53 protein-coding genes and 2 tRNA genes (1 of these 55 only partly in view) are annotated in these 57,671 nt (G+C 37.0%); 31 read left to right on the forward strand and 24 right to left on the reverse strand.

The window, feature by feature from the left end:
* The 4 genes from porK to porN form a co-directional block, all read left to right on the forward strand.
* Positions 1–311: the 3' end of a T9SS ring complex lipoprotein PorK/GldK gene (porK, locus tag ACRD7B_RS05305; protein WP_430823438.1), read on the forward strand. It extends 1,018 nt beyond the left edge of the window; only the last 311 of its 1,329 coding nucleotides appear in the window; the start codon falls outside the window, past its left edge; its stop codon occupies positions 309–311.
* Positions 312–351: 40 nt separating this feature from the next.
* Positions 352–1,296 (forward strand): type IX secretion system motor protein PorL/GldL, encoded by a 945-nt coding sequence (gene porL / locus ACRD7B_RS05310; protein ID WP_430823439.1) that lies wholly within the window; start codon positions 352–354, stop codon positions 1,294–1,296.
* 39 nt (positions 1,297–1,335) lie between these two features.
* Positions 1,336–2,901, forward strand: coding sequence for a type IX secretion system motor protein PorM/GldM (porM, locus tag ACRD7B_RS05315; protein WP_430823440.1), 1,566 nt, complete (start codon positions 1,336–1,338; stop codon positions 2,899–2,901).
* 72 nt (positions 2,902–2,973) lie between these two features.
* Positions 2,974–3,828, forward strand: a complete 855-nt coding sequence (gene porN, locus ACRD7B_RS05320; RefSeq protein WP_430823441.1) for a type IX secretion system ring subunit PorN/GldN — start codon at positions 2,974–2,976, stop codon at positions 3,826–3,828.
* Between the two features lie 81 nt (positions 3,829–3,909).
* On the opposite strand, the gene ACRD7B_RS05325 is transcribed toward porN, so the two are convergent.
* Positions 3,910–4,992 carry a mannose-1-phosphate guanylyltransferase gene (locus ACRD7B_RS05325; RefSeq protein WP_430823442.1) on the reverse strand — a complete coding sequence of 361 codons (1,083 nt, stop codon included), beginning with the start codon at positions 4,990–4,992 and terminating at the stop codon, positions 3,910–3,912.
* A gap of 128 nt (positions 4,993–5,120) precedes the next feature.
* Between ACRD7B_RS05325 and ACRD7B_RS05330 the strand changes: the two genes are divergently transcribed.
* Together ACRD7B_RS05330 and ACRD7B_RS05335 are read left to right on the forward strand one after the other, a co-directional pair.
* Positions 5,121–5,861, forward strand: a complete 741-nt coding sequence (locus tag ACRD7B_RS05330; protein ID WP_430823443.1) for an MlaE family ABC transporter permease — start codon at positions 5,121–5,123, stop codon at positions 5,859–5,861.
* A complete protein-coding gene (locus tag ACRD7B_RS05335) occupies positions 5,858–6,613 on the forward strand; it encodes an ABC transporter ATP-binding protein (RefSeq protein ID WP_430823444.1) in 756 nt (251 codons plus the stop codon). The genes ACRD7B_RS05330 and ACRD7B_RS05335 overlap by 4 nt, the downstream gene beginning before the upstream one ends.
* A 60-nt stretch (positions 6,614–6,673) precedes the next feature.
* Here ACRD7B_RS05335 and ACRD7B_RS05340 read toward each other — a convergent pair whose 3' ends face one another.
* Positions 6,674–8,086 (reverse strand): S41 family peptidase, encoded by a 1,413-nt coding sequence (locus tag ACRD7B_RS05340; RefSeq protein ID WP_430823445.1) that lies wholly within the window; start codon positions 8,084–8,086, stop codon positions 6,674–6,676.
* A gap of 90 nt (positions 8,087–8,176) precedes the next feature.
* Between ACRD7B_RS05340 and ACRD7B_RS05345 the strand changes: the two genes are divergently transcribed.
* Together ACRD7B_RS05345 and ACRD7B_RS05350 are read left to right on the forward strand one after the other, a co-directional pair.
* Entirely contained in the window at positions 8,177–8,899 is a 723-nt protein-coding gene (locus ACRD7B_RS05345) for a hypothetical protein (RefSeq protein ID WP_430823446.1), read from the forward strand.
* Positions 8,900–8,903: 4 nt separating this feature from the next.
* On the forward strand, positions 8,904–9,731 hold the full coding sequence (locus ACRD7B_RS05350; RefSeq protein WP_430823447.1) for a purine-nucleoside phosphorylase: 828 nt from the start codon (positions 8,904–8,906) through the stop codon (positions 9,729–9,731).
* A 698-nt stretch (positions 9,732–10,429) separates the two neighbouring features.
* Here the strand turns inward: ACRD7B_RS05350 and ACRD7B_RS05355 are convergent.
* A complete protein-coding gene (locus ACRD7B_RS05355; protein ID WP_430823448.1) occupies positions 10,430–11,035 on the reverse strand; it encodes a riboflavin synthase in 606 nt (201 codons plus the stop codon).
* Positions 11,036–11,831: 796 nt separating this feature from the next.
* Here ACRD7B_RS05355 and ACRD7B_RS05360 point away from each other — a divergent pair.
* From ACRD7B_RS05360 to ACRD7B_RS05370, 3 genes are read left to right on the forward strand one after another with little or no spacing between them, the layout of a single operon-like run.
* Positions 11,832–12,236, forward strand: a complete 405-nt coding sequence (locus ACRD7B_RS05360) for an OsmC family protein (protein ID WP_430823449.1) — start codon at positions 11,832–11,834, stop codon at positions 12,234–12,236.
* Between the two features lie 10 nt (positions 12,237–12,246).
* The gene (locus tag ACRD7B_RS05365) at positions 12,247–13,248 is read left to right on the forward strand and encodes an NAD-dependent epimerase/dehydratase family protein (RefSeq protein ID WP_430823450.1); all 1,002 of its coding nucleotides are present in this window, start codon (positions 12,247–12,249) and stop codon (positions 13,246–13,248) included.
* A 37-nt stretch (positions 13,249–13,285) separates the two neighbouring features.
* Positions 13,286–13,564 carry a hypothetical protein gene (locus ACRD7B_RS05370; protein WP_430823451.1) on the forward strand — a complete coding sequence of 93 codons (279 nt, stop codon included), beginning with the start codon at positions 13,286–13,288 and terminating at the stop codon, positions 13,562–13,564.
* On the opposite strand, the gene ACRD7B_RS05375 is transcribed toward ACRD7B_RS05370, so the two are convergent.
* The 4 genes from ACRD7B_RS05375 to ACRD7B_RS05390 form a co-directional block, all read right to left on the reverse strand.
* Positions 13,533–14,330 (reverse strand): BtpA/SgcQ family protein, encoded by a 798-nt coding sequence (locus ACRD7B_RS05375; protein ID WP_430823452.1) that lies wholly within the window; start codon positions 14,328–14,330, stop codon positions 13,533–13,535. The two genes, ACRD7B_RS05370 and ACRD7B_RS05375, sit on opposite strands and share 32 nt — an antisense overlap.
* A 24-nt stretch (positions 14,331–14,354) precedes the next feature.
* Positions 14,355–16,184 (reverse strand): ATP-binding protein, encoded by a 1,830-nt coding sequence (locus tag ACRD7B_RS05380; RefSeq protein WP_430823453.1) that lies wholly within the window; start codon positions 16,182–16,184, stop codon positions 14,355–14,357.
* Between the two features lie 188 nt (positions 16,185–16,372).
* Complete coding sequence (locus tag ACRD7B_RS05385) at positions 16,373–17,254, reverse strand: radical SAM/SPASM domain-containing protein (RefSeq protein ID WP_430823454.1); 882 nt, start codon at positions 17,252–17,254, stop codon at positions 16,373–16,375.
* A 147-nt stretch (positions 17,255–17,401) separates the two neighbouring features.
* Positions 17,402–18,412, reverse strand: a complete 1,011-nt coding sequence (locus tag ACRD7B_RS05390; protein WP_430823455.1) for an OmpA family protein — start codon at positions 18,410–18,412, stop codon at positions 17,402–17,404.
* 300 nt (positions 18,413–18,712) lie between these two features.
* Between ACRD7B_RS05390 and dxs the strand changes: the two genes are divergently transcribed.
* Together dxs and ACRD7B_RS05400 are read left to right on the forward strand one after the other, a co-directional pair.
* Positions 18,713–20,617 carry a 1-deoxy-D-xylulose-5-phosphate synthase gene (dxs, locus tag ACRD7B_RS05395; RefSeq protein ID WP_430823456.1) on the forward strand — a complete coding sequence of 635 codons (1,905 nt, stop codon included), beginning with the start codon at positions 18,713–18,715 and terminating at the stop codon, positions 20,615–20,617.
* A 653-nt stretch (positions 20,618–21,270) separates the two neighbouring features.
* Positions 21,271–21,903 (forward strand): T9SS type A sorting domain-containing protein, encoded by a 633-nt coding sequence (locus ACRD7B_RS05400; protein ID WP_430823457.1) that lies wholly within the window; start codon positions 21,271–21,273, stop codon positions 21,901–21,903.
* A gap of 215 nt (positions 21,904–22,118) precedes the next feature.
* Here ACRD7B_RS05400 and ACRD7B_RS05405 read toward each other — a convergent pair whose 3' ends face one another.
* The 5 genes from ACRD7B_RS05405 to metK all read right to left on the reverse strand — a co-directional run bounded on the left by ACRD7B_RS05405 (position 22,119) and on the right by metK (position 28,299).
* A complete protein-coding gene (locus ACRD7B_RS05405) occupies positions 22,119–23,408 on the reverse strand; it encodes a nucleotide sugar dehydrogenase (protein WP_430823458.1) in 1,290 nt (429 codons plus the stop codon).
* A gap of 34 nt (positions 23,409–23,442) precedes the next feature.
* The gene (locus tag ACRD7B_RS05410) at positions 23,443–24,036 is read right to left on the reverse strand and encodes an acyltransferase (RefSeq protein ID WP_430823459.1); all 594 of its coding nucleotides are present in this window, start codon (positions 24,034–24,036) and stop codon (positions 23,443–23,445) included.
* Entirely contained in the window at positions 24,033–25,160 is a 1,128-nt protein-coding gene (locus tag ACRD7B_RS05415) for a DegT/DnrJ/EryC1/StrS family aminotransferase (protein ID WP_430823460.1), read from the reverse strand. The genes ACRD7B_RS05410 and ACRD7B_RS05415 overlap by 4 nt, the downstream gene beginning before the upstream one ends.
* Before the next feature lie 16 nt (positions 25,161–25,176).
* The gene (locus tag ACRD7B_RS05420; RefSeq protein ID WP_430823461.1) at positions 25,177–26,823 is read right to left on the reverse strand and encodes a capsule assembly Wzi family protein; all 1,647 of its coding nucleotides are present in this window, start codon (positions 26,821–26,823) and stop codon (positions 25,177–25,179) included.
* Between the two features lie 228 nt (positions 26,824–27,051).
* On the reverse strand, positions 27,052–28,299 hold the full coding sequence (metK, locus tag ACRD7B_RS05425) for a methionine adenosyltransferase (RefSeq protein WP_430823462.1): 1,248 nt from the start codon (positions 28,297–28,299) through the stop codon (positions 27,052–27,054).
* 377 nt (positions 28,300–28,676) lie between these two features.
* On the opposite strand from metK, the gene ACRD7B_RS05430 reads away from it, so the two are divergent.
* The 4 genes from ACRD7B_RS05430 (at position 28,677) to radC (ending at position 29,915) form a co-directional block, all read left to right on the forward strand.
* Positions 28,677–28,748: transfer RNA gene (locus tag ACRD7B_RS05430), tRNA-Glu, on the forward strand.
* Between the two features lie 36 nt (positions 28,749–28,784).
* On the forward strand, positions 28,785–29,036 hold the full coding sequence (gene rpsT / locus ACRD7B_RS05435; RefSeq protein ID WP_430823463.1) for a 30S ribosomal protein S20: 252 nt from the start codon (positions 28,785–28,787) through the stop codon (positions 29,034–29,036).
* Positions 29,037–29,049: 13 nt separating this feature from the next.
* Positions 29,050–29,121, forward strand: a tRNA-Glu gene (locus ACRD7B_RS05440).
* Positions 29,122–29,216: 95 nt separating this feature from the next.
* A complete protein-coding gene (gene radC / locus ACRD7B_RS05445) occupies positions 29,217–29,915 on the forward strand; it encodes a RadC family protein (protein WP_430823464.1) in 699 nt (232 codons plus the stop codon).
* A gap of 6 nt (positions 29,916–29,921) precedes the next feature.
* Here radC and ACRD7B_RS05450 read toward each other — a convergent pair whose 3' ends face one another.
* From ACRD7B_RS05450 to ACRD7B_RS05460, 3 genes are all read right to left on the reverse strand, one after another.
* Positions 29,922–31,001, reverse strand: coding sequence for a glycosyltransferase (locus ACRD7B_RS05450; protein ID WP_430823465.1), 1,080 nt, complete (start codon positions 30,999–31,001; stop codon positions 29,922–29,924).
* 22 nt (positions 31,002–31,023) lie between these two features.
* On the reverse strand, positions 31,024–32,139 hold the full coding sequence (locus ACRD7B_RS05455) for an O-antigen translocase (RefSeq protein ID WP_430823466.1): 1,116 nt from the start codon (positions 32,137–32,139) through the stop codon (positions 31,024–31,026).
* A 164-nt stretch (positions 32,140–32,303) separates the two neighbouring features.
* Positions 32,304–33,404 carry a glycosyltransferase family protein gene (locus tag ACRD7B_RS05460; RefSeq protein WP_430823467.1) on the reverse strand — a complete coding sequence of 367 codons (1,101 nt, stop codon included), beginning with the start codon at positions 33,402–33,404 and terminating at the stop codon, positions 32,304–32,306.
* A gap of 86 nt (positions 33,405–33,490) precedes the next feature.
* Here ACRD7B_RS05460 and ACRD7B_RS05465 point away from each other — a divergent pair, with 86 nt between their 5' ends.
* Positions 33,491–34,708, forward strand: coding sequence for an ATP-grasp domain-containing protein (locus tag ACRD7B_RS05465; RefSeq protein ID WP_430823468.1), 1,218 nt, complete (start codon positions 33,491–33,493; stop codon positions 34,706–34,708).
* Here the strand turns inward: ACRD7B_RS05465 and ACRD7B_RS05470 are convergent, their stop codons facing one another.
* Positions 34,709–35,614 (reverse strand): SGNH/GDSL hydrolase family protein, encoded by a 906-nt coding sequence (locus tag ACRD7B_RS05470; RefSeq protein ID WP_430823469.1) that lies wholly within the window; start codon positions 35,612–35,614, stop codon positions 34,709–34,711.
* A 1-nt stretch (position 35,615) separates the two neighbouring features.
* Positions 35,616–37,064, reverse strand: a complete 1,449-nt coding sequence (locus ACRD7B_RS05475; RefSeq protein WP_430823470.1) for an MBOAT family O-acyltransferase — start codon at positions 37,062–37,064, stop codon at positions 35,616–35,618.
* Positions 37,065–37,265: 201 nt separating this feature from the next.
* Here ACRD7B_RS05475 and upp point away from each other — a divergent pair, with 201 nt between their 5' ends.
* Positions 37,266–37,919: a uracil phosphoribosyltransferase gene (gene upp, locus ACRD7B_RS05480; protein ID WP_430823471.1), complete on the forward strand. Its 654-nt coding sequence runs from the start codon at positions 37,266–37,268 to the stop codon at positions 37,917–37,919.
* Here upp and folK read toward each other — a convergent pair.
* On the reverse strand, positions 37,916–38,401 hold the full coding sequence (folK, locus tag ACRD7B_RS05485) for a 2-amino-4-hydroxy-6-hydroxymethyldihydropteridine diphosphokinase (RefSeq protein WP_430823472.1): 486 nt from the start codon (positions 38,399–38,401) through the stop codon (positions 37,916–37,918). The genes upp and folK overlap by 4 nt on opposite strands.
* Before the next feature lie 161 nt (positions 38,402–38,562).
* On the opposite strand from folK, the gene sppA reads away from it, so the two are divergent.
* The 3 genes from sppA (at position 38,563) to ACRD7B_RS05500 (ending at position 42,219) form a co-directional block, all read left to right on the forward strand.
* Positions 38,563–40,326 (forward strand): signal peptide peptidase SppA, encoded by a 1,764-nt coding sequence (sppA, locus tag ACRD7B_RS05490; protein ID WP_430823473.1) that lies wholly within the window; start codon positions 38,563–38,565, stop codon positions 40,324–40,326.
* A 68-nt stretch (positions 40,327–40,394) separates the two neighbouring features.
* Complete coding sequence (gene lpxK / locus ACRD7B_RS05495; RefSeq protein ID WP_430823474.1) at positions 40,395–41,435, forward strand: tetraacyldisaccharide 4'-kinase; 1,041 nt, start codon at positions 40,395–40,397, stop codon at positions 41,433–41,435.
* Positions 41,407–42,219 (forward strand): purine-nucleoside phosphorylase, encoded by an 813-nt coding sequence (locus ACRD7B_RS05500; protein WP_430823475.1) that lies wholly within the window; start codon positions 41,407–41,409, stop codon positions 42,217–42,219. Before lpxK ends, ACRD7B_RS05500 begins: the two co-directional genes overlap by 29 nt.
* 217 nt (positions 42,220–42,436) lie before the next feature.
* On the opposite strand, the gene ACRD7B_RS05505 is transcribed toward ACRD7B_RS05500, so the two are convergent.
* The 3 genes from ACRD7B_RS05505 to ACRD7B_RS05515 all read right to left on the reverse strand — a co-directional run bounded on the left by ACRD7B_RS05505 (position 42,437) and on the right by ACRD7B_RS05515 (position 45,611).
* On the reverse strand, positions 42,437–43,381 hold the full coding sequence (locus ACRD7B_RS05505) for a hypothetical protein (protein WP_430823476.1): 945 nt from the start codon (positions 43,379–43,381) through the stop codon (positions 42,437–42,439).
* Between the two features lie 232 nt (positions 43,382–43,613).
* Positions 43,614–44,870 carry a nucleoside permease gene (locus tag ACRD7B_RS05510; protein WP_430823477.1) on the reverse strand — a complete coding sequence of 419 codons (1,257 nt, stop codon included), beginning with the start codon at positions 44,868–44,870 and terminating at the stop codon, positions 43,614–43,616.
* A gap of 150 nt (positions 44,871–45,020) precedes the next feature.
* Complete coding sequence (locus ACRD7B_RS05515) at positions 45,021–45,611, reverse strand: bifunctional nuclease family protein (protein WP_430823478.1); 591 nt, start codon at positions 45,609–45,611, stop codon at positions 45,021–45,023.
* A gap of 295 nt (positions 45,612–45,906) precedes the next feature.
* Between ACRD7B_RS05515 and rplU the strand changes: the two genes are divergently transcribed.
* The 5 genes from rplU to ruvC all read left to right on the forward strand — a co-directional run bounded on the left by rplU (position 45,907) and on the right by ruvC (position 48,811).
* Complete coding sequence (gene rplU, locus ACRD7B_RS05520; protein ID WP_430823479.1) at positions 45,907–46,218, forward strand: 50S ribosomal protein L21; 312 nt, start codon at positions 45,907–45,909, stop codon at positions 46,216–46,218.
* Between the two features lie 23 nt (positions 46,219–46,241).
* Positions 46,242–46,502 (forward strand): 50S ribosomal protein L27, encoded by a 261-nt coding sequence (gene rpmA / locus ACRD7B_RS05525; protein ID WP_430823480.1) that lies wholly within the window; start codon positions 46,242–46,244, stop codon positions 46,500–46,502.
* 91 nt (positions 46,503–46,593) lie between these two features.
* A complete protein-coding gene (serS, locus tag ACRD7B_RS05530; protein ID WP_430823481.1) occupies positions 46,594–47,865 on the forward strand; it encodes a serine--tRNA ligase in 1,272 nt (423 codons plus the stop codon).
* Between the two features lie 87 nt (positions 47,866–47,952).
* Positions 47,953–48,255 carry a DUF4286 family protein gene (locus tag ACRD7B_RS05535; RefSeq protein ID WP_430823482.1) on the forward strand — a complete coding sequence of 101 codons (303 nt, stop codon included), beginning with the start codon at positions 47,953–47,955 and terminating at the stop codon, positions 48,253–48,255.
* Position 48,256: 1 nt separating this feature from the next.
* Complete coding sequence (gene ruvC, locus ACRD7B_RS05540) at positions 48,257–48,811, forward strand: crossover junction endodeoxyribonuclease RuvC (RefSeq protein ID WP_430823483.1); 555 nt, start codon at positions 48,257–48,259, stop codon at positions 48,809–48,811.
* Between the two features lie 76 nt (positions 48,812–48,887).
* Here the strand turns inward: ruvC and frr are convergent, their stop codons facing one another.
* Positions 48,888–49,451, reverse strand: coding sequence for a ribosome recycling factor (gene frr, locus ACRD7B_RS05545; RefSeq protein ID WP_430823484.1), 564 nt, complete (start codon positions 49,449–49,451; stop codon positions 48,888–48,890).
* A gap of 82 nt (positions 49,452–49,533) precedes the next feature.
* A complete protein-coding gene (locus ACRD7B_RS05550) occupies positions 49,534–51,090 on the reverse strand; it encodes a PAS domain-containing sensor histidine kinase (protein WP_430823485.1) in 1,557 nt (518 codons plus the stop codon).
* 516 nt (positions 51,091–51,606) lie between these two features.
* On the opposite strand from ACRD7B_RS05550, the gene ACRD7B_RS05555 reads away from it, so the two are divergent.
* The 4 genes from ACRD7B_RS05555 (at position 51,607) to ACRD7B_RS05570 (ending at position 55,970) form a co-directional block, all read left to right on the forward strand.
* The gene (locus ACRD7B_RS05555; RefSeq protein WP_430823486.1) at positions 51,607–52,293 is read left to right on the forward strand and encodes a succinate dehydrogenase cytochrome b subunit; all 687 of its coding nucleotides are present in this window, start codon (positions 51,607–51,609) and stop codon (positions 52,291–52,293) included.
* A gap of 30 nt (positions 52,294–52,323) precedes the next feature.
* Entirely contained in the window at positions 52,324–54,261 is a 1,938-nt protein-coding gene (locus ACRD7B_RS05560; RefSeq protein WP_430823487.1) for a fumarate reductase/succinate dehydrogenase flavoprotein subunit, read from the forward strand.
* A 45-nt stretch (positions 54,262–54,306) separates the two neighbouring features.
* A complete protein-coding gene (locus tag ACRD7B_RS05565; RefSeq protein ID WP_430823488.1) occupies positions 54,307–55,062 on the forward strand; it encodes a succinate dehydrogenase/fumarate reductase iron-sulfur subunit in 756 nt (251 codons plus the stop codon).
* Positions 55,063–55,259: 197 nt separating this feature from the next.
* Positions 55,260–55,970 carry a hypothetical protein gene (locus tag ACRD7B_RS05570; protein WP_430823489.1) on the forward strand — a complete coding sequence of 237 codons (711 nt, stop codon included), beginning with the start codon at positions 55,260–55,262 and terminating at the stop codon, positions 55,968–55,970.
* Between the two features lie 6 nt (positions 55,971–55,976).
* On the opposite strand, the gene ACRD7B_RS05575 is transcribed toward ACRD7B_RS05570, so the two are convergent.
* Positions 55,977–57,635 carry a tetratricopeptide repeat protein gene (locus ACRD7B_RS05575; RefSeq protein WP_430823490.1) on the reverse strand — a complete coding sequence of 553 codons (1,659 nt, stop codon included), beginning with the start codon at positions 57,633–57,635 and terminating at the stop codon, positions 55,977–55,979.
* Positions 57,636–57,671: the final 36 nt, after the last annotated feature.

Below are 57,671 nucleotides of genomic sequence, written 5' to 3' on the forward strand. Positions count from 1 at the left end.
TGACAACAATGTCTGTTATGTCGTATGCCCCAAATGATTTTGGTTTATTTGATATGGCTGGTAATGTTGGTGAGTGGACTTCAAGTGCCTTTGACGAATCAGCTTATACATTTACACACGATTTTAATCCTACCTATAAATACAATGCGCTTCCTGATGATCCACATGTAATGAAGCGTAAAGTAATCCGTGGTGGTTCATGGAAAGACATAGGTTATTTCTTACAGAATGGATCTCGTACTTATGAGTATCAAGACTCTTCGAAGTCATACGTAGGTTTCAGATGTGTTCGTGATTATATTGGTGACTAAGAATTCTTTCTTGGACGGTAAATTGGAAAAATAGGTCATTATGAGTTTTACGGAATTTGTTGAAAGCCCCGCCTATAAAAAGGTAATGGGTAAAGTATATGGGTTAGGTGCTGCAGTGGTAATCTTGGGAGCATTATGGAAAATTTTGCACTTACCTGGAGCAACAGCAATGCTTATTGCCGGATTAGGAACAGAGGCAATCATCTTTGGATTATCTGCTTTTGAACCACCCCATGAAATGCCGGACTGGAGTTTGGTATATCCAGAATTGGTTGGTCTTGAACCTACTGCTACCAAAAGTCTTGGTGGCGGCGGAGGCGGCGGTAGCGATTTAGCTGCTCTGGTTGAAAGTGGTACGCTTGAACCTGCGGTTGTTGAGAAACTGTCCGAAGGTATTAAGAAATTGTCTGCGACCTCATCTCAATTGGGAGACTTAAGTAATGCCAGTTTAGCAACCGAATCATATTTGCAAAATATGAAACAAGCTGGAAATGCTGTTGGAGAATTGGCCAATGTGCAAATGAAATCAGCGGCAACGCTTGACGATTCTGTAGGTCAATTATCACAAACGTATCAGGCAACTGCTAAGGCAATTGGTGATTCTGGTGATAAATTGGTAAATAATATGCAAAAAAGTGGTGAAGAATTAATGTCTTCATACGCTTCAGCAGGAGATAATATGAAATCGCATTTCGAGCAATTAAATGCGAACAATACAGAATACAATCAGAAACTTGGTGATGTCAACAAGAATCTTTCAGCTATTAATTCGGCTTATGAATTACAGCTACAAGGTTTAAATTCACAGGCTGAGGCTTCTCAATCGTTGACAAAAGGTATGACTGATATTAATACGCAGTTGCAGACAAGTGTTAACGATGCAAAAATATACAAAGAGCAAGTGGCGCAATTGAGCCAGACTGTATCGGAACTAAATACCATTTATGGCAATATGCTAAGTGCTATGAATATGGGGAATAAGTAAGAGGACTAGTAACTGCTAAAAACTTAAAGACAAGACATTATGAGTGGTGGAAACTGTCCAGAAACCCCCAGGCAAAAAATGATAGGTATGATGTACCTCTTCCTTACGGCGATGCTTGCATTGAACGTGTCAGGAGAGTTACTTCAAGCATTTCAATTAGTTGATAAAAGTATTCAGCAATCTATTAAAGCAGTTGATACTAAAAACGATCAATTATATGCAACATTTGATGCTGCAGAAATGACCAACCCTAAAAAAGTAAAGGGAAATAACGATAGAGCTAAAGAAATTAGAGTTAAAGCTGATTCATTATACAATCATATTGAAGCTTTGAAAGTGCGTATGATGCGTATGGTTGACGATAGCCCCGAGGCTACTACAACTAGTTTTCTAGGTGCCGACAATCAAGATATTGCTCCTCAGGTAATGATGGTGGAACGAGGTGGTGCTGAACAGAAAGAGTTAAAGCGCTTAATTAATGAATATAAAATCTTGCTTTTAACGCATGTTGATCCAAATGATACCGTTCTTAGAGCTACACTAGAAAGTAGTTTATCTACTGAAGCTGAAGAACCTTCTCAGAAAGGACAAGTCGCCGTTTCTTGGGAAAGTCAAAAGTTTGAACATTTACCGCTTTCTGCATCCTTTGCTTTAATGAGTAGTATGCAAAGTAATGTGCGTACTGGTCAGGCTGATGTTGTTAGTTATTTATTGAGTAAGGTGGATGAAGGATCCTATAAGTTTAATAAGGTTGAGGAGATAGTGATACCACGTTCGAGCTACGTGATTAAAGGAGGTGAATATTATGCGCAGATTTTATTAGCAGCGACTGACACCTTACAGTTTCCAGAGTATAATGTAATAGGTCATAATATAGATATTCTTAATAATGGACGTGGAGAATTAAGGATTCCTGCAAATTCATTAGGTAAGAAGACTTGGAAGGGACAGATTGTTTTTAAGGATCCTAATGGAGCCAGGCAAACAAGAGATATAAGTCATGAGTATGAAGTGATACAGCCTAATGTGGTTATTTCACCAGTAAAGATGAATGTATTTTACGAGGCTTTGGAGAATCCTGTTGAGATTTCGGTGCCGGGAGTTACAGGTAGTCAGTTGAAAATTAGCATGACGAATGCAACTTTCCGTAAAAAAGGAGATGAATACATTGTAAAACCTAAGGCTGGTATGGCTGGTGCTAAATCAATAGTTACTGTATCTGCTGAAATCAATGGTAGAACTCGCCGTTTGGGTAGCCAGGAGTTTCGTATTAAGAAGGTACCTGACCCTATTGCAATGGTGGCTGGTAAAAGAGAAGGAAAAATTAGAAAGGGTACTTTGTTGGCTCAAGGAGGTGTTTTTGCCGAAATGGGTGATGACTTTGACTTTGATTTAAAATTTAAAGTAACCCAATTTAATGTAGCAACCATAAAAAATGGTTTCTATGTAGATAAGCCTTCTAAAAGTAATAAAATTACAGAAGAACAACTTGATTTAATTAGAGGTGTTGGTCGTGGCTCTCGTGTCGTATTTGAAGATATTAGAGCAGTTGGGCCAGATGGAAGAACAAGAAAGCTGGGTTCTATAACCTTTATGATAGACTAACGTATTACAATGGTAGGTGCATTTATCACTTACTGAAATTAATTATTGACGCTAAAAGTAAATTATAAACACATGAAACGATTAATCTTAATCCTCTTAATTTTTATCGGTCTGGGTGCTGCTGATCTAGCGATCGCTCAACAAGTACAAACTGAGTTATATTCAAAAGACCATGTACCAAATCGTCGTCCAATTCCTTATGCTCATATTCGTGAATCGGATGTGTTATGGGCAAAGAAAATTTGGCGTGTAATCGACCTACGCGAAAAGATTAATTTACCAATGTTTTATCCAACTACACAGATGGATGATCGTATGAGTTTGATTGATTTATTGATGTATGGTATTAAGTACGAAGGATTAACTGCTTATTCGACTAGTACAGATGATGAATTTCAAGTGGCTTTAACCCTTGAGCAGGTGATGCGCGAGATGGGGGCTAAAAAGGATTCGCAATATGTTAAGAATCCTGACACTGGGATGGAAGAGTTAAAAGTTGTTGAGTTGGATGTTCGTTCAACGGAGGTGAAACAAGTTATGTTGAAGGAAATTTGGTTCTTCGATCGTAATTATTCTCGCATGGATGTACGTATTATTGGTATGTGTCCGATTCGTGAGTTTGTTAAAGAAGGAACAGATGGTGAAGATGGACAGGTAATTCAACAGCAAGCATTTTGGATATACTTCCCGGAGGCACGCGGTTTATTAGCTCGTCATGAGGTGTTTAATCCAAGAAATGATGCACAACGTCGTACATTCGATGATATCTTTATCAAGCGTTATTTTGGTAGCTATATCTATCGCGAATCAAACGTTTATAACAACCGTCGTATAGAGAATTATGCTGCTGGTATGGAAGCTATGATGGAGTCAGAGAGAATTAAGAGCTCGATGTTCCAGCTTGAACATGATATGTGGGAATTCTAAAAAGAGGATTAGAAAATCATAATATATAAAAAGGGGTCATTCGACCCCTTTTTCTTGCTTTATATTATTTGTTTGCACACCTTATTCGTCGGATCCGAATTCGCTCTTTAAATCGGTGGTAAACTGTCTTATTTGCTGTTCGTTGGACTTAGGGCAGATCAATAGCGATTTTTCTGATTGAATAACGATGTAGTTATCTAATCCCTGCACGACTGCCATTTTTCCATCAGGTACATGGATGATGCTATTGCTTGAATCATATACCAACACGTTTCCTTTAATAACAGCATTGTTATCTTCGTTTCTTTCGGCATGCTCGTGTAAGGAAGACCAGGTACCAAGATCAGACCAACCGAAATCCACCATCTTTACAAATACATTATTGGCCTTCTCCATCACACCGTAATCGATAGAGATATTCTTACAATCGCTATACGTGCCCTGAAGCGCCTTCTCTTCGTTACTTGTACCTATTTCAGGAATAAAGGATTCGAATAAATCAGATACCTCTTTTAGGTTCTCCTGGAATGCTTTTTTAATGCTTTTTAATGACCATAGAAAGATGCCTGAGTTCCAGAAAAATTCACCGCTTTCGTAAAACACTTTGGCCATGTCCAAGTTTGGTTTCTCGGTAAATGTTTTCACCTTTCTGAATTTATCCAGATTGTCTACCTTATCACCAATTTGAATATAACCATAACCTGTTTCAGGTCGGCTAGGTTTAATGCCTAGGGTTAAAAGAGCTTCTCTCTCAGTAACAAAATCCAGTCCTGTGTTTATGTTACGTCTGAACTCTTCTTCGTTTAAGATTAAATGGTCGGCCGGCGTAACCACAATATTAGCTTCCGGGTTTTGCTTTTCGATCACCGCATTTGCGTAGGCAATGCAAGGCGCTGTATTACGTCGAAGAGGTTCGGCTAGTACCTGGGCTGCTGTTAATTCGGGTAACTGTTCCAATACCATCTCCTTATATTCCAAACTCGTTACAATAACGAAGTTTTCAGCCGGGCAAAGCGGTTTAAAGCGATCATAGGTTTGCTGCAATAGCGACTTACCTGTTCCAAGAATGTCTAAAAATTGTTTTGGGGTTTTTGATGTGCTCAGTGGCCAGAAACGGCTGCCTACACCACCAGCCATTATTACACAATACGTGTTATTAGTCATTTGTATATTCTTTAATTCTAAAGTCTCACAATTAAATTTAAAGATACCTAAATTAGTAATCTTTCTAATAAATAGCGGAATATTACTACTTTTATCTGTAAAATTAAGGACTATTTTTTATTTCGCAAATGAAGGTGTTTTTTCATATAGGTCGATATACATTATTTGTTAAGAAGGTGTTTGGCAGACCAGAGAAACATACTGTGTTTCTCAAGCAAATTGTACGTGAAATTGATAAGCTTGGCATCGACTCGGTTGGCATCGTGCTTATTATTTCTTTTTTTATGGGAGCTGTAGTCACATTGCAGACGGCTTATAATATCGACATGCCTATTATTCCACGATATACCATTGGCTTTGCTACACGCGATTCCATGCTTCTCGAGTTCTCGTCAACAATAGTTGGTTTGATATTAGCTGGAAAGGTTGGATCGAATATTGCTTCCGAAATTGGGACAATGCGGGTGAGTGAACAGATTGATGCCCTCGAAATTATGGGAATTAATTCAGCGAGTTATCTGGTGCTGCCTAAGATGGTCGCTTTTGTATTAATTATTCCTTTTTTAGTAATCATTAGCATGGGTGTTGGTATAACCGGTGGATATATCGCTGGCTCGGTAACTGGTGAAGTGCCTTCGGCTGATTATATTTATGGAATACAATATTCTTTTCAGCCATTTTTTGTGGTCTATTCATTGATAAAAGGGATGGTATTCGCGTTTATTATTTCAACGGCTTCTGCTTATTGGGGTTATCATGCCCGTGGTGGTGCGCTTGAAGTTGGTAGTGCTAGTACAACAGCTGTAGTAACATCGAGTATATTAATCTTGCTTTTTAATCTTATCCTTACACAACTCTTACTGGCATGATCGAAACCGTAGATGTTATAAAATCGTTTAACGATAAGTTGGTGCTAAAAGGTATTTCAACAGTTTTTGAGAAAGGACGAACTAATCTAATTATTGGCCAGAGTGGATCGGGTAAGACCGTACTCTTAAAATCTTTGGTTGGCCTACACGATGTCACCAGTGGTGAAATTTTCTACGACGGAAGGAGTTTTAATAAAATGGGGCGAAAGGATCGAAAGGCTTTACGGCAAGAGATTGGTATGTTGTTTCAGGGCTCAGCTCTTTTCGATTCCATGACGGTTGAAGAGAATGTGCGTTTTCCACTCGATATGCTTACCAATCAATCATTGGAAGAGAAGACGGCCAGAGTAAATGAATGCTTAGATCGTGTGAAGCTGGAGAATGCCAATAGAAAATTGCCTTCAGAAGTGAGTGGAGGTATGCAAAAACGTGTAGCCATTGCTCGCGCCATTGCACTTAATCCGCAGTATTTATTTTGTGATGAACCTAATTCGGGTCTCGATCCTCGTACTTCAATTGTGATTGATGAATTGATTCATGAAATCACCCATGAATTTAACATGACCACCATTGTTAATACGCATGATATGAATTCGGTGATGGGAATTGGTGAGAAGATTATGTTTATTTACGAAGGCGAAAAACACTGGGAAGGAACAAAAGACGAAATTGTTCATGTGCAGAATGAGCAGCTTGAAGATTTTATTTTTGCGTCTAAGTTATTTCAAAAGGTAAGAGAGAATAGTAAGTAATGCCATTCAATTTTGGTAATCGAAATAAGAAAGGCTGCGAATATCGCAGCCTTTTTAGTTTTATTTAAGTTGGTATTGCATGTCAAATTGCAAGGGGTGCTCTAATTTGTATTCCTGATTAATTGGCTTAAACGGCAATGGTTTTGATTTTAATTGATTTGCTATTGGAGATTGGCCAGTTAAATAAAGGAGCGCCTGAGCTAGAAAATCCTCTTTTGGATCGCCTAAGGGATAAAACTCAACTGCGTCTAAGAAGTCAACGCGTTCTACATCTGGTAATAATCCAACAGTATAATCTATTGAGTTGTCTTTGTTCTCAGCTCTCATTACAATAGGTTGTATTGCCCAGTCGTGCTTTTTATCTTGATCATTAACCGTGATCGAGCCATAATATTTACCATGTGTTTGCTCACCAATATGGTGAACAGTCATATGGGGTGAAAGACCATAAATTATCATTTCACTAGCTGATGCCGTTTTGTATGTTGAAAGAACGACTAATCTATCTAAATTAAGGTTGTTAGTATTTTTTTCGATACGATCTATAAATAAATCTGGATCATTAGGATATTCTTTTGTGAAGTATTGCTCGAGATTTTTATTGTATGCTGTTCTTATGAATACTTCACCTTCTGCGCTTGATGGGGCAATCATACTTCCAAGAAGTATAGCTGATGCTACAGATCCACCACCATTGTATCTAAGATCAAGCACTAAATTATCAACACCTTCATTTTTAAAATTAGCAAATACTGTTTCAAGTTGGTCATTGTAATCATGTATAAATGATTTATACATTAAATAACCAATTTTAGAACCATTGTGCTCAATAATTTTACTTAAATGGATTGGATTTGTAGTTAATTCAACTGACGTGAGATTAATTGATGGTGTAATCGCTGTAATGCTAAAGTCGCTGTTTAAGCTACCTAAAGTTAATTTATAACTCTCCTTATTTAAAAGGCTTGAATAGTTGTCTATGCTTAAAATCTGATCATCAATTTTGTAAAACATATCTCCCCGTTGAAGCCCTGCTTGCTCGGCTGGAGAGTTTGGCTCAACATATTCTATGAATCCAATAAGATCATTTTTATCAGAATATAGTCTGAATAGACGAATTGAATGACCCATTGTTTTTCGAACACCAGAGAAGTAATCTAAAAGTGCCGGATAGTCATCTGTTAGAAATGACCATCCATCAATGTTTCTTTCTAAATTAGAATCGTAACTTGCTGCAAGTAATTTATCAAACATTACAAAAGTATCTTCTTCTTTTCTGTAATCGAGATCAGGCATTTTATCGTGCCAATAATAGACAAAATCCATATTGTCCAGAACGAATTTATTGATTGTTTGAATTTCTTCATCTACAAAATCTTCGGGTTCTTTGGGAGCTGGATCGTCATCTTTACACGAAGATATCGTTGTAGTAAGGGCAAATAGAAGAATGGCCCATCTAAAGTAATAAGTCATGAAATTTTGTTTAAGATTAGTGCTGCAAAATACTTAATTTTTATATTGCGGAGAAATTTTAATATGCTTTTAAAATAAACGTGAAATAAATTGGAAACGTACATAACCAGTAATGTTTATAGTTACATGATCGTTTTTCTTTCAGATAAAGAACTACCAGGGACGAAGGAAGATCAGTTGAGATGCAAGAACATGGAGAGGCTGCAAGTTCTGTATCCCTATTTGTGTCATATACTAAGTAGAACCAGTAATATTATGCGTATTTCGAGATTTAAGGCTTTCTGGAAAAACGATACCTACTCGTTTACTAACGCGCAAGATGGAGTGACTTGGACGGATGTTAAGGTTTACATAGCGCCATTGTTATTGGCACTTATGCGTGACGAATTATTTAAGGATGTGGTTGCAGGTTTAGATCAAAACCTATATAAACAAAGTGAATCGAATGAGTTTGAGATGGATTGGAAGGTTTTTTTTGAATGCCTTCCAGAAGGGCATAAAAGTAGTTTTCAAAATAAACTGAATGTGCATCAACGATTAAGCTCCATACAAATTAACGAACTAATAGATAAAAGTTACGACGAGATAAAAATAACACTATTGAACCCTCAGACCTACCAGCATTTATTTGCATGGTTCGGTGAGGCACTTTTGGAAATTGGTTACAAGGCTTTTGATTTTTTTATGGAGAAGCGTGACGGTGAGCAAGCATGGAAAAAAGCTCTTCAATGGCAAATTAAGTCGTACAAATTAAGCACAAAGCTAGAACAGGAATTATTAGATAAACATCTTTATCCCTTATTGAAATTTTAGAGACATGCATAAAGAAATTACTTACGAACAAATAAAGGCCTCTGCCGAGTATATTAAGGCAAAAGGAGTGGAACAAGCACAGGTAGGCATTATACTTGGCACCGGCTTGGGTAAATTAGTCGATGAGATTGATATCATCGCAATTGTGGATTATTCCGACATTCCAAATTTTCCGGTGTCGACGGTGGAGTCGCACAAGGGGCGTTTGATTTATGGAGTGCTGGGTGGTAAAAAAGTATTGGCGATGCAGGGCCGTTTTCATTACTACGAAGGGTATAGCATGCAACAAATAACCTTGCCTATTCGAGTGATGAAGCTCCTGGGTGTACAGCAGCTTTTGATTTCAAATGCGGCCGGAGCTGTTAACCTCGATTATAAAAAGGGTAGTGTCATGCTGATCGACGATCATATTAATCTTCAGCCAGAAAATCCATTAACCGGATCTAATATGAATGATTTGGGGCCACGTTTCCCGGATATGAGTCAGCCCTATGATAAAACGCTGAATCAGCTTTTAATTTCTACGGCTAATAAAAATAACATCACACTTCATCAAGGAGTATATGTGGCAGTGCCTGGGCCAAACTTGGAAACTCGTGCCGAATACCGTTGGTTGCGAAATATGGGAGCCGATGCCGTGGGCATGTCAACCGTGCCAGAGGTGATTGTGGCCAATCACATGGGCTTGCCTTGTGCGGCAATTTCAGTATTAACCGACGAATGTGATCCGGATAATCTACATCCGGTCAGTTTAAAGGAGATTTTAGACGTAGCTGCCATTGCCGAAGTTGATTTAATCCAATTGTTTAAGCAAGTCTGTGAGCACTTGTAACATTTGCCTTTAATTGATATAATATAGAAAATGGTGCCTGTATTTTTGTAAGTACAGGCACCATTTTTATATGTAATATTTATACTCTTCTAGGATAATGCTATTCTAATAGGTAAAAGCATTAATCTTATAATAGATATGGATTATCTAATGTAAGATTATACTAATCTTATCCTAAAAAGACTAGTCTTATTGAAGAAAATGTTATCTAAAAAGCCTTATTGAATATCTAAAAGAAATAATCATTTACTATTTATAAAATGCAGTAATCTTAATTAAAGAAGTAAGAATCTATTAATAATTTGGAGTAGTGTTTTTAATAAAAAGAAAGCTACATATTAAAATAAGATATGTAATTTATGAAATTAGAATATTAATTTTGAGATTAATAATATGTTTATAACTATCAGATGCAATTTGTTCTAATTAAGGAAGTAATAATATTAATTAGATTTCATCTATTAATAAAAAGTTGATGTATTTGTGCAAAAGAGATTGTAATTATTTATAAGATGCTTACATGTCTATAATCGATTAACAAGGATTGTTTATTGCTGGAGCTTTATTATTCCTTATTTCTTGTTTTCGTATAAAACTAGAGCTTTGTTGATACATCTGGTATTTAATCCAGGTATAAAAAAAATGAACCAAAGCACATGGCTTCAGTTCATTCTCTTATATAGCTTAATTTTCTTTTACTAGTTCTGCAAGGCCATTATTCGGCTGATGTATTTCCCTAATATGTCGAACTCGATGTTGATGGTTGAACCAACTTTTATCTGGTGGAAGTTGGTGAAGTCGTATGTGTAAGGAATAATAGCTACTGAGAACTGATCGTCCTTGCTATCCACAACAGTTAGGCTTACACCATTTACTGTGGCCGATCCTTTTTCAACCGTCATGTAGCCCTGCGATGCTTTTTCCTTGTCGATTACATATTGAAAAGTAAAATACCAACTGCCGTCAGCTTCTTTTACATCAATACACTTGGCCGTTTGGTCAACATGCCCTTGTACAATGTGCCCGTCCAGGCGGCCGTTTAAGATCATGCTGCGCTCAAGGTTTACCTTATCGCCAATCTGCAATAATCCAAGGTTCGATTTCTCAAGGGTTTCCTTAATGGCAGTAACTGTGTATGTACGACCTTCTTTTTTCACCACCGTTAAGCAAACGCCATTGTGAGCAATGCTCTGGTCAATTTTTAACTCATCGGTAAATGTGCATTCCAAAGTAAGGTGGAGATTTCCTTTTTCTTGTTCAAGACCAACAACTGTGGCCGCTTCTTCAACTATGCCTGAAAACATTTTATAGTCCTTTATGTTAGTATCATCAAAATCTTGTGCGGCTAAATTAACCGAAAAAAAGCATTTAATAAATGACAAAGTTAAAAAAGTATTGTTTGCACGTATTTCTTTAAGTACATCGACGGGTTCGTTATTTATGAGAGGTGACTTTATTTGCCCTTACAGGGCGCAAGTCTGGTTTGTATTGGTTTAATCTTCATGCGTTGCATGAAGTTGAATTAAGTAGCCCTTTCAGGGCAGGTGCATGAAATGATATATTTATCCATAGCCAGTTGTTTTCGGGGCGCAGGCTCAGATTATTTTTAGTCTCAGGTATCGCCTAAAGTTTTGAGGAACTTGGTTTACTTGCCTTTTCAGGGTAATTGCGTGAAATGATATGTTTGTCTATTGCTAATAGTTTTCGGGCTTAAAGCCCAATTTATTTAAGCCTCAGGCATTGCCTGAGCTTAGGATTTGGTGGGTTCATTCGCCCTGAAAGGGCAAGTTAATATTACTGTAGAATTTTGATTTCAAATCCACTTTCAGGGAAATTGCTTTTAACCAAAAAAAGTTGAATCCCTTTTGGATTCATTATCCAAATCATTAATTAACCCCGGATTTCATCCGAGCTTAATCAAATTAAACCACATTCGTGGTTTTTCTGGAAGGAATCCTGAAAGGATTTAAAATGAATCGAAGATCAGCGAAGCTAATAGCCTTGTACGGAGTGCAAGGGGAATAATAAAGAATTATTAAAACAACCACAACGTGGTTGAATTTTAATTCGTATTTTTCGAATAACTAAAAAGGTATAACTATGGCAACCGTTAAAACGACCTATTTGGGTGACTTGCGCACCGAAAATATTCACCTTCAATCAGGCTCCAAAATAATTACTGATGCACCTTGCGATAACCGTGGAAAAGGAGAGGCTTTTTCTCCAACCGATTTACTGGCTACTGCATTGGGTAATTGCATCATGACGATTATGGGCATCAAAGCCATGGATAATGGGATTGATATAGTGGGCACAGAATTGGATATTACTAAAATAATGGCCGATGCGCCTCGTCGTGTATCCGAAGTTATTATTGAATTTAACTTTCCTAAAAAAACTTATTCTCAGGCTGAGAAGGATTTGATTGAAAGTGTGGCAGGAACAAGTCCGGTGCCATTGAGTGTTCATCCTGACTTGAAACAAAGCATTAAATTTAATTGGTAAGTCGTATTAAATGATATTAGTTACGGGGGGTACAGGATTGGTTGGTTCGCATTTACTCTTTCAGTTAGTGAAAGATGGGCAGCAGGTGCGTGCCTTGCGCAGAGCCAATAGTTGCATTGATGAATTAAAGAAAGTTTTTGAGTTTTACCAGGAAGATAGTTCGGACCTGTTCCAGAAAATTGAGTGGTTCGAAGGTGACTTGTTGAATTATTTCAGTTTAAAGGATGCCTTGCTTGGCGTATCGAAAGTATACCACTGTGCGGCTATGGTTTCATTTAAGCCAAGTGATGCCATGGAGATGTTTTCGACCAATGTGGAAGGGACAGCAAATCTCGTTAACGCCTGCATAGAGTTAAATGTACCTCGTTTTTGTTTTGTGAGTTCGATAGCTACCTTGGGTAAGCCACTTGAAGGAGAGGTGATTGATGAATCTACTTTTTGGCAAAATGATGATAATCATTCGGTGTATTCGCAAAGTAAATTCAGAGCCGAAATGGAGGTTTGGCGAGGCACTAAGGAGGGGCTTAATGCTGTGGTAGTAAACCCATCAGTAATACTTGGTCCTGTTGGTTTGGAACGAAGTACAGGACAACTTTTTAAGTCGGTGATGAATGGTGTGCGATTTTATACAGCCGGAGCAACAGGGTTTGTTGGTGTGCGTGATGTGGTAAAGGTAATGATCGCATTGGCGAATAGTGATGTTGTAAACGAACGTTACGTGATTAACGCCGAAAATATAGCTTATAAGAAATTTATGGCTATGGCAGCTGGGGCCTTAAATGTGAAAGCACCAAAAGTAAAAGCTGTAAGGTGGATGGTTAGTTTGGCCTGGCGAATTGAACGTCTTCGTTATTATATTACTCGTAAAGAGCCGCGTTTGACAAAGGAAACGGCGCGCACATCTCAGCATAAGTCTTTTTATTCTGACGCAAAATTACAGGCATACATGCCTTTTAAATACATATCTATTCAGGATTCGATTGAGAATACTGCTAAGTATTTGAAGGAATAAAACTCAGAACAGATGAGGTTGTTAAGTTAGGGTAATTTTGTACAATGAAGAATCAAAGCGTGAGCTGGAGGAGGAGTACCCTAAAGGGGAAGAGATGCCAAAGGAAGATCAAAGTAAAATTATAGAAAGTTGTGGCCTTGGGAAAGGTTTCGGAATTAAATATTCCACTTTTTATTATTTCTTGTATTTAAATGATGCGAAAGGATTGGAGGATTACTTGAAGAAAAGAGGGATGCCATTTGCGGAGAAATTTAAAGATAGACTTGTCGGGTATTACAATCATATTATTGCCTCAAACGATTTACCTCATCCATAAATTCAGACACTCGCTTTGCATCAACTTCCTTCTCCCATTTTCCATCCATTTTAAAATGAGAACCCACAATGAAAGCATTTGCCTTATGCCAGTAGTTTGAAATATTTTCCTTTGTAATACCAGAGCCAAGTATAATCGGGAAATTTTTATTCATGCCCAACTCTACCAATTCATTCTCATCAACCTCACATCCAGTTGAAGCCCCTGTAATAATAACCCCGTCACTTAAGAAAAAGCTGGCTGCCTCTGCTGATTCCAATAAACTAACATCCGAAGTAATGGCATGTGATGAATGTTTCTTTTTTATATCAGCAAGTACTTTTACATTCGTGGCATCTATCATTTTCCGATAGCGCATCAACTCGCCGGCACAAGCATTCATTAGGCCTTCGTCGGCAATGTGCGAAAAAACAAATCCTTCTGCTCTTATAAAATCTAAATTACAAGCTTTGGCAACAGCTAAAGCCTCCTTATTAGCACCTGCCAAAATTTGAATACCAATGGGCAAATTGTACATGGCTCGTAATTGATTGGCAACAACTGTCATTGAGGCAACAATTTCAGGACCTACATTCCCATTTAAATATGGAACATCATGCATGTTCTCAATCATTATTGCATCAACACCAGCCTCCACATAAACATCAGCATCAGCCAGTGCATTAGCTACAATATCTGAAATAGATAAACGATTATTTGGTGTGCCTGGAAGCGCACCAACATGCACCATAGCAATAATCCATTTATTTTTATCAAATAAATCCATTTGAGTAATCTTTAAATATCAGGATTACGCTTTACCGTCTCCAGGTACAAAGCGATTAATTGTAGTCAATAAATCTTCGTAACCGATTGGTTTTGCAATGTAGTCATCACATCCAGCCTCACGCGATTTTTCTTTTTCCTCCGATAGGGCATAAGCGGTTTGAGCAATAACAGGTACTCCCTTGCTTATATTTTTTATTTCACGAGTAGCCGTATAGCCATCCATCAATGGCATTTTTATGTCCATCAAAACCAAATCAATGTTACTTACTTTCTTAAACACATCAACAGCCTCTTGACCATCGCGGGCCCAAATAAGACTAGCATTTGACAAAGCCAAAGCCACTTCAATGTATCGGAAATTATCCTCCTCATCTTCGGCAACCAAGAAAGTCTTTCCTTCCCAATTGAAATCTTTTACAGGAGCTTGTTTCTCTTCCTCAGCCAAAGCTTGTTTTGCTAATCGATGATATGGCAAGGTAAAATAGAACACCGTTCCAACCAGTGGTTCTGATTCAACCCAAATTTCACCACCCATCAAGTTAACCAGGTGCTTAGCAATAGACAAACCAATACCAGTTCCGCCGTACAGACGCTGTTTGTCATTATTGAACTTTGAGAAACGCTCAAAAATCTCGTTCTCTTTTCCATGTGGCAAACCTATACCAGTATCTTTCACATAAAACTGAAGAAATTGATCATCTTCCTGTGTATAACCAAACTCAACAAATCCCCGTTCGGTAAACTTAACTGCGTTCCCAATGAGGTTAACTAAAATCTGACGCAAACGATGCTCATCGGTAAGAATCAAAGCACTTTCATCACTTACCCCTTCTTTGAGATATAACTTTAGGTTAAAAAGCCCTCGGCGTTTAATATCCTCAGCAAACGAATCATACACATCAGTCATGACATCGTGTAATGGACATGGCGCATTTTTGATTTGCAGCTGACCACTGTCCAGTTTCGAAATATCAATTATATCTTCAACTAAAGTCAAAAGGTTTTTACCGTTAATCTTTATCAAATTAACAAACTCCTCTTTTTCATTCGACTCTATTTCAGGATGTGATAACAAATTTGAAAAACCAAGAATCGCATTCATCGGCGTACGAATCTCATGCGACATATTTGATAAAAAGGAAGTTTTCAATCGGTCGCTTTCTTCCGCCTTTCGCTTGGCCAAACTTAAATTCTCATGCTCCCTGCGCAAAAGTTTTCTAAAGCGTTGTTCTTTTTGCAAACTAAACAGCATGCCTTTCAATAAACTATTTAAAGGCATTAGCGTTAATAAATTGATGATTAAAAATACTGTTGCCAACTGCGCATACGTTGAAAAATCAACAACCGGTTTGAATATAATCTCAATACTAGGCATGTAAAGTACAGCCCCTACTCCAATTAATGTAAAAACAACTGCAAACATTGACCTCAACGCACTGCGCTGCCCCGCCAATATTCCAGACATGATAGTATAGGATAGTAAAAATGCGTATCCAAGCGGTGAATTATTGGTATCCAATAAAAGATATAAGCCAATTAGGTAGATGAGAAACAACACCCATCCAACTCTAAACTTAAATGGCAAACTACGAACTGAGGTTGCGAAAATAGCAGATAAGAATACAAATGTTGAAAAGATTCCGTAAGCGTATTCTTTTTCTTGTAGAAACGTTAGGCCTAAATAAAGATAGACGACCAAACCGATAAACATCACACCTATTGAGAAATAATGAAAAATACGTTCGCGCCAATAGTGCAAACCGTCCCCAGAAGGTAACGAGGAAGGACCTAGTCGCCTACGAAAAAACACATCTATTTTTCTCAACAACCTTGATTCAGAAACTAATCTCATATTATCGAATAAGGTCTTATGTGTGTGATACCATAACAGGTGGTTAAACTTACCTCGCTAAAGTTAATTAATTATTGCTGTTTTACTATTTTTTGATTTAAAAAAAGACATATTATTTCCCCTACAAATCACCGCCGATATAAATATGCAAAACAGGCTATTTGCCCACAAAATTAGCAAAAGAATTTTCAAGGCAAAAAAGAACGACCTTCAGTACAATTCAAACACATTGCAATGGCTTTTTTATCATTGATTATCAAATCCTTAAAATCAAAACTAATTTCAGATTTATTTAGGGTTTGAAAGTCTGTGTCGAAAACATTACCAAATGCATGAGTTGCATCCTTATCAAAACAACATGGACTAAGCGCTCCATTCCAAGTAATCACTGCAGAATGCCATTGTCGCCAGCAATGATTACGCAAGCTACCTTTTACAACTTTCGACTGCCCTTCCACATAGCGATTCAAGCTATTATTCACAGGTGGTTTAACACCTCCTTGGGCAAAGGAATTGAATTGCGCTGATTTCAGTTCTAGCTTATCAACATCTAAGCTCTTTGCCAATTGTCGAATACCATCCAACTCATGTTCGTTATGTTCAAACACTAAAAACTGCATTACAACTATCGGAAACCGTCGCTTCTTTCGCCTCTTGGCTTCAACAACATTTTTTATGCTATCAATAACTTTACTTAAATCACCACCCACACGATATTTCTGATAACTATCTTGTGTTAAGCCATCAACAGAAAAAATTAATCGCGTCATATCAGCCTCAACCAACTTCTCGGCTACACCAGAGCTTAAAAAATGGCCATTCGTAGAACAGGAAGTGTAATATCCTTGCTTTCGAGCCAACAATACCATCTCGGCAAACTGTGGATGCATCATTGGTTCGCCCTGCACATATAAATTCAAGTACATTAATTGTGGCCCAAGCTGGCCAAGTAATACCTCGTATTGTTTTAATTCCATCTGCCCTCGTGGGCGATTCAAAACCCCAGCTCCAGTTGGGCACTCCGGACATTTAAGGTTACAAATACTGGTAGGCTCAATAGATACTGCCATAGGTTTGTACCCAAGATAGATCTTCCCTGTAATCCGCGATAAAACGTAGAAACAAACAACCCTTATAGCATTAACAATTCGCCGAATAGTTAATACTTTAAGAATGGCATTGGCTTCAAGAACAAACGACCTCCATTGCATCTGCGATTATATATCCAATAGATTTAAAACTTCATCCATTTTAGGTGTCAAAATAATTTCTGTTCTTCTGTTCGATCTCAATTCGTTAGCACTGTTCCCTTTTTTCAAGGGCAGAAATTCACCTTTACCAGCAGCCGAAATTCGAATTGGATCAATTGAGCTGTTATCAAGCAAGATACGAACTACAGAAGTAGCGCGTTTTACACTAAGGTCCCAGTTATCTTTCAGTACTGCACTTTTATATGGAATATTATCGGTATGTCCTTCCACAATCACATTAATACTTTTATTTTCCTCAAGTACGGTTGCAATTTCTTTTAATGCAGAAACTCCTTGCGCATTCACCTCGTAACTACCTGATGAAAACAATAATTTTTCCTCCAGCGAAACATACACCTTACCATTTTTCATATGCACCTTTAATTCATCACTTGAGAAGCCCATCAATGCATCGCTCACACTTTTTCGCAGAGCCAGCATAGCTTCATCTTTCTGACTAAGCGCTGTTTCCAATTCCTGCAAACGCTTATTTTGGCTCAGCATTTTCGCTTTTGATGCTTCCAATTCTTCAATAGCCGCTCGAAGCTCCCTTTTCTGATTATTTAATTCCTCCTCTGATTTTAACAAGGCATCTTCTCGTTTCAACAGGTCATCCTGCAATTTTTGCAAATACACGAGTAATTCTTTGTTCTTTCCATTACCCGCTCCTGTTGACTTAACGCCTTTAAGTAGTTCGGTATAACTAGCATTTAAATCCTCGTATTGAAATTGCTGACGACGCAAGCGTTTTGATAAACTTAGGGTATCAGAAACCAGAGCATCAACTTTCTTTTTAGCTCTTTCAAGATCCGACTCATATTCATTAGATTTTACTTTTAAGGCATCATTTTCAGCACGCAGCATTTCAATTTCATCCTCCACCAATCCATTTCGCTCACTTAATTCCTCAAATTGCTTCAGTGGAACACAAGCTCCAATAAGCATTGCAAAAACCAACAATCCAATAATCTGTTTCATGTGTCTAAAATTTATTTCTTAATGGTCACATGGAACTTCTCTCATGGCTCGTTTCATGTGTCTAAAATTTAATCATTCAAAGATGAAAAAAAAGCCAAATACTACACTTTTCAAACGAGAAAATAATTCAAATCGTATTTAAATAACAAACGATTGATCACTCTTTCCTGCATTACAAGTAATTAATTACAAACACCCCTAAGCTTAAAGCATAATTTTATTCGATGGTATTTGCAATCTTATTATATTTGTGCCTCAATCAATAATTATTGCACACAGCAATTAAGCACAGAATTAAAAATGAGCGAAGGCACTAGCCGATTTCTAGATAAAATCAATTCTCCTGATGATCTAAAGAAAGTTGCAGCAGAAGATTTGCCGCAGGTTTGTGATGAATTAAGAGATTTCATTATTGACGCCCTATCCTGCAATCCGGGACATTTTGGAGCCAGCTTAGGCGTAGTCGAATTATCGGTGGCACTTCACTATGTTTTTAATGCGCCCTATGACAAAATCATCTGGGACGTTGGACACCAAGCCTACGGACATAAAATATTAACTGGACGGCGCGATAATTTTCACACCAATCGTAAATACAAGGGCATAAGTGGCTTTCCTAATATTTTTGAAAGCGAATACGATGCTTTTGGCGTAGGCCATTCATCTACTTCCATATCTGCAGCTTTGGGAATGGCAGCAGCTGCCTCAATGGACGGTGAAGACGACAAGCAAGTTGTAGCTGTAATTGGAGATGGTGCCATGACAGCCGGAATGGCTTTTGAGGGTTTAAATAACATGTCGACTCTCAAATCTAATATGACAGTTATCTTGAATGATAACAATATGGCCATTGACCCTGCTGTTGGTGGTTTTAGTGAATATCTGGTTGACATTGCAACGTCGCACACCTACAATCGTTTCCGCCACGAAGCTTTTAAGGCTTTGGAAAAAATGAAACTGGCTGGGCCACGCTCAAAGGAAATGATTACCAAACTTAACAACTCATTAAAAAACCTGCTCACTAAGCAGACTAATATATTTGAAGGACTTAATATTCGTTATTTCGGCCCTGTTGACGGACACGACATACATCATTTGCGTCGTGTTCTGGACGATATTAAAAAAATACCAGGTCCAAAAGTATTACACGTAATTACCAAAAAAGGTAAAGGATTTAAGTTAGCCGAAGAAAACCAAACGGCGTGGCATGCTGTTGGTGACAAATTCAATAAAGAAACTGGTCAAAAACTTTCAACTAGTTCATCTACACCAAAGCCTCCTAAATTTCAGGATGTATTTGGACATACCATTGTTGAACTAGCTGAGAAAAATGAAAAAATAGTTGGGATTACGCCAGCCATGCCATCAGGATGCAGTTTAAACATTATGATGGAGAAAATACCAGACAGAGCATTTGATGTGGGAATAGCTGAGCAACACGCTGTTACTTTTTCCGCTGGCATGGCCATTGCTGGCTATACGCCTTTTTGTAACATCTACTCCTCATTTATGCAACGTTCATTCGATCAAGTCATTCACGATGTAGCTTTGCAGAATCTGAATGTTGTGTTTTGTTTGGATAGAGGCGGTTTAGTGGGCGCTGATGGGGCAACTCATCATGGGGCATATGACCTTTCATTTTTCCGAGGCATTCCCAATCTGATTATTTCATCGCCTATGGATGAAATGGAGTTGCGTAACTTAATGTACACAGCGCAATTACCTAACAAAGGCCCATTTTCAATACGCTATCCGCGCGGCAATGGATCAATCATCGACTGGCAACAGCCAATGGAAGAAATTGAAGTGGGAACTGGCAGATGTTTGAAGGAAGGGAATGATCTTGCCATAATTACGATTGGACCAATAGGTGTTAAAGCACAACAAGTAATTAGAAAGCTCGAAAAACAGGAATACTCGATAGCACATTACGACTTGCGTTTTGTAAAACCTCTGGACGAAAAGATGCTTCATGAAATTTTCGCACAACACAAAAAGGTGATAACCATCGAAGACGGCACCATTGTAGGAGGCATGGGAAGTGCTGTAATAGAGTTTATGGTTGATAATGGCTACCAGGCAAAAGTGAAGCGCCTAGGCATTCCTGACAAATACATCGAACATGGTACGCAAACCGAATTATTTGGACTGTGTGGCTACGACAAAGAAGGTATTGAGAATAGCATTGTTGAGATGCTTGGGTAGAGAACTCCACTAATTACAAACATGCCAAAATTTTCAACCCTGATTGACAACCATGAACTGAAGCTTTAAGCATAGCTCCATCAGGTGCATACTTGTAAGTTCACCTTACCATTCTCAACATCTTTAAATTTAAGATTGGCTAAGCACTATTTATTAGTGGGAATTTGTGATTATTCGTGGGGGATTTTTGTATATCCAATTACTTTCCCCATCAATCTGCACGAATAAACACGAATTGCTTAATAGTTGTTTTTTAATAAAAACATTAACAGCAAACCTAACATTCCCTCTTCAAGCTAACCCAAGCTTAACAAACTAAGTGCTTTTTAACACCATGGAAAGCTTTTTAACACAACTTTTCCCAGGCTAATTTCAGCCACAAAAAAGTCAACCCCTATATTTATCCGAAAGAAACACTCAAAATCGGATTTTCAAAATCACACCCCTAAAAAACCAAGGTCGAAAACACAAAAAACTAACTTTTAACTAATCCAACCCCCATTTTTTAGCTACTAAAATTTATTTTAACAATATTTTAACAAAATGCCCCCTATTTTTTAATGCGTAATTAAAATAAAGTGTCTATGTTTGCATCGTACCCCACACAAAAGAGGGGGTCGCAAATTAATTATACATTTTAAATAAAATTTACGATGAAAAAAGTAAACGTATTGAAAGGGTTTCTAGCTATCGCAGCGATAGCATTTTGTTCCGCTAGTTTAAGCGCAAAAGGTACAGTTTCAATTAACTCTTACCTTAAAACAAACTATGCAGTGGTATCAGCCCACAACTCTGAATTGAGTAACTTTAGAGTTAAAGTAATTGACGAAGAAGGAACTGAGCTATACTCAAGTCCAAACATCAAGAACACTTCAGCTTTCCAGAAGTTATTTGATCTTAACAGTTTCAAAAATGGAAACTATAGTGTAGTGATTGTTTCAAAAGGCTCAAAAGCCACTGAAACGTTTAGAGTTGAAAATAGCACTTTAGTGTTGACGGAAGAATCTTTAAAGCCCTCTATTGAAAAAGAAGAGACTGAGTCAGCAAGATTAAGCCCTTTCTTCAGAAAAGAAGGTGATAACATTTACCTAAGTCACTTGAATTTTGACAATAGCTTATTTTCAATTAGCATTGACGACATGAGAGGAAATGAAATCTTCAACTCAAGCTTACCACGCGAATCAAGCTATTCAGGAATTTTTGACATTAGCAGATTACCAGTAGGAGAGTATTCAGTATTAATTAAATCAGGAAAAGAATTGTACAGATATGAATTCAACAAGTAGTGAAGATAGTGACCAAGGTGAGCAACAGCAAACCTTAAAAGAACGAATAAGCGGCGTTTCAAAGATTTGAAACACCGCTTTTTTTGTTATAATATCTAATCGGAGCAACTATATCGATTACAGCATTCGACATTGCTTACAAAAGAAATACTTCTACATACCTCGGCGAGCTCGGTATTCAGACCACACTTTCTCTAGATAAAACTCTATTAATTTTACAAACTCCAATATGTTAGGTCTTTAATTTTATCGCGATATATTCCTTTAATATCAATGAAAACACCATTATCTACCAATATTGATTTAAAGTATGCTTCATCCAAATTGACATAGTCAGAATGATTAACGGCAACAATCACTGCATTATACTTCTCGGTAATTTTGTCAATTAATCCAAACCCATATTCATGCATTAATTCCTCCGACGAGGCATGCGGATCAACAACATCCACATCGATACTAAAAGATTTTAGCTCATTAATAACATCGGTTACCTTTGAATTTCGAATATCACTCACATTCTCTTTGAAAGTAGCACCCATCACTAGCACCTTGGCGCCATTAATCTTGTTACCATCCGAAATCATTTTCTTAACTACTGTTTTGGCAACATGGCTACCCATTGAGTCATTAATGAATCTTCCGCCAGTAATTATCTTTGAATGATACCCTAACTCATTGGCCTTATAAGTCAAGTAATAAGGATCGACCCCGATACAGTGACCGCCAACTAAGCCGGGGAAGAACTTCAAGAAATTCCACTTGGTACCAGCTGCCTCCAATACTTCAAAGGTATTGATATTCATGCGATCGAATATCAATGACAATTCGTTCATCAAAGCAATGTTTACATCGCGTTGGGTATTCTCAATGATCTTAGCAGCTTCAGCCACTTTTATTGTACTTGCTTTGTAAATACCTGCTGTAATAATACTTGCATATACCTCCTCAATAACTTTGGCCGATTCCTCATCGCTACCAGATACAATCTTTAATATCTTAGTAAGTGTATGTTCCTTATCTCCTGGGTTTATACGCTCTGGACTATAACCAATTTTAAAATCTTCGTTGAATTTCAATCCCGATTCAGCTTCAAGAATCGGCACACAATCCTCCTCAGTACATCCTGGATACACGGTTGATTCGAAAACCACATAATCACCTTTTTTAAGAATTTTACCAACAGCACGCGTTGCTCCCAAAAGCGGTGTTAAGTCTGGTAAATTATGCATATTGATTGGCGTAGGCACCGCCACAACATGAAAATCAGCTTCTTTTAAATCTTCCGGATTACTGGTATACTTGATATCACAACCCTCAAAAGCCGAACTTTCCAACTCAGCACTTGGATCGATGCCATTACGCATCATTTCAACACGATCTTCCTTAATATCAAATCCAATAACGGACATTTTACGCGCAAATTCCAATGCAATTGGTAATCCAACATATCCCAGTCCAACGACTGATAACTTCTTCTTTTTTGATAATAATTCCTTAAGCATAGCTATTTATTATAGATTGTTAGGCTTGTATTATTTATGACTTATTTTCTTTCAATTTACTTACTGCATTATCTTTTAACTGGTAACGTTCTTTACTCTCAGGACAAAGGGCAATTCCTTCTTCATTAAACTCAAGCCGATGACCATATTCACTCATCCAGCCGATTTGTTTTGATGGATTTCCAACCACCAAAGCATAGGCTGGAACGTGCTTGGTCACCACTGCTCCAGCTCCAATAAAGGCAAATTCTCCAATATCGTGCCCACACACAACCGTTGAGTTGGCACCAATGGTTGCCCCTCTCTTCACCAAGGTTTTTTGATAGTCACCCCTACGATTAACCGCACTTCGTGGATTGATAACATTGGTAAAAACCATTGATGGCCCCAGGAACACATCGTCCTCACACTCAACACCCGTATAGATAGAAACGTTATTCTGTACTTTTACATTTTTGCCCAATTTCACATTGGGCGATATAACCACATTCTGGCCAAGATTACAGCCTTCACCAATTTGACAATTTTCCATCACATGCGAAAAATGCCAGATTTTAACACCTCTGGCTATCTGACAAGGCTGATCAATTACAGCCGTTTCATGTGCAAAATATTCTTTCTCGCTCATGGCTTAAAAAAATCTATAATTGATTGCGTAATATATTTTAATTGCCCTTCGTCCAACTCAGTATGCATGGGTAAAGATAATACCTCACGGCTCAGGTCTTCGGAAATTGGTAATGATTGATTATTTTCGCAGTAGGCCTCAAAAGCTTCTTGCTGGTGCAACGATACCGGATAATATACCATCGAAGGAATACCTTTCTCCTTCAGGAAAGCTTGCAAAGCATCGCGCTTACCATCTTTTACCTTTAAGGTATATTGATGAAAAGTATGACGAGAAGCTGCATCGCGAACAGGTATATCTAGCCCTTCCAGATCACCTAGTTTCTGATCGTAATAGTCGGCAGCTACTCTGCGTCGATTATTAAAGTCGTCAAGGTGTTTTAATTTCACATCCAAAACGGCGGCTTGCAAAGTATCCAAACGGGAATTAACGCCAATCACCTGGTGGTAATATTTTTTACGCGAACCATGATTCACTATCATCCGCATCATGGCAGCTAATTCATCATTGTTAGTAAAACAAGCACCGCCATCACCAAAACATCCCAGATTTTTAGATGGGAAAAATGATGTACAACCAATGTTACCAATTGTTCCCAATTTTAATTTTGTATCATTTAATGAATAATCGGAACCAATGGCTTGCGCAGTATCTTCAACAACAGCCAAATTGTGCTTATTCGCAATTTTCATAATAGCCGACATATCAGCTCCCTGCCCAAATAGATGAACCGGAATGATTGCTTTTGTCTTATCCGTAACCGCTTCTTCCACTTCATTGGGCAACAAAGTAAAAGTTGAAGGATCAACATCCACCAAAACAGGCTTCAACTTTAATAAAGCGATCACCTCAACAGTTGCAATAAAAGTAAATGTTGATGTTATCACTTCATCGCCCGGCTGTAAACCAAGTGCCATTAAAGCAATTTGTAAGGCATCTGTTCCATTGGCACAGGGAATAACATGCTTTACTCCAAGATAATTCTCCAAGTTACTCTGAAAAGACTTTACGGCAGGTCCATTTATAAACGCAGTTTGCTCCAATACTTCAGCCATTGATGCATCTATATCCTTTTGCAAACGTTTATATTGGCGATTCAAATCCACCATCTTTATTTGATCCATTGTCTTTCTTTAATTATTAAAACCCAAAATTCAGTCCAAATGAAACAATATTATCTCCAGCTAAGAAGAAAGGATTCGTATATTTTTCCATATCCGGCCCGCTTATTGAATTCTTCTGATATTCCACAAAGATATATCCATCGTGTATAATTTGGTACTTCGATGTAAAGGTAATATTAGTATTTTTCCAGCGAACTTCATTCATATAAGGTAAACCCTTACGAATTTCTTCCTGATCCTGATTAATCTCGGGATGATCATCCATTTCACCTTTATCAAATATCTCCTGATAATCTTTTCCTTTTTTAAGCGTAGAATAGCTTAACTGCAGGTCGAGCCCCCTGATGGGCTTGTAACGAACAGCCAAATACAACTCTTCAGAATTATCGAGCATGTAACTTCCCATACTAAACTGATTACTCTTAAAAGTAACCGTTGGTACAAAATGTTGATAAACCAAGGGGCGAATCCTTGTATACTCGGCAGTAAACGAGAAATCAGGAAGTAAATCTGTGACGCGGGCGCCGACTTTGACAGCAATATCGTTTGATTGCTTATCACTCTTGAACATATTCGTCAAGCTAACTTCATCGATAAACACACTGGTATATAAATGCAATTTATTTATCTGACGACTGCTAATATCAAAATACATTTGCGCATTATGTCCCACCCAATTATCCCAGGAGTTATAAGTGTGATCAGCCGACTTATAAAAAAGAAATGGCACCATATAAGTAGGATTAAAATCCGTATCGCCATAAATAATTGAATTTCCAAAGGAGATATTTAGCTTTGGACAGGGTTTGATGGTGAACATATTGGCGGCGATAAACTTATTGGCAAACACTTCACGCTCGCCATTAAAAACACCGTAGGTTCGCGTACTGTCAATCACTTCGCTTACCAGCCAGCCATGAATGTAGTTAAAGTCAAACCAACTAACAGGTGACATCTTGAACGAGATAAATCCAAACGAAGGCGTACGACCCGACATTATCACAGATTGATTATAGCCACTGCCCCACGAAAAATGATCTTTATGCAAGCCTAAACTACCCCAATTCCACGAAAGCGTAATGCCTCCGCGGGTTTCGGAATAATCCTTATCTGAATTATCCCCTTTATAAACAGCCCCTGGTCGTTTACTTATATATTGCGATCCACCTAGAAAATGTGATTCATGATTATCTCTTAAACTCCCATAGATACCAACATGCTTACCAATGGTTCCATGAAACTCGGCGCCACCCCATCGATGGTATTCGGTTTTCTCTCCATTATTGAAGAATTGCCCACCTAAAATAGGGTTAACAGTGATCTTAAATAATGAATCGCTATGATAAAATAAATCCCAGCGCTTATCAAAGTCTTTACCTACAATTAGTTCTTTATTGAAATCCTTAAGATAAAAATCTAATTCTTTCTGCTGACGTTTAGATAACCCAGCATCACCATTGGCAGCTTGAAGCCAAGTTGCAATTTGCTTTCGCGAATAGGGTTTTATGACTGAATTAACTTCGATCACACCCTTATTGGCAAGCTCATCAATAAAATCATAGAGCACCTCATTACTTATATGGTGAGGCACATTTTGCCCAACACCTTTATAAATAAATACGAACACTACTAAAACCGTAAGAACAAAGCTTTTAATGCTCATTAAAAATACTTTTCAATTTTACCGAGATCGAAAGTAATTAATTATCAGAAAGTCATCAAATCAAACAAGCTGACATTCAAGCAATATAGATACTGCTTATCAACAGAAAATACTTGATCGTCATGCGCAAGGTCAATCTTAACAATGCCCACACCTTGTTTACCAAAAAGATAAAAAAAAGGGATCGAGCCAAGCTGATCCCAATTCTTTATGATGTAATAAAATCGCTTACAAAGCGAACTTAGTTTTAATTTCATCAACAAAATCAAGCTTTTCCCAAGTAAAGAACTCAACTTCTTTACTCACCTTTTGGCCATTTTCAATAAACTCTACTGAATCGGTATAAGGCGTACGACCTACGTGACCATAAGCTGCAGTTGGTTCAAATATTGGATTCTTCAAGCCAAAGCGCTTCACAATTGCACTTGGACGTAAGTCAAAGATTGTCTCAACCGCTTCTGCAATCTGCGTATCACTCATGTCAACTTTTGCTGTTCCATAAGTATTAATGTATAAACCAACAGGCTTGGCAACACCAATGGCATAAGCTACTTGAACCAAAATCTCATCGGCAACACCTGCTGCAACCAGGTTTTTGGCAATGTGACGTGTGGCATAAGCAGCAGAACGATCCACCTTTGAGCTATCCTTTCCACTGAAAGCACCTCCACCATGAGCGCCTTTGCCACCGTAGGTATCTACAATGATTTTACGACCGGTTAAACCAGTATCGCCATGCGGCCCACCAATTACAAATTTACCGGTTGGATTAACATGTAATATATAGTCATCAAACAGATGTTGTTGTTCTTTTGGTAAAATGGCTTTCACACGAGGGATTAAAATCTCTTGCACATCGCTTTTGATTTTTGCCAGCATAGGTTCATCCTCATCAAACTCGTCGTGCTGGGTAGAAACCACAATCGTATGCACTTTTAGTGGCTTATTATCCTCTGAATACTCCACCGTAACTTGGCTCTTTGAGTCTGGGCGCAAATAAGTCATCACTTTTTCTTCACGACGAATAGCTGCCAACTCTTTCAATAGAACATGCGACAAATATAGAGGTAATGGCAAATAGTCTTCCGTATCCTTGCATGCATAACCAAACATCATTCCTTGGTCACCGGCTCCTTGATCTTCCTCCGATTCACGCTCAACACCACGATTAATATCTTCCGATTGCTCGTGCAAGGCAGAAATTACACCACAGGATCCTGAGTCAAACATATAAGCGGCATCGGTATAACCAATTCGTTCAATCACCTTACGTGCAATATTCTGCACTGGCACAAAACCTTTTGTTTTAACCTCACCACTCACAACAACCAAACCTGTTGTTACCAACGTTTCGCATGCCACTTTTGATTCTGCATCTTGTCGAAGTAATTCATCTAGTATTGCATCGGAAACTTGATCAGCTACTTTATCAGGGTGTCCTTCTGACACAGACTCTGATGTAAATAAATATCCCATATCGTTAAAATTATTACAGCAACATACATGTGCAAGCTGCCTTTTTACTATTAATATTGATATGTGAAAAGAGGGGATAAAACGGAATTTGCGTTTTAGCACTTTTTTTGAGTGGTTGCAATCAGCCAAATCTTTCCACTTTTCACTGATGCAAATTAAAGTATTTCTTTATTTTTGTGCAAATAATATTAAGAGTTTTATGTCTTATTAACTAATAAGATGATTGAATATCAACAACAAAGATCGTTTCAGGGAAAATGATGAAAAAAATATTTCAGATTATTTTATATTTTTTCGAGAAAATATTTGGAAGAATTTGAATTTGATATATCTTTGCATCCGCATTTGAGACAAGAACACATGTCCAAGAGCAATAAGGTCCCTTCGTCTAGTGGTTAGGACACAAGGTTTTCATCCTTGAAACAGGAGTTCGATTCTCCTAGGGACTACTAAAGTAAGAAATTTAACAATTTATTTGTAGTACGATGGCAAATCATCAATCAGCAAAAAAGAGAATTCGTCAGATAGAGAAGAGAAGAGTTCATAACAGATACTTCGCAAAAACTGCTCGTAACGCTGTGAAAGAACTAAGAGGAACGTCTGAGAAAGAAGCCGCACAGGAATTATTACCTAAGGTAGCTTCAATGCTTGACAAATTGGCTAAAAGAAACATTATTCATAAGAATAAAGCTTCTAACCTAAAGTCAAAGTTAGCTGGACACGTTAACAAGCTTTAATAAACAATATTAAGGTCCCTTCGTCTAGTGGTTAGGACACAAGGTTTTCATCCTTGAAACAGGAGTTCGATTCTCCTAGGGACTACTGAACCTTCTATACAAAGTATAGAAGGTTTTTTTGTGCCTTATACTTTACTTTTTGCTATATCGGCTCTATCTTATCTGGATAAATACTTTCAGATGGAAACATATCAACATCTAAGCATTAAAGATTGGGCTCTGGAAGATCGTCCAAGAGAGAAATTACTCAATAAAGGATTAGCTTCACTATCCGATGCAGAGCTATTAGCAATATTAATTGGTTCAGGCAGCGCCAAAGAAAGTGCCGTTGAGCTATCAAAGAAAATACTACTCGATTGCTCAAACAACCTGAATGAACTAGGTAAGAAATCGGTATCGGACTTAAAATCAAAATACCATGGCATAGGCGATGCTAAAGCAATAACTATAGTTGCTTCGCTTGAACTAGGCCGACGTAGAAAATTGCAAGACTCGCAAGAAAAAACAAAAATTACAAGCAGCCAGGATGTTTTTAATATTTTCAATCCCATCTTAGGCGATTTACCTCACGAAGAATTTTGGATACTTCTTCTTAATCGCTCAAATAAAATTCTGACTCGTTATAAAATTAGCCAAGGTGGAATTGCCGGAACTGTAATTGATGTGCGATTAATTCTTAAAACCGCCATCGACAACCTGGCCTCTTCAATCATTTTATGTCATAACCACCCTAGTGGCAACAAGGTGCCAAGCGACATGGATAAAACTATTACCACGAAACTTAAAGAAGCAGGAAAAATTATGGACATTCCGGTATTGGATCATATTATTGTTACCGAGGATAGCTACTATAGCTTTGCGGATGAAGGGGAGATTTAATGAGTATCAATTCAAAACTCTAATATACTCACCTGCAATTTTTTCAAAATTAAATTCGTTAGCTCGCTCTTGTAGTTTCGCTGAATCAATTGGCTTCTTTATTGCAAGCTCGATTAACTGAGCAAAGCTATCTGAATCAACAAATGATTCCGATAAATAACCCAAATCACCATTCTTCAGCACCTCTTTAGCTCCATTGTTTGGCGTTGAAACAACAGTCTTTCCCAACATTAAAGATTCTATAACAATACTTGGTAGCGCCTCAGAAAAAGATGTGGATAATACTAGTTTTGCATGCTTAATTAAATAATAACAATGCGACACATCTCCTAAAAAAATAAGACTATCAGCTATGTTATTTATTTTTCCATATTGCTCAAGCATGTCCCTTTCCCCTCCAGAACCAGCAATAACTAACTTGTAGTTTTCATTCTTTTTACAAAATGCATCAAACGCCCTTATTAATAAGCTAACATTCTTTACAGAAGAAAGCCGCCCTGCAAACAAGAAATATTTATCTGGCAGCACCTTCAATTTTATATTTGAGACTTGTGATTTTTCGGAAATCTCATCCACATCAAAAGGATTATAAATTCTCACTAGATTATTTAACCTACACCTTTCATTTAAATACTTTTTTAAGCCATCTGAAACCACCACCACCTTATGTGCCAATGGATAAAGAATACGCATTAAATTAAAATAAACAAATGGATAGAACGTCTTCCCTTTGATATCCTCATCGAAATAATTATGATGGGTGGCAATTACTCTAGTTGGCTTGCCTGCTAACAGATTCGCAAGGATCACAAACTTATTATGCACATCTGAACCTGTTATAACATAATCAGGCCTCTGAGCTTTCAGAACTTTCATTAATGGCATAAAAGAATTTCTCAAACGCTTATTCTTACCTAGAGAATAAACATTAATATTTCTTTCTAATTCGTTTAACAAAGCACCCTTTTTTCTACAAACAATAAAGTTAACATCATAGCCCCTCTTAACAAGCATACGAGACAAGTTGATAAACACCCTTTGTATTCCTCCAACCTCAAATTCTGGTATAAAAAAAGATACTGTCATATTTCTTTGCAACCTCCATAAATCATTTAGAATGCCTCATATTTAAGACAAATAAAATACCCATCAGAATTAAATAAACAACATTACTAATAAAATAAATCAATGTACTACCTGAAATACCAAAGCGTGGCATTATATAATTAGCAAGTCCTACAATAATGACACCCATGAATACTTCACTAAAAACATAGGCTTTTACTTTTTCCTGCATCATTAAAACAACGGCAAAAAACCAAGCAGCTATTTTAAATACATCACCTATACATTGATAAATAAAAAGCGACTCCATCTCAAAAAACTGTTCTGAAAACAATATTCTAATAATAAAAATCCTAAATACATAAATCAAAGTACTCGCTATAGCTACACAGGGAATTACAATTTTATAACTATTGAAAATTTCTCGAACCAACTCCTTAAACGACAATTTTTCTGAAAACTTTGGCAATAAATAAAGTGATAATGTAGCTACTACAATAGAAGTATAATTTCCAGAAACCCGCCTTACTCCATCCCATAAACCTGCTTCTTCCAAAGAACTATAGCTTATAATAACATTCCGGACAATAATTTGAACCGTTGGGGCAACAATCAATGCAACAACCATCATCGTTGAAAAACCGATAAATTTTTTACTTACAAACCTAGAGAATCGTGGCTTTATTAAAGATAAATCTAAAACAAAAAAACTAAATACTCCAGTAAAGACAAAACCAATAAGGGTAGACCATAAAGCACCATCGATACCATAAAAATAGGCAGCTGGCACAATCAATAACAAAGATGAAAAAACAATAAATAGCTTGACCTTAAAAAAGGCAGAATACCTCTTCAAACCTTGCAATAGTGATAATGTTAATGTGGTGACAGCAGAAAAAAACAAGAAAAGTCCTGAATACTTAAACAGATAACTATATTGCTTACTGTGCAGCAATAAATTACTAAAGTACTCTGAACAAAACAGCAGAATTGTTCCAAACAACACAGAGGCAACAAATGTAATTTGAAGTGATGTTGCAATTAGCAAATTTAATCTCACTCCTGAATTATTCTGAGTTGCCAATTTGGTAATTCCATTACTTATTCCCGCTCCACTAATGTTTCCTCCAAGCTGAACAAAACTACTAAACTGACTCATTAATGTCATTCCAGCGGGACCAAGCCAAACAGATATGATTTTAATCTTAATCAGACCAGCAAGCATTTGAACAATAAGCTGAACAGCATTTTTACTCGAAACGCGCAACAAGTCATTGCCATTAATCTTATTGAGAATATTTCTTACCCCTTCTTTCAAACTCTTTATTTATCACTCATTTTTTTCCAGAAATCTAAATATTGCTGGGCAACTTTAACCGAATCATGGTGCTTAACAACAAATTCACGACTTTTTAAAGAACGCTCTTTTAAACTACTTTTTTGGTCAATCAATTGTTCAAATGTTCGAAACATCTCGGCATCTGAAGTATTTAAATCCACAAGTGGTTTATTGTTCTTTTCTCCTAAAGAATCGTATAATTCGGCATCGGCACAGCCCCCAACAATAAGTCCTTTCGATAAGCCAATTAATCCATTCATTCCTATCCCACTTGCATAAAGTTGATCACATAAAACATGTGAATTATTTAGAAGCTTGATGTATTCATTATAAGGAACAGAATTTACAATAGTCAGATCAACCTCCTTAGGATGCTTCTTCTTTAAACCCAATAACACATTGTGAATCCTATCGATCCCCTTTAACTTAACGCGATCTTTCATTAAGCCAATAAAGAAATTGACTCTTTTAACATCTGGCTCAATAGTAGCCACATATGGGTGATCAATTGTATTAACAGGCAATGGAATATAACAAGTTTTATCAGGAAAATAATACTTGTAAGCTGTAAAGTAGCCATTTGACACTGCTATAATTCCATCACAATAGTTGGCAATTTTACGATCTAATTTTTTAACTGTTTTATTATTAACTAATGTCTTCAGTTCACTGACAAATGGATCACTTTTAGTATTTTCAAAATAAAAAACTGAATGTTTTAGTTTTCCCGTCAAGGCATAACTTACGTAATGATAATCCATCCCACACGCACATAAAAAGAACTTGTCATTACCTCTTTTTAATAAATCAAAATATTTACTTGAAACGATTGGAGTGGACATCAAAAAATTAGGCGCAATTAACTGTACCACATCATACCCCCAAAGCTTAGGCAATTTTTTTAAAAGCTTAATTGGGAAAGTGACTCTTTTTAAACGTTCCGGTTGCCTGAGGTCAACATCCCTAGGAATATTCTTCCAATAATCTCCAGTTGATGCTAGCGTAACATCAACACCCAAAACCCTTAAGCCATGAGCCAAACTTAAATGAAAACTACTAAACTCCCCTAATAACAATACCTTCATCAGATAAATTATATATTATTGCAAACGCAATAAAACAAGATTTATTAGGTTTTTAAGTTAACTATTTCAATTATATTTTTATAAAAATGGTCGATCAAATAAAAGAAGAAACAAGCAAAAAGAAAATAATTATACTACCAGCCATATTCGATCATATAGAAATAGTGCAGGTAGCTCAGAATATGGGATACGAAGTAATCACTTGTGATAATCTTCCAAGTAATCCTGCTCATAGCTTTGGGAATATTGCTAAAAACGTAAGTTTATTAGACTTTGATAGTCTTTGCTCTTTAGCGAAAGAGTATAATATCGATGCAGTGGCTGCATTTAGCACTGATATTGGTGCCATATCAGCTGCCCATATCGCTAAGGAATCAAAACTTATAAACAACCCCTTGGAGGTTGTGCAAACCATGGCTAACAAAGGTTTGTTTAGAACATTCTTACTTCAAAATAATTTTAAAACACCACCTTTTCAGGTAATCAATTCATTAAATGAGCTAGAACTCAAAGAACTTACCTTTCCTGCAATTATAAAACCAATCGACAGAGCTGGTAGCAAGGGCGTTTGCAAAGTTTCTAATTATACCGAGTTAGAAGACCAGTTCGAAATCACCAAAAGTTTCTCATTTGACAAAAAAGTGATTGTTGAAGAATATATTGAATCCGGCCTTCATCATATTCATGGTGATGGCATCGTTCAAAATGGCAAACTAATCTTTCTTTGTCTAGGTGATCAATTTTTTGGGTCAGGAGAATCAAAATATGCCCCTATAGCAACATCCTTTCCTTCTACGGCACCCACTGGAATTTTAAATAAAATACATCAAGAATTACAAAGATTTATAAGTACAGTTGGCTACGAAAATGGAGGGATAAACACTGAAATAAGAATAAAAGGTAATAATGATGTTTATTTTATTGAGATTGCTCCAAGATTTGGAGGCAACTACATTGCAAAAACAATAGGACTTGCATGCAATCTAAACATAATTAGATATGCATTTCTCATTGCAATTGGTGAAAAAATTAACATTCCAAAATACACAGTTAACGACTGTATTTTTCAGTTCTCACTTCGAGCAGAAAATGATGGCATATTTAAAACCATAAAAATAAAGAATCAAGATAAATTTAAAGTTCTTGATTCATATACATTAAAAGAAAATGGAGACTTAATTAAGCTGGGCAAAGGCCCTGAAAATATAATTTCTGTTTTTATATTAGAGGCCACGAATAAGAAGATTAAAAAAGACATTATCCACAATACACTTAAATACTTCGAGATATATACTGAAAAATAATTATTCACTTAAAACGGTATCGTTCAATAGTTCTGTCAGTTTTTTAGCCCCTTTCTCGTTTAAATGAATTGCATCAAAAAAATCTGAATCTTTGAATCTTTCATCGTTCCTAAAATCGTAATATTTAACTTCTGTTTCTAATACTAAAGTGTTTATAGCATTATTAAAGAGTTGGAGTTGAGTATCGTTTAGGCGATCATTGTAGTGCTTGTGTGTAGGTGCTGAAATCAAAACTAATTGCGTATTATTATTTTGACAAATCCTATGCATTCGCTTTATTACTTCCATATTTTGATTTAGCAAAGTATAATCGTTTATCGTATGCCTTTTACTTGCACTAATACCAGTTTCTAATAATGGATACCCATCTGTCGACTTGAAGTCGATGCCCCACCCTAAATCCGATGTTGTTATTAAAGGTTTACCAATTACAAAATAGAATAAACGTTTCATATTAACGAACAAGTTATTTCCAAACACCTCACTATTAGTACCTATCCGATTAGATTTATTAAGATGGTGGTATAAGTTATAATTTTTTACACGCCAATTCTCTTTACCTGATTCAAGATCAACAAAAAGAGAAATGTAAGATATTGGAACAATTAGGGTCTTTAATGAACCTAAACTTGTGCTATACTTCTCTAATATGGCTAAATCAAAATTTAGAGTCTGCGATACATAGGCTGCATTATACGCATGTGCATCAATATAATTGGGATCAACACCATAATAGGTTTGAGATGTTCCCAATATCAACACTTCAATTTCACTGCAATGCGCCTCAAGATATTCCTTTTTTACTTTATAGTCATTTGGAAGCATTCGCATTGTTATTTCTAACAAAATAGCCGCAACAAAAACAATTAATAAAAATCTTATACAATCTTTTAAAAATACCTTCATCTTAAAATTGAAAATAAATAAATTGTTGTTCCGACTTCCAAAATATCAGAATCATTATAACTAGAAAATAATACCACATCCAGCGCCTCCAACGTGACCAGCTAAAGCCTATCTTTTCAATGGCATATTTTTGATGACGCCCAAACCATTCCACAACAATAAAAAACAAAACTAATATGAAAATTATCAAGGCCTTCTTTTCTTCTTCAAATGAAGGCAATTGGAATAAAGAGGCAGAAAACAATTTCTTAATTACACCCCATGCTTGTGTAATATCAATTGATCTAAAAAATACATAACCGATCCCTGCCAAAACAAAGGTGCCCCCCATCAACCAAAGCTCCTTTATTGAAGGATAAATTCGATCCTTGGCAACAACATCAAGGAAAACTCTATTCTTCTTTAATAATATTAGCGGTAAAAAATACATTGCATTAATCAATCCCCAAATTACAAAAGTCCAATTTGCCCCATGCCATAATCCACTTAAAAGAAATACTATAAAAATATTACGCAACTGCTTTATCAAACGCACCCTACTTCCTCCCAGAGGAATGTATAAATACGCCTTTAACCAAGAAGAAAGTGAAATATGCCATCGCCTATAAAACTCCGACATATCCCTTGAAAAATAAGGGAAAGCAAAATTCTGCTTGAGGTTAAATCCAAATAATCGCGATACTCCAATAGCAATATCCGAATACCCTGAAAAATCGCCATATAACTGAAAATTAAAGAAAATAACTGCTAAAAACATGGTGCTTCCATTCAGCTCGGCGTAATTATTATAGAATTGATCTACAAAAACCCCACAACTATCAGCAATTACAATTTTCTTAAACAAGCCCCACAGTATTTGACGTAAACCATCCACTGAATTAGCACGATCAAAAATCCTTTGTTTTTTAAACTGAGGCAAAAGATTACTTGCTCGTTCAATAGGCCCTGCTACCAATTGCGGAAAAAAACAAACAAAGGCTGCGAAAGCCGTAAAATCCTTTGTTGCTGGCACCTTATCTCTATATACATCTATTGAATAACTTAAGGTTTGGAATGTATAAAAGCTTATCCCAATTGGTAAAATAATATTTAATAATCCTAATTCAAGATGTACACCAAACACAGTAAAAGCCTCAGTGAAGCTTTCCAAAAAGAAATTATAATACTTAAAAAATCCTAGTAAGCCCAGGTTAACAAGCAAACTAAGTAGCAGGTACATTTTACGATACCCCTTCCTTTTACTCTTTGCCATTTGCAAAGAGAGAACATAATCTACAACTGTACTGAAAACAATTAATCCTAAGAATCGCCAATCCCAGCTACCATAAAAGAAATAGCTTGCAGCTATAATAAACACGTTTTGATTCCGGATATTCTTATTGAAAACAAACCAATACAAAAAGAAGACAATTGGAAGAAAAATTGCAAAATCGATGGAATTAAATGGCATCTACTCTTTTTTGATATTAGTAAAGACAAAGATTAATAAAATCACCTCAATTCACAAAAAGAGATGCAATTGACCAAACACAACATCTTATCAAATATTGTATTCCATCTTAATTATTTTCACCTTCATTAATGAACCAATTGTATAAAAACTTAATTCATTTAAATGAACATTTTTTCTTTTCTTTGTAAATAAAACCGCATGCAAACAACGATATTCAATCAAGAACAAAGCATCTTCAACCGCTTTATTGCTGAAATCCGCGATACTTCAATACAAACTGATCCAATGCGTTTTCGTCGTAACATTGAACGAATGGGTGAGATATTGGCTTATGAAGTAAGTAAAACTTTGCCTTACGAAGAGAAACAAATTACAACACCACTAGGTGTTGCACCAGAAAAAGTGCCTTCTGAAGAAGTGGTTATTGCCTCCATATTAAGAGCTGGTCTTCCCTTACATCAAGGAATCTTAAATTACTTCGACAGAGCTGAAAATGCCTTTGTGTCGGCCTATCGCAAATACAACGAAAAAGGTGATTTTGATATTCACATCGAATACATCTCATCTCCATCCTTGGATGATAAAATCGTTTTATTAAGTGATCCAATGTTAGCGACGGGAACATCCATTGAACTTGCCTACAAAGCACTTTTACATAGAGGCAAACCAAAACATGTACACATTGTATCACTAATTGCGAGCGAAGCCGGTGTAAAATATGTTCAGGATATTTTTAAAGATGAACCTGTCACTTTATGGCTAGGTGCGGTTGATGCCGAATTGAATTCAAAATCATATATAATACCAGGCATTGGCGATGCTGGTGATTTAGCATACGGTAGTAAAATTTAATTTACCTTAACCACTTGCCCCTCATCTTTGCATTCGTCAAGCAATTCAGAAATTGTTTTCTGTAATTTCGGATGAATTAACTCTGACCAATGCTCTGTCAATGGCAATAAGGTAAAGCGGCGCTCATGTAATAAACGATGTGGAATAGTTAAATCTCTAGCTTCCATAATTACATCGTCTACAAATAGTATATCAATATCAATTGGTCGGGACTCATAAACAGTTCCGACCTTTTCTTTTCTTCCCAGCTCCTTCTCAATTCGCTGTGTTATCGCCAATAATTCATTAACAGGAACCAATGTATAAAATTCTACCACCTGATTAATAAATCGCTGTGAAGCCTCAAAACCCCATGGTTCACTCTCATAATAGGATGAACAATAAATTAAGTCGCCAAATTCAAGGCCAAGCTTCTCAATAGCTAACTTAAGTTTTGCTCTAACATCATTTTGATTTCCACCTAACAGTAATATCAATCTCATAACATACACATTTAACTGTATCACAACCCAAACACAAAACAAAACCGACCAATTGGTTCAATAAAAATAGATAGAATAAAAGATGCATTGAAAGTTTATTTTTCATACTTTTGCTTGCAATGCCAATTATTAACAAACCTTGTTAACACAAATCTTTTATCATGGTAAAATTTTTCAAATACTTATTAGCCACTTTTGCTGGTGGTATCGTTGCTGCCTTTGCCCTTTTAATTATTCTTATCGGCATGTTTTCAGCCATTGCTGCTTCGGGCGATAAAGAAACAAAAATAGAAGAAAATACCATTCTTGTATTAAATCTTGAAGGACCAATTATTGATCGTGTAACGGAAGATCCGTTTCAAGAAGCAATGTCAAGCCTTACAGGTCAGCCTTCTCCTGAAGGATTAAATCGCTTGTTAAAGAACATAGAAAAGGCCAAACGTGATGAGAATATTTCTGGGATCATGCTTGAATCCGGCCTCGTTTCTGCTGGTTATGCTACGATAGAGGAAATTAGAAATGCCCTAATCGACTTTAAAACAAGTGGCAAATTCGTTTATAGCTTTGCCTCTATTTATACTCAGAAAGGCTATTACTTATCTTCGGTTTCGGACAAATTATATTTAAACCCATCTGGAATGGTTGAGTTTAAAGGATTATTTGCCGAGCGCACCTTCTATAAGGGAACCTTAAAAAAGATTGGCGTTGAAATGCAGGTTATTAAGCATGGTAAATTCAAGTCTGCCGTTGAACCTTACTTATTGGATAAAATGAGTAAACCAGCCAAATTACAGACTGAAGTTTACCTGAATTCAATGTGGGAACATCTGAAAGGTAAAATTGCAGAAGCTCGAGGAGTTGATGTACAAACCTTATCAAATGTTGCTGATCAAATGCCAATGTTCCGAGATGCTCAAATGCTTGTTGACAATGGTTTAATTGACGGCTTAAAATACAAAGACGAATTACTTACTGAGCTAAAGGAAGCCACCGACACTGACCAAAGTGATGACTTAAGCGCAGTTAAAAGCAGCAAGTACGCCAAAGTATATGTACCAAAAGAAACCAAAGGTTTTGCCAAGGACAAAATTGCTGTCATCTATGCACAAGGCGCCATTGATGGTGGCACACAGGATGGTATTCAGTCAAAAGATTTATCAAAAGCCATTCGTAAAGCCCGTCGCGACAGCTCTATTAAAGCCATCGTATTTCGTGTGAATTCTCCAGGTGGTTCTGCACTTGGTTCTGAAATTATTTGGAGAGAGGTGCAATTGGCTAAAGAAACAAAACCAGTAATTGTTTCGATGGGTGATTATGCTGCTTCAGGTGGTTATTACATTGCATGTCCTGCCGATAAAATTGTAGCTAATCCAACAACCCTAACCGGATCCATTGGTATTTTTGGAATGATACCAAATGCGGAAGGTTTAACAAAGTGGGCTGGCTTAAGCTTTGATGGTGTGAAAACCAACGAATATGCTGATATGCCAAGCGTTACACGTCCTTTCAGAAAAGAAGAACGAGATATTATGCAAGCTTATATTGAACATGGCTACGATGTATTCATTGGTCGCTGTGCCGATGGTCGCGATGTTAGCAAAGAGGCTATTGATGAAATTGGTCAAGGTCGTGTTTGGAGTGGTAGCAATGCCATCGATATTAATTTGGTTGATGAGATTGGCGGCTTGAACAGAGCCATTGAGTTAGCCAAAGAAGCTGCTGAACTTGAAAAATACAGAATTGTGGAATTACCTAAAATTCCGGATCCAATGGAGCAGTTCATTAAAGAATTAAGTGGTGAAGCAAGAATGTTCATTGGTAAATCGGTTATGGGTGAGGAATACAAATACCTTAAAGCCATTGAAGAGCTCAAGAATGGTCACCAGATTCAGGCACGCATGCCTTATAACCTTGAAATAAGATAACACTAAATAAGATCTGGAATAAAACAGGCTAACTATGATACTAGCCTGTTTTATTTTTTTATTCCACAATGAAAATCAGAAAAGCTCTATATCCTTTTAGTTTGCTCTACGGACTAGTTACTAGCCTTCGAAATAAATTATTCGATTGGCAAGTACTGGAATCGAAGCAATATGACTTTCCTGTTATTTCAGTGGGTAATATTACGGTTGGAGGAACAGGCAAAACCCCGTTGACCGAGTATCTTATTCGCCTATTAAAGCACGATTACAAAGTAAGCTTACTCAGTCGTGGTTATAAGCGAAAGACCAAAGGTGCCTTATTGGCAAATGAGCAAAGTACAGCCTCTGACATTGGTGATGAACCCTTTCAGGTAGGTAAGAAAAATCCAATGATAAACGTGGTTGTTGCCGAAAAGCGCGTGGAAGGCATGTCCCTTATCAATAATAACACCAATACCGATGTGGTATTGATGGACGATGCTTACCAACACAGATACGTTAAACCGGGCTTTTCAATTCTTGTTATCGATTACAATCGTCCTCTATGGAGCGACCTGCCCTTTCCGGCAGGAGATATGAGAGAAACGCGGGCTGGGCAGAAACGAGCAAACATCATTTTGGTGAATAAATGCCCTGAAAACATAAGCAATGAAGAGAAACAAAATTGGGTTAAGCGTCTAAAGCTAAAATCTGAGCAAAACGTTTTCTTTTCGTGTATAAAGTATGGCGAAGCAAAAATGCTTTGGAATAATGAAAACGTATCATTTAACAAAGAAACTTCGATAGTTGGCTTAGCTGGCATTGCACAACCAGATGCATTCTTTTCCCATCTAGACGAAAAATTCTCGTTAAAGCAAACTTTGGCTTTTGGTGATCATCATAATTTCACTGAACATGATTTAAGTAACATACATCTTGAACTTAGTAAACATGGTGCAAATACCATGTTAATTACCACGGAGAAAGATACCACAAGACTCGATAAGACACTTGAGTTTTATCGACACATCGCTTATGTTCCTATTGAATTAAGCATCTTATTTGAAGAAGAAAAAACACTTGAAAATTTAATACGCAACTATGTTAGAAACAATCAGAAAGACAGCTGATTTTCTGTCAGGGCAAAGCGGGCTAAAGCCTGCAATTGGCATTATTTTAGGTACTGGACTTGGTGGACTAGTGGAGGAAATTGAAATTGAAAAATCCATTACCTACGAGGAAATACCAAACTTCCCGGTTTCAACCGTTGAAGGACATAGCGGACGCTTAATATTTGGAACTATCAATAATGTGCCAGTATTAGCCATGCAAGGTCGCTTCCATTATTACGAAGGGTATTCGATGGAAGAAGTAACCTTTCCGGTAAGAGTTATGAAGGCTATGGGTATTGAAACATTGGTGGTTTCAAATGCCAGTGGTGGGTTAAATCCTGACTTTAAAGTTGGCGATATCATGGTCATTACCGATCAGATTAATATGTTTGGAACCAATCCTCTTATTGGGAAAAACCAAAAGGAATTGGGACCTCGTTTTCCTGACATGAGTGAACCATACAGCAAAAAGCTGATTGCTAAAGCCCTTGAAATTGGTGCTTCAAACAACATTGACCTAAAGCAAGGTGTGTATGCCGGAACCACAGGGCCTACTTTTGAAACACCTGCCGAATACATGATGTTCCGCATATTGGGTGGTGATGCAGTAGGTATGTCAACCGTACCGGAGATTATTGTAGCACGCCACATGGATATGACTACCTTTGGTATTTCTATCATTACCGATTCTGGTGTTCCAGGACAGATCGTAGAGGTTTCGCACGAAGAAGTACAGCAGGTAGCTGCAGCAGCTGAACCACAGATGACAAAAGTAATTAAAGAACTGATTTCGTCGATTTAATAAGCTCGCTATAGAAACAAAAGGGTACTTTTCAACTAGAAAAATACCCTTTTCTTATTAGGTGCCTTTAAGAATAATAGTACTCAATTTGTAAAAACCAATGAATTTAAACTCTTAATGAAAGCGTGTGTTTTTATTAATATTACTTTAGAGCAAATTGTACATGAAATGAAAAGAGTTCTATTTTCAGTAAAATAATTAATTTGATGCAATTAGCTTATAGTGGTATTTCTATTGATACAGGATTACCCATGTCGTAATTCAATGTCCATAAGTCATAGTCTGGACACCCGTCGCTAGTCAAATTGCTTTTGTATTCTTCTACGGTTCCGATAAATACCCAACTTCTTTCTATAGTTAGGCCTTCGTCCAGATTAATAGTTATGATCAAAGAATTATCACCTTCAGTAACAGATGCGCTGCCAATTATTGTGCTCAGGCTATAATCTTTATGCATGTCAAATGAGGTAATTGTTGGATAGTAGTTGTAGCCAGTAAAGTTACACCAGTAGCCTTGTGGTGTATCAAACTCATATTGACCAATACTTGCACACCATGTGAGGTTGTTATTTTCGTTATAGTAATATGATTTAACAGCAATTATTAATTCTTCAGTTTCACATTCAATAAAGCAGAAAGTTAAATTACTTACCATATTTTTTCCTCCGGGAGCTGCTAAACCACTATCGTGATAAGCGCCATCCTCATAGAAGTATACGTTAGCATTGTTTGATCCTTTAACTATTACAGCTCCTACTTTGTAGCTTTTACCATTCATTTCAATACAGCCATCAGTATTGAATGAGATGAAGTTACCTTCAACGCTTACAGACAGTCCATCTGGGAAACCACCAATAAACCTACCATCATCATAGTCTACTTTTTCACCACAATGGGCAAAATAGGTAGCGTCTCCCATAAATGCCATGCCAACTTCCTCACAAGTTCTGTTGCCACCGTTGTTTTTTCCAGGAATTAAATACGGCGTAACTTCCATTGTACTGATCGGAGTGCTTTCCATCTTTTCAGTAATAACTTCTTTTTTACCCTTTAGGGCAGCTACACTTTCTTCAGCTTCTTTTTGTTCGTCTTTAGCAGTTTCGCCGCAAGACATCATTAAGGCTGTAATTATGCCTATTACTATAAATTTAATTGCTTTCATAATCAGATTGTTTTTTGTTTACCCATATAAATGAAAGGCCAATTTGATGGTTTCTGAAAAGAATGTCAAGTATTGAATGGCGGAAAGTTTTATATTTATGACGAATGAATAACTTCTATGGATTAATGCTGTTTTATTGGTGTGTTTAATGTATAAATATGGAATTGTATTTGAAATAATAATAAAGGCGCCATTGGCGCCTTTATTATTTTATGAGTTTAAATTGGATTTCTTAATGACTCACATTCTGCACTTCTTTCGGATCGTGTTTGTGCTTAAATAAAATCGCGAAAAGAATTGCAATGACTAATGAATAGCCGGCAAATGCGATCCAGATATCTGGCCAGTTTCGGCTTCCATCTTCAAACAAGAAGTATTTATCAATTATTATTCCACTTCCAAGTGCCCCAATGATTGTTCCGAATCCATTGGTCATCATCATAAATAACCCTTGTCCACTGGCCCGCATAGATGGCTCAACCTGGGTTTCAACGAAAATTGAACCGGAAATATTAAAGAAATCAAAGGCCATTCCGTAAATAATCATTGACAGAATAATCATCCATAGACCACCAATAGGATCGCCATAGCCAAATAAGGCAAATCGCAATACCCAGGCAAACATGCTCATCAACATTACATTTTTAATACCAAAGCGTTTTAGGAAAAATGGAATGGTTAGTATAAATAAGGTTTCAGAGATTTGAGAAATCGACATTATTATTGTTGAATATTTTACAACAAACGAATCCGCATATTCTGACATGTGCTTAAACTCATCTAAAAATACATCGCCATACATGTTGGTTAATTGTAGCGATGCTCCCAGGAACATGGAGAAGATAAAGAATAGTGCCATTTTGTAATTGGCAAACAGCTTAAAAGCATCTATTCCCAAGCGTTGAGCGAGTGATTTATTGTCATTGTCAGTATCTTCTGGAGGACATTTAGGTAAAGTGAAAGAATAGATACCTAAAATAATCGCTGCGATTGAGGAGAAATAAAACATCATATCTGACGCCTTGTTGCCCGTTAGGTTAGTAACCCACATGGCAGCAATAAAGCCGACGGTTCCCCAAACTCTAATGGGGGGGAAATCTTTTATGACATCAAGTCCTGCTTTTTTAAGTGCGTTATAGCCTATTGTATTAGTTAGTGCTATGGTTGGCATATAGAAAATCATTGCTATCAACATTGCCCAGAAAAAGCCCATAGGGGTTTCTATAAATGGAAAGCAAGCTACAGTAACTCCACCTCCAATATGCAAAATGCCGTAAAGCTTTTCTGCATTCATCCATTTGTCAGCTATTATTCCGGTTATGGTTGGCATAAACATCGAAGCAATTCCTAGTGTAAGAAAAACCAAGCCGAATTCAGTACTGTCCCATCCTTTGGTGCCAAACCAATAATTTCCTAATGTAATTAGCCATGAACCCCAAACATAGAACTGGAAGAAGTTCATTATTATTAATCTTAATTTTAATCCCATTATCTAACTATTTTGAATAGGTTAATAAACATTGTTTTGAAAACTCGAAAAGCTGACAAAACATACCAATATATAATGGTAGAAAGTTTTGGTGTGATTTTCATGAGTCATAAAGCCTGATACAATTAGAATTGAAAGGAGCTATAGAGGCTATTTTTCTCTCGAATTAATTTCATCTCTTATTTCCGAAGCTCGCTCGTAATCTTCGTCTTCGATGGCTTCCATGAGGAGATTGTTTAATTCCTCAACGCTTTTTGACTTGTACTTGTCAGTAGTTGGTTTTGGCGCAGAAGGAATTAGAGATTGCCCTTCTTCTTTTTTGTCAAAATCAAGTACAATGCCTGCCTTTGAAATAATGTCTTCGTAAGTGTATATCGGGCATTCGAAGCGCAGGGCTAATGCTACTGCGTCCGACGTGCGAGAATCAATGTGTAACATTTCATCTTCGCGCTTGCATATCAGTTCAGAATAAAAAATGCCTTCTTCCAGTTTGTAAATGATTACTTCTAATAATTCGATTTCAAACGATTTGGAAAAATTGAGAAATAAATCGTGGGTAAGTGGACGAGGTGGTTCCAAACCTTCAAGTTTAATGGCAATGGACTGAGCTTCAACGCCACCAATAATAATAGGAATGCGTCGTTCTCCTTCTTCTTCGGCCAAAACCAGAGCGTAAGCACCCGATTGTGTTTGGCTATATGATAAACCCAGAATATTTAGCTTGATTTTTTTATTACCCATAAATTTACAATTGCAATACTCGAAATAGACGCAATTTTAGCAACTATTTTCTTGAAAAATGTACTCAAACAAATATAGTAATTACTTTTTAACATTAGCTTTGTAGAGGTTAATTTATATGGTATTCACCTAATTATTCCTTGGTAAAAAGCTAATTTACAGCTATGCAGTAGCGTATTTGTTTGGCTTAGTTATTATTTTTATCTACTTTTGCACTCCATTGAATCCTGAGGGGTAGAAAAAGTGGTTACAAATACTAACCCACCTCCTGGATCGAACCATAAAAATTGGTGACATGTACGCAGTTGTTGATATTGCTGGACAGCAATTCAAAGTTGAAAAAGAGAGAAAAGTCTTTGTACATCGATTGAGCGCTGAAGAAGGTGCTACAGTTGAGTTTGATAAAGTACTTTTACTAGACAACGATGGAGACGTTAAAATTGGCGCTCCTGTAGTTGAAGGTGCTAAAGTAACGGCAAAAGTTTTATCACACCTTAAGGGTGAGAAAGTAATCGTTTTCAAGAAGAAAAGAAGAAAAGGTTACAAAAAGAAGAACGGACACCGTCAGTGCTTCACACAAATTCAAATTGAAGAAATCGTAGGTTAGTAACTCAAAAAAACTAGAATAAGATGGCACATAAGAAAGGCGTCGGTAGTTCGAAGAACGGTAGAGAGTCGGAAAGTAAACGACTTGGCGTAAAAATTTATGGCGGTCAAGCTGCCAAGGCAGGGAATATCCTTGTTAGACAAAGAGGAACACAGCACCATCCGGGTGAGAATGTAGGTATGGGTAAAGATCATACTCTTTTCGCATTGATACCTGGTCAAGTTGAGTTTCGTAAGAGAAGAAACAATAGATCTTACGTTTCAGTAGTACCTTTCGCTGAATAAAGATCGTTGCAAAGCATTATTAAATCTCCTGATTTTATTACTTTCGTAATGAATTCAGGAGATTTTTTTTATCCATCAAACAAGAGCAAGCATGTTGACGCTAAAATTCATTCAAGAAAATAAGGATGAAGTCATCCAACGACTTAAAATAAAGAACTTTGATGCAGCAGGCATCGTTGACGAAATTATCAACTTAGATAATCAGCGCAAAGCAACCCAGGTTGAGGTTGAAACTTTTCAAGCTGAAATGAATGGTTTGTCAAAAAAAATTGGTGAATTATTTAAAAGTGGTAAAGCTGCTGAAGCAAATGAGGCGAAAGCTCGTACGGGTGAGCTAAAAGAAAATATAAAAGGGCTGGATGCTAAGTTGAGCGAGATAACTTCGCAATTAGATGAGCAATTGGTGCAATTACCAAATTTACCTAACGAAATTGTTCCGCCAGGAAAAGGTGAGGATGATAATGTGGTTGTAAAAAGCGGTGGAGAGATGCCGGTGCTAAACAATGCTGTGCCACATTGGGATTTAATTAAGAAGTACGATATCATCGACTTTGAATTAGGTACCAAGATTACTGGAGCTGGTTTTCCAGTTTATAAAGGTAAAGGGGCTCGTTTGCAGCGCGCATTAATTAATTTCTTTTTAGACGAAGCTGATAAGGCCGGATATGAAGAAGTTTTGCCCCCATTATTGGTCAATGAAGATTCTGGTTTCGGAACTGGTCAATTACCAGATAAGGAAGGGCAGATGTATCATGCAACGGCTGATAATTTATACTTGATTCCAACAGCTGAGGTACCAGTAACAAACTTGTATCGCGATGTTATTCTAAAAGGATCGGAATTACCAATAAGAAACTGTGCTTATTCTGCCTGTTTCCGACGTGAAGCTGGTTCGTGGGGTGCGCACGTGCGTGGATTAAATCGTTTACATCAATTCGATAAAGTTGAAATTGTACAGGTGGCCCATCCTACAAAATCGTATGAGATTTTAGATGCGATGGTGGCACATGTTCAAACTATAGTTGAGAAGCTTGAACTACCGTGGCGTTTATTACGCTTATGTGGTGGCGATATTAGCTTTACTTCTGCATTAACCTACGATTATGAAGTCTATTCGGCGGCTCAAGAGCGTTGGTTGGAAGTGAGCTCCGTGTCTAACTTCGAAAACTATCAAGCTAATCGTTTGAAACTGCGCTTTAAAGAAGAGGGAGAGAAGAAGGCTCAATTAGCACATACATTAAATGGTAGCGCTTTAGCATTGCCACGTATTATGGCAGCTATACTTGAGAACAACCAATGCGCTGAAGGCATTCGTATCCCTAAAGTATTGGTGCCTTACACTGGTTTTGATATTATTAATTAGTTCCGAAAGTTATCGAGATTAGTCAGAAGTCAGTTACAAGACAGTTTTGTTACTGACTTCTGACTAATTAACTAGTAAGCTATATTTATGTTTATTTTTAATACTACTTTTTCAGTAGAAAACAATTCGATTGAACTCTGGAAAGAGTGGATGAATCGAAATTATTTGCCAACCATGAAAGATATGGTTAAAGATTTACGCGTTGAATTGTATGAAGTTATGACGGTTGTTGACGAATCAATGACCAATTTCTCATGTCAGTTACGGTGCGAGTCGCCCGAATCTTTAGATACCATTAATAAGTATAATTCTATTTTGATGGACAATTTGAAAGGGCAGTTGGGTGATAAAAGTTTACATTTTAGTTCCATCCTGAAAGAAGTGATTTAATTTGGTTGACGAACGTATCATACTAGGCATTGATCCAGGAACTACAATAATGGGATATGGATTAATCAAAACCTGTGGTAAAAAAGCAGAGATGATTACATATGGCGTTCTGGAGTTGCAGAAGTATGATGATCATTATCTGAAACTGAAAAAAATATTTGAATGTGTTGTGCGCTTGGTTGATGCTTATCATCCTGATGAATTGGCTATTGAGGCTCCCTTCTTTGGGAAAAACGTACAATCTATGCTGAAGCTTGGCCGAGCTCAAGGCGTTGCTATGGCTGCTGCTTTATCGCGATCAGTACCTATTTTTGAATATGCACCTTTAAAAATTAAAATGGCCGTTACAGGCAATGGCCGTGCATCAAAGGAGCAAGTGGCCATGATGCTAAAGCAAATGCTTAAACTTACTGAAATGCCCAAGTATTTGGATGCAACCGATGGTTTGGCAGCAGCTTATTGTCACTTCATTCAAAATCAACGAATACAAGTTGGCTCCGGAGCAAAAAGTTGGAAAGAGTTTATTAATAAAAACCCCGGGCGTGTAAAAAAATAAAGGCCACCCTGCAGGTAGCCAAAAAAAAACCTCGCTAGTGGGCGAGGTTTGTGATATATAAGGTTGAAATATGTGCTTAAACTGTTAAGATGTCTTTTTCTTTGACAGTATACATATCATCGATCTTTGCTATGAAGCTATCGGTAATTTTCTGAACTTCGGCTTCCGCATCTTTTTCAAGATCTTCAGAAAGTCCCTCTTTCTTTAGACGCTTAAGCTCTTCATTACAATCACGACGAGTGTTTCGTGAGCTTACCTTAGCATCTTCGCATTCTTTTTTTACTTGCTTAACCAAGTCGTGACGCCTTTCTTCGGTTAATGGTGGAATATTAATACGTATCATTTCGCCATTGTTATCAGGATTTAAACCCAGGTTGGCTGCCATTATTGCTTTTTCGATACTGGTAATTAAGCTTTTTTCCCATGGCTGAATGGCAATAGTACGTGCATCAGGTGTACTAATGTTTGCAACTTGCGATAGAGGGCTCATGCTCCCGTAATAATCAACTAAAATACCTTCTAGCATCTTAGTGTTAGCCTTTCCGGCTCTGATTTTACCTAATTCGTTATCAAGGTGTTCAATAGCTTTAGCCATTCTTTCTTTGGCATCGTCAAGTATTAATTCTATTTCTTCTTGCATGGTCACAAATGTATGATAGTGTTATACCTAAATGGTAAAACAAAAATATAAAACTTTGTTTTAAATTAAAAGGCCAAGCTTTTTAGTTTGTAGTTGATTGAATAATAGTGTCTTTGGGAATGATAGGCAGGGTAAAGTAAAAGGATGAGCCCTTGCCATCTTCCGATTTTAACCATATTTCGCCACCTAATTGTTCAACCATTTGCTTGCATACAGTTAATCCAATGCCCATGCCTCCATATTGCCGGCTATTGGTTTGATCTTTCTGATGGAACTTTTCAAAAATAATATCCTGCTCTTTGTCGGGTATACCTATGCCACTGTCTTCTACAAAAAATAAATATGCTCTAATGCCGTATGGTTTGCAACCATATTTTACGAAACCTTCTTTCGTAAATTTAATCGCGTTGTCAAGTAAATTCTTAAATATTTTAAGAAGTAAAAGTTGATCACTGATCAGATAATTATGAACATCATCCAACTCCCAGGAAGCGATGATTTCTAAATTATCTTTATGAAGGAGTTTTTGGTCTCTTTTAATGTTTGAAGCAATTTGTCTAAAAAAAGCATCAAGGTTAATTTTTTTGGCAACAATCTTATATTGTGAAACATCGAGTTGAGCAAAGTCAACTATGTTATCAATCAAACCAAGTAATTGCTGTCCATTCTCTTCAATTGATTTAATGTAGTTGTTGTATTCATTACATTCAACCTGCTTCTCCAATATTCTGGAAAAACCAATAATCGCATTAAGAGGCGTTCGAAGTTCATGTGTTACTAAAGTTAGAAAGTTATTTTTCACGAGGTTCGATGCCTCTGCTGCCTTTCTTGAGTTTATCAGGTCTTGTTCGTTTTGCTTTTGTTGGGTAATGTCTTGAATATTAAGAACGAAGCTTTTGACCATTCCAAATTCATCATTAACAGTTCTTAAGTCGCATTCAATTGGTATGTTTGTGCCCGAACTGTGTTTGAAACGGAAATGCAGTGTTTGTTGCCGGGCTATATTTTTATCGTTTAAGGTTTCCCAAACGATGCTTAGGTCATCTGGGTGAACAAGCTTGTAAAGGTTTTCTTCTAATAGGTTTTCGAGAGTGTATCCGGATAATTCAACAGCTGAAGGACTAATAAAAAGGCATTTGAAGTTTTTGTCGAGTAGGATCTGTACGAAAGATGTGTTGATAGCCAAATGCTTGAACTGTTCCTTCTGCGAATACAATTTGAGTATCTTCTTTTTATCTTCGTCAATATCTTTGAATACGGTATAAATCAAGTTTCTTTCGCCTTCCGAAAAGTAAGTAAATGTCGCTTCTAACAATATACTTTCACCATTTTGCTTTACTACAACTAGTTCATTTGTTTCAAAGGGATGTTGCTCCGATAGCAGTTTAAGTGTTAATAATAGATTGTGGAAAGAACCATCGCTACTTACTTTCTTGATGCTATGTCCTTTTAAATTGCGTAAGGAATGACCTGTTAGGTTTAAAAAATTATCGCTTGCTTCAATAATTATTCCTTCTTTATTAAGAATAGCATGAGAAAAAAGTGTGGTGTCGTGTTTGGTCATTGGCTTTTTGGAAACCGCCTCACTTTCTTTTTTCTGGTTAACTAGCAGTTGACGCAGAGGTTGTAGGATTTTCATAGGTATAGCTTAGAACTGGGTACAGCGTAAATTTAAAGAAAATATATTAGGTGTAATCTGCTTAAATGATGATTTTGATCATGTATAAAAGCTACCCCCAATGTATAAATGATATCGTTACAAGATTTAAGGTCAATTATTGCAAGTATGATTTAGGTATGAATGTGACCTAAATTATTTCCAAATTCTTTTTAATCTGAAATGAAATAGTATTGAATTAGTACTAAAAATTACATTAACTTTAGTGGCTCTAAAATTAACCCACCAGATAGAATGAGTGGCTATTTGTTATAATAAAAAATGACAAATGGTTAAGCTTTTATTGTTATAAATTGTAATAATAATTGTTAAAAATTGAGTAAACAATAAGCTAATCCTGTGGAGTTAATTAGAACTGATATAAATAGAGAATTAATTCTTTAATATTCCTTGTCAGTACAAGCTTTCGACTTTACATTTGCAGCCTTGAATAAAAAATAACTATTTAAACAAATCAATAAATTTAAAAGGATTCTTATGGGTACTTTTTTTGGTTCCTCAATTGGGAAAAAGTTTGTGATGAGTATATCCGGACTTTTTTTAGTGGTGTTTCTTATTGTTCACCTCGCAATTAACCTTTTACTACTCGTTCCTGACGGTGGTGAAACATTTAACGCAGCAGCTAACTTTATGGCTTTGCCGGCTATAAAATTTGGGTTGCAGCCTGTATTGGCTTTAGGTTTTATTGTGCATATTATTTATGCGGCTATTATTACACTGCAGAATAATAAAGCACGTGGATCAGCCAAGTATGCATCAGGTAACAAAACTAAGGATGTGATGTGGGCTTCAAAAAACATGTTTGTTTTGGGTGCTACAGTATTTGCTTTTTTAGCAGTACACATTTACCAGTTTTTTGTTCCTCTGCAAATAACTCACTCAGCTCCTGAGCTGGCGAGTGGTGGGCATGATACTTATACTTTAGTTGCAAATGCCTTAACGTGTATTCCAACAGTTGTGTTTTACGTAATCGGGTCACTTGGTCTAGCGCTACATTTAACGCATGGTTTTTGGTCGGCTTTTCAAACAGTTGGAGCAAGTAATAACATTTGGCGTAAAAGATGGACGGTTATAGGAACTGTTTTCGCTTGGGTTGTTGGACTTGCCTTTAGTGCTATCGCTATTGCCATGTATTTTATTGGCAGCTGTGGAGGTTGTAATTAATTAAGGTAGTAACTTAAAAATTTACTAGTAATGAATTTAGATTCAAAGATACCACAAGGGCCATTGGCTCAAAAATGGGACAATTATAAGGCTAACCAAAAATTGGTTAACCCTGCTAATAAAAGAAACCTGGATATTATTGTAATCGGTACTGGATTAGCTGGAGCTTCTGCTGCTGCTTCTTTTGGCGAGATGGGTTTCAAGGTAAAAAACTTTACCATTCAGGATTCTCCACGTCGTGCACACTCGATTGCTGCACAGGGAGGAATTAATGCTGCTAAAAACTATCCGAATGATGGTGATTCAGTTCACCGTTTATTTTACGATACAGTAAAAGGTGGTGATTACCGTGCTCGCGAAGCTAATGTTTATCGTTTGGCTTCAGTAAGTAACGATATTATCGACCAGTGTGTTGCTCAGGGTGTACCATTTGCACGTGAGTATGGCGGATTGCTTGATAACCGTTCATTCGGTGGAGCTCAGGTTAGCCGTACTTTTTATGCAAAAGGACAAACAGGACAGCAATTATTGATTGGTGCCTACCAGTCGCTAATGCGTCAGGTAAATGCAGGTACAGTTGAAATGCATACACGTACCGAGATTGTTGACTATGTAATTGTTGATGGTAAAGCACGTGGTGTTATTGCTCGCGATTTGGTTACAGGTGAGTTCTCTCGTCATTTTGGGCATGCAGTTGTTATGGCTACAGGTGGATACGGAAATACTTTTTTCCTTTCGACCAATGCAATGGGATCAAATGGTTCAGCTGCAATTAAAGCCTACGAAAAAGGAGCTGCTTTTGCAAATCCTTGTTATGCTCAGATTCACCCTACTTGTATTCCGGTTCACGGTGAGTTCCAGTCAAAGTTAACATTGATGTCAGAATCGTTACGTAACGATGGACGTATCTGGGTTCCGAAAAAGAAAGAAGATGCAGAAGCTATCCGTGCTGGAAAGAAAAAGGCTACAGATCTTTCGGAAGACGAACGCGATTACTACTTAGAGCGTAGATATCCTGCTTTCGGTAACTTGGTGCCTCGCGATGTTGCTTCGCGTGCTGCTAAGGAAAGATGTGATGCAGGTTTTGGTGTTGGTACAACTGGCTTAGCCGTTTATCTTGACTTTAAAAGTTCAATTGAGCGATTAGGTGAAGATGCAATTCGCGAGCGTTATGGAAACCTATTCCAGATGTACGAAAAGATTGTTGATGACAATCCATATAAAGAACCAATGATGATTTATCCGGCTATTCACTATACAATGGGTGGTATCTGGGTAGATTACGAATTACAAACAACTGTTCCTGGTTTATTCGCTGCCGGAGAAGCTAACTTCTCTGATCACGGCGCTAACCGTCTTGGAGCTTCTGCTTTGATGCAAGGATTAGCAGATGGTTATTTCGTACTTCCTTATACAATTCAAAATTACTTGGCTGATGATATAGGTACGCCACGTATGACTGGAGAAGAAAAAGAATTTGTTGAAGCTGAGAAAGAAGCTAAGGCTAAATTCGAAAAACTATTGGCGATTAAAGGTGAGCGTTCTGTTGATAGCTTACATAAAGAGCTTGGTTTGGTAATGTGGGATTTCGTAGGTATGGCTCGTAACAAAAAGGGTCTTGAAGAAGCCATCGAAAAAATTGCTGCTATCAAAAAAGAGTTCTGGTCTAATGTTAAGATTCCTGGATCGGATAAGGGAATGAACGTAGAGCTTGAGAAAGCATCTCGTTTAGCTGACTTTATTACAACTGGAGATTTAATGGCACGTGATGCATTGAATCGTGAAGAATCTTGTGGAGGTCACTTCCGTGAAGAATTTCAAACAGAAGAGGGTGAAGCACTTCGTCAGGATGACAAATTTGCTTATGCTGCTTGTTGGGAGTACCAAGGAGAAGATAAAGCACCAGTAATGCATAAAGAAGACCTTACATTCGAAGTGGTTAAAGTTGCACAACGTAACTATAAATAATCATCTCGTAGGTTAATTTAATTTTCAATAGTTAAATAGAGAAAAATGGGAAATAATATAAGTTTGACTCTAAAAGTTTGGCGTCAGAACGACGCTCAGGATAAGGGTCGTTACGAATCATATAAATTAGAGGCAGTATCTGTCGACAGCTCATTCCTTGAGATGATGGATATATTAAATGAGCAATTGGTAAACGAGGGAAAAGAGCCGGTTGCATTTGATCACGATTGTCGCGAAGGTATTTGCGGAATGTGTTCATTGTACATCAACGGACGTCCTCACGGACCAGATGATGATGTGACTACTTGTCAATTGCACATGCGTAAATTCAAAGATGGTGAAACAATCACTATTGAGCCTTGGCGTTCGGCAGGATTTCCGGTCATCAAAGATTTGATTGTTAACCGTAATGCATTTGATACAATCATTGCTGCTGGTGGGTATACATCGGTAAGTACAGGTGGTGTGCCTGATGCTAATGCTTTGCCTATTTCAAAGATTGACGCGGATGAAGCAATGGACGCTGCATCTTGTATTGGTTGTGGAGCTTGTGTGGCTACTTGTAAAAACGGATCAGCAATGTTATTCGTTTCGGCAAAAGTAAGTCACTTAGCCTTATTACCACAAGGTAAAGTTGAAGCTGCTCGTCGTGCTAAAAACATGGTAGCTAAAATGGATGAGCTTGGATTTGGTAACTGTACCAATACTGGAGCTTGTGAAGTAGAATGTCCTAAGGGAGTATCAATCTCTAATATCGCTCGCTTAAATCGTGAGTTTTTATCTGCGAAGTTTAAGGACTAGTTTGATTAAGTTGATTGAAATATAGAAAGCCATCTTTTATAACAAAAGATGGCTTTTCTGGTTAAAAAAACGCTTCTCATACTTCGGTTTGGGCTGAAGCTTAGCGCAAGAAAGCTATTTCCTTAACGATAAGTTTGTTAATAACTATTATTTTTTTTACATTCGGTGCGAATAGGTCTAATTTTAAAGTTTTCAGTATGCCATATCGCCGGCTTCCCAACACTGATCAGGCACGATTACGAGCCCTTAAATCTACTCTGCAAAAAGGTATGCAAGTGAGTCCTTTTGATTTGGCATTTTCGCAGAAGCTGTTTTTAGAACTTCAATCCTATTTACCACAATACGAACAGGCAATATCACAATATAATTTCAGTAAAGAACGGCAAGCTAAGTATGGTAAATTGTTAGCTGATCAGTTTAAAATCACGCGCTTATATGTGTCGCATTACATTCAAGTACTGAATTTTTGTATTATAAGAGGAGAGTTAAAGCCTGATGCCCGTACGACATATGGTATGTCGGAGAATGATAAAACTGTACCTGAATTAGGAACTGAGCAGCAACTCATTCAAGTTAGTAAGCAACTTATTGAAGGCGAGGAAACCAGAATGCTTCATGGGGGAGGACGAATATATAACCCTTCCATTGCTATGGTGAAGGTGAAGTATGAAAAGTTTATAGAGTATTTTAACAACCATAAAAATTTATTGGTAACTACTCAAAAAATGCACGATAAGGTGGTTGACTTGCGTGCTATGGCTGATCGCTTAATCGTGAATATTTGGAACGAAGTTGAGGCTAAGTTTGAGAATTTACCGGGAGATGAAAAACGACAGAAAGCGTCGGATTATGGGATCGTTTATTTCCTTCGCAAGCACGAAAAGGAGCAAGTTAAGGGTACGAAGTAGCGTGTTCTAAAGCTCAGATAGGAAAACAATCAAGCTTATTTTTTGATCTCTTATATTTAGTTTCTTTCTAATTCTCGAACGTGCAACATCTACGCTACTTATCGTCATATGTGTTAATTGTGATATTTCTTTAGAACTCATGTTTAATTTTAATAGAGCACAGAGTTTCAGGTCGGAAGCGCTTAGATTGGGGTATTTTTGAATGAGTTTATTGTTGAAGTCAGGATGCACACTGTTGAAGCTGTCTTCAAATTCTTTCCATTGTCGTTCGTTTAAGCCAGCATCTAAAGAATCTATCACATTCTGAATTGGCTCGACATTACTTTTTTTAAGGTTTGCTTTGCAGTTGTTTAACTTTTCGACAACCGATTTTATTAGCTCGTTGCGCTCGTTAAGCAAAAGTGCTTTTGATGTTAATTCATTATTCTTTTGCCCAACTGTTTCAAGCAAAAGTTTTTCTTTCAGTTCTTGATTTTCTTTCACAAGTATCAAGCGTTTTCTATTTACTCGCCTGCGAACGATCATTGTTGATATGATTAAAAACAGAAAAGCTATGCAAAAACCTAGAAGAATTCGATACCTGAGCATTTTTTGTTCATGTTCAACATTATCTAGCTTTCGCTGATAATTAATCTTTTGCATTTCATCATTAAATTCTTGCTTCAGGAATTCTCGTTCATTATTGGCAAGGTTTAAACTATCTTTCAGTTCTACAAATTCAAATAAATAATTGTAGGCTTTGTCATACTCTTCGTTGAAATAAAAAAAAGAGTGCATTAATTGCAAAAGATTGGTTCGGTCTTTAAGAAAATCATACTCTTCGTATAAATCATATGCCTTATAGTACCACTCTTGCACTTCATGTTCCTGTCCCGATAGCTCTTTATAGCCTGCCATGCTTGCATATATAAGGGTCAGGGCTTGGTAGTCATTATTTTTCTCAGCAATATCTAAAGCCTCTGTCAGTAAATCTTTTGCTTTATCAAGACTATCATTGTTCATGTAAATACAGGCAATGTTATTCATTAGAATTACTGCGTTTACAGTATCATTGTGCGCTAGGCGTATATTTAGGCCCTTTTTATAATATTTGAGAGCTTTAGCCCAGTCGGAGTGATAGTATATTAAGCCTATGTTATTGTAGCACGCCGCAATGTGGTTGTTTAAGCCAGCTTCTTCTGATACTTCAATAGCTTGTAAATAACATTGTTCTGACTTTTCATAATCGCCCAAGGAATAGTGCATTTCTCCTTGATAGTGAAGTGCAATGGCGATGTCGTTACTATCATTTAATTGTTTGGCAAGTTCTCCGTATTCTTTATAGCATTTGAGAGCTTGTTGATAATTCATGTTGAACTCAAAATTCTTTGCTAAGCCATACTTCGCTGTTGTCATTTCTCTTAAGAAATTATGCTCCTCAGCTAAATTATAGGCCAGATCAAAAAGTTTAGACGATTCCTTGAGTTGATTTTTCTGTGTTTTAAATGCCCAATTCGTTAACTTATGTGTTTTAATCAGAGGGTCTTTTTCATTCATTATATTTATCAGAACAGTATCGAGTGAGGCTGTGCTAACGGCTTGCAATTCAGTAAGCGAGTTCCAATAAAAGATAATTAGCAGGGAGTATATTGAAAGTTTACTAAGGTTCTTAAAATGTAATATCATGTCAAGTAAGTTTCGAATCAGCTATGCGTATACGCT

Source organism: Carboxylicivirga fragile, from assembly GCF_050589805.1.
In the GTDB taxonomy this organism is placed as follows: Bacteria; Bacteroidota; Bacteroidia; order Bacteroidales; family Marinilabiliaceae; genus Carboxylicivirga; species Carboxylicivirga fragile.

Coding starts and splice junctions, on each gene's coding strand:
- ACRD7B_RS05405 (WP_430823458.1), bottom strand. CDS start 23,408: ATGCTTAAGGAATTATTATCAAAAAAGAAGAAGTTATCAGTCGTTGGA.
- radC (WP_430823464.1), top strand. CDS start 29,217: ATGGAAACATATCAACATCTAAGCATTAAAGATTGGGCTCTGGAAGAT.
- ACRD7B_RS05575 (WP_430823490.1), bottom strand. CDS start 57,635: ATGATATTACATTTTAAGAACCTTAGTAAACTTTCAATATACTCCCTG.
- ACRD7B_RS05400 (WP_430823457.1), top strand. CDS start 21,271: ATGAAAAAAGTAAACGTATTGAAAGGGTTTCTAGCTATCGCAGCGATA.
- ACRD7B_RS05390 (WP_430823455.1), bottom strand. CDS start 18,412: ATGAAACAGATTATTGGATTGTTGGTTTTTGCAATGCTTATTGGAGCT.
- ACRD7B_RS05465 (WP_430823468.1), top strand. CDS start 33,491: ATGGTCGATCAAATAAAAGAAGAAACAAGCAAAAAGAAAATAATTATA.
- ACRD7B_RS05570 (WP_430823489.1), top strand. CDS start 55,260: ATGCCATATCGCCGGCTTCCCAACACTGATCAGGCACGATTACGAGCC.
- rpmA (WP_430823480.1), top strand. CDS start 46,242: ATGGCACATAAGAAAGGCGTCGGTAGTTCGAAGAACGGTAGAGAGTCG.
- serS (WP_430823481.1), top strand. CDS start 46,594: ATGTTGACGCTAAAATTCATTCAAGAAAATAAGGATGAAGTCATCCAA.
- ACRD7B_RS05415 (WP_430823460.1), bottom strand. CDS start 25,160: ATGGATCAAATAAAGATGGTGGATTTGAATCGCCAATATAAACGTTTG.
- porN (WP_430823441.1), top strand. CDS start 2,974: ATGAAACGATTAATCTTAATCCTCTTAATTTTTATCGGTCTGGGTGCT.
- rplU (WP_430823479.1), top strand. CDS start 45,907: ATGTACGCAGTTGTTGATATTGCTGGACAGCAATTCAAAGTTGAAAAA.
- ACRD7B_RS05500 (WP_430823475.1), top strand. CDS start 41,407: ATGTTAGAAACAATCAGAAAGACAGCTGATTTTCTGTCAGGGCAAAGC.
- ACRD7B_RS05365 (WP_430823450.1), top strand. CDS start 12,247: ATGATATTAGTTACGGGGGGTACAGGATTGGTTGGTTCGCATTTACTC.
- ACRD7B_RS05325 (WP_430823442.1), bottom strand. CDS start 4,992: ATGACTAATAACACGTATTGTGTAATAATGGCTGGTGGTGTAGGCAGC.
- ACRD7B_RS05360 (WP_430823449.1), top strand. CDS start 11,832: ATGGCAACCGTTAAAACGACCTATTTGGGTGACTTGCGCACCGAAAAT.
- ACRD7B_RS05330 (WP_430823443.1), top strand. CDS start 5,121: ATGAAGGTGTTTTTTCATATAGGTCGATATACATTATTTGTTAAGAAG.
- ACRD7B_RS05555 (WP_430823486.1), top strand. CDS start 51,607: ATGGGTACTTTTTTTGGTTCCTCAATTGGGAAAAAGTTTGTGATGAGT.
- ACRD7B_RS05475 (WP_430823470.1), bottom strand. CDS start 37,064: ATGCCATTTAATTCCATCGATTTTGCAATTTTTCTTCCAATTGTCTTC.
- rpsT (WP_430823463.1), top strand. CDS start 28,785: ATGGCAAATCATCAATCAGCAAAAAAGAGAATTCGTCAGATAGAGAAG.
- ACRD7B_RS05455 (WP_430823466.1), bottom strand. CDS start 32,139: ATGAGTCAGTTTAGTAGTTTTGTTCAGCTTGGAGGAAACATTAGTGGA.
- ACRD7B_RS05355 (WP_430823448.1), bottom strand. CDS start 11,035: ATGTTTTCAGGCATAGTTGAAGAAGCGGCCACAGTTGTTGGTCTTGAA.
- ACRD7B_RS05410 (WP_430823459.1), bottom strand. CDS start 24,036: ATGAGCGAGAAAGAATATTTTGCACATGAAACGGCTGTAATTGATCAG.
- metK (WP_430823462.1), bottom strand. CDS start 28,299: ATGGGATATTTATTTACATCAGAGTCTGTGTCAGAAGGACACCCTGAT.
- porL (WP_430823439.1), top strand. CDS start 352: ATGAGTTTTACGGAATTTGTTGAAAGCCCCGCCTATAAAAAGGTAATG.
- ACRD7B_RS05510 (WP_430823477.1), bottom strand. CDS start 44,870: ATGGGATTAAAATTAAGATTAATAATAATGAACTTCTTCCAGTTCTAT.
- frr (WP_430823484.1), bottom strand. CDS start 49,451: ATGCAAGAAGAAATAGAATTAATACTTGACGATGCCAAAGAAAGAATG.
- ACRD7B_RS05335 (WP_430823444.1), top strand. CDS start 5,858: ATGATCGAAACCGTAGATGTTATAAAATCGTTTAACGATAAGTTGGTG.
- lpxK (WP_430823474.1), top strand. CDS start 40,395: ATGAAAATCAGAAAAGCTCTATATCCTTTTAGTTTGCTCTACGGACTA.
- ACRD7B_RS05450 (WP_430823465.1), bottom strand. CDS start 31,001: ATGACAGTATCTTTTTTTATACCAGAATTTGAGGTTGGAGGAATACAA.
- ACRD7B_RS05560 (WP_430823487.1), top strand. CDS start 52,324: ATGAATTTAGATTCAAAGATACCACAAGGGCCATTGGCTCAAAAATGG.
- ACRD7B_RS05470 (WP_430823469.1), bottom strand. CDS start 35,614: ATGAAGGTATTTTTAAAAGATTGTATAAGATTTTTATTAATTGTTTTT.
- folK (WP_430823472.1), bottom strand. CDS start 38,401: ATGAGATTGATATTACTGTTAGGTGGAAATCAAAATGATGTTAGAGCA.
- ACRD7B_RS05550 (WP_430823485.1), bottom strand. CDS start 51,090: ATGAAAATCCTACAACCTCTGCGTCAACTGCTAGTTAACCAGAAAAAA.
- ACRD7B_RS05350 (WP_430823447.1), top strand. CDS start 8,904: ATGCATAAAGAAATTACTTACGAACAAATAAAGGCCTCTGCCGAGTAT.
- ACRD7B_RS05375 (WP_430823452.1), bottom strand. CDS start 14,330: ATGGATTTATTTGATAAAAATAAATGGATTATTGCTATGGTGCATGTT.
- ACRD7B_RS05535 (WP_430823482.1), top strand. CDS start 47,953: ATGTTTATTTTTAATACTACTTTTTCAGTAGAAAACAATTCGATTGAA.
- ACRD7B_RS05340 (WP_430823445.1), bottom strand. CDS start 8,086: ATGACTTATTACTTTAGATGGGCCATTCTTCTATTTGCCCTTACTACA.
- sppA (WP_430823473.1), top strand. CDS start 38,563: ATGGTAAAATTTTTCAAATACTTATTAGCCACTTTTGCTGGTGGTATC.
- ACRD7B_RS05460 (WP_430823467.1), bottom strand. CDS start 33,404: ATGAAGGTATTGTTATTAGGGGAGTTTAGTAGTTTTCATTTAAGTTTG.
- ACRD7B_RS05505 (WP_430823476.1), bottom strand. CDS start 43,381: ATGAAAGCAATTAAATTTATAGTAATAGGCATAATTACAGCCTTAATG.
- porM (WP_430823440.1), top strand. CDS start 1,336: ATGAGTGGTGGAAACTGTCCAGAAACCCCCAGGCAAAAAATGATAGGT.
- ACRD7B_RS05515 (WP_430823478.1), bottom strand. CDS start 45,611: ATGGGTAATAAAAAAATCAAGCTAAATATTCTGGGTTTATCATATAGC.
- dxs (WP_430823456.1), top strand. CDS start 18,713: ATGAGCGAAGGCACTAGCCGATTTCTAGATAAAATCAATTCTCCTGAT.
- ACRD7B_RS05380 (WP_430823453.1), bottom strand. CDS start 16,184: ATGAGATTAGTTTCTGAATCAAGGTTGTTGAGAAAAATAGATGTGTTT.
- ACRD7B_RS05565 (WP_430823488.1), top strand. CDS start 54,307: ATGGGAAATAATATAAGTTTGACTCTAAAAGTTTGGCGTCAGAACGAC.
- upp (WP_430823471.1), top strand. CDS start 37,266: ATGCAAACAACGATATTCAATCAAGAACAAAGCATCTTCAACCGCTTT.
- ACRD7B_RS05420 (WP_430823461.1), bottom strand. CDS start 26,823: ATGAGCATTAAAAGCTTTGTTCTTACGGTTTTAGTAGTGTTCGTATTT.
- ACRD7B_RS05385 (WP_430823454.1), bottom strand. CDS start 17,254: ATGGCAGTATCTATTGAGCCTACCAGTATTTGTAACCTTAAATGTCCG.